Here is a 44,923-nt window from a genome sequence, read left to right as displayed (position 1 = left end):
AGATTATCCTGCACCGTACTGCGTGCTATTCCCAGCACGACCGCAATCTCGCGGGAACTGGTCCCGCTTCCGGCAAGCCGAAGCATTTGTCTCAACTGTCTCATGGTCAGCCTTCTCTTTGCCGGCATCAAAATGTCCTCGTTCATCGCGAGGCAATTGATGCCAAAGTTGCTGGCCCAGGAGGTAATCTTCAGTGCCGAAAACTGGCCGGTCTTTGGTTGGAATGGTGGCCGGCTTCATACCGGAATGGTGGCCGGTGTTTGATCGGAATGGTGGCCGGCTTCACGTCGGAATCCGCATGCACCATCGCGATCGCGAACGCTGGCTGTGCGCAATATCCGGTTTGTGGGGCAGAATTTTGAACCTGCTACCTTCCGATTGTCAGTAGCTCAGTTGTTCTTCGGCCGACTGCCGCGCCAGTACAGGCTCGGACAGAATCGAAGATACCATCAGGCAGGCATTCGCATTCGACATTTCCGGTGATCGGCGCACGATCCAGGGCGCGCCAGGTTGACCAAGCGCCTCGAACCGCATGACAGTCTTGACCGTCTGGAGGACGGAAATCCCGCGATGCCGAAGAGGTTGGTCAGCGCAGTCGAGCCCACAGGGCATTTGCGGCACGAAACAGCAAGGGCTGGGAAGCGATCGGCCGCGCGGTCCTCGAAGGCGCGGGCCAGGGTGTCGATGATGCGTCGGTTCAGGTCCGCCAATCTGGTCTCTGCCGTCTGATAGCGGCTTCGGTCGCCAGTGACAGCGAGTAAAGATATTTGGCATCATCGGCTTTGATTACCGCGCAGATCTGGTCGAGATTGGGATAGCTCACTGGTGCACCTTTGGGCTCATAGTGCTTCCTCCTCATCGAGATGAGCATTGCCGGATTTGGCGTAGAACACCAACACGGGTCCGAGATCAAAGCGCGTCCCGGGCGCAAGGCGCTGGACGGACCGGGGCCATGTTTCGGTTGAGACGCCATCGATGCCTCGCGCCAGCGTTCTGGCGAATCGGGGCATCAGCGGAGCGAGTGTCGGTGCCAGGATCGCAGCGGCCGTCATCTGAAGGGCTAGCGAAGTCCGATTGCGGGCGGGATAGAAACGTCGCGCCGCCGCATAGGCTTGCGCCCGACGGTAGATCACGCAATCGCGCACGAAATCGCAGACCTGAGCGGCCGCGCGCCGGACGGAGAAGCCTTCGTCCGAATAGGCGCGTTCCATCGCCGCGCGATAGATCTCTATCCGAGCAAAGAAGGCGCGGTCGGCCGGGCTCCAGTCGCCTGCATCGGGTACACGGCCGCCAAAATCCTGCTTGATTTCCTGGTTCAACGCATCGAGCCAGTTCAGCCAGATCCCTTGGAACACCTCGTTCTCGGTGCGGCGCAGCGCGTCCAGCCTGAAATCCGTCCGCTCACCTTCCGGGCGTGTCAGGCCCAAATGGAGGCGCACGACGTCGACTGTCTTTGGGCTCAGAACCTCCTTGCCCCAGACCGCATGGCGGCAGCTGGTTGAGAACTTCTTGCCGTCGAGCAGGTAGAACTCGTTGACGTGATAGTGGATGCGTGGCGTCCAGTGGGAGAAGACCTGGGCGTAAAGAGCGGGGTAGAGTAGCGCGTGGTAGAACGAATTGTCGAAGCCGAAGAAATGGACAATCTGCCAGTCGTTGCCGGGCAACTCCGCCTTCCAGTCGCGACCCAGCAAGCGGCCCAGCGCCTGGATGTTGTAAAGAAAACCGAAGGCCATTTCCGGCCAGACCCAGATCACTTGCCCCGGGAACCCTTCGGCCGGCAGGCCCCAGTCCGAGGGGTGGGTAATGGGCACTGAAAAGTTGCCGCGTCGGCGTAGGCGCGCGAAGAGATCCAAGATCCGTAGCGGGACGCCCGACGCCCTTAGATGCCGGTCGATATTGTCGTAGCATCGGTCCAAGGCAAGTTCCGGGCGGCGGACGGAGCCGACCAGCGGCGCCTCGGCAGACTGCCGTGACCGGGCTGCACCCAAGTCATGGCAAAGGTTTGGGGCGCCGCATTCCTCGCAGATGTTGCCAGCGGCGGAGCCGCCGCAATCGGGGCAGAGGCCGCTAACATCCGGCTCGTAAAGATAGTGGCCTGTCACAGCATCGAAAAGCGCAGGGCTCTGGCGCAGATCTACCGCCGTGCTGCTCAGAAGACTGCGGAAACACGCGGCTTGAAACTCGCCGTAACCGTCATCGCCCATTGTGGGTTGGAAGCTGTGGACCTCACAATCGAAAAGTGCAAGCGTGGCGCGAATCTCGTCCGCGTAGTAGTGCGCCACGTTTGCAGGCGTCGATTGATCGGCATCGGCGCGTGTCGTGACGTAGCTCTGGTTGTCATCGCTTCCAGTGAGGTGATATGCTTCGACTCCTTTCATGCGCAGGAAACGAGTATAGACGTCGGCGCCGAAATAGGGGCCAGAAAGATGCCCCAGATGCAGATCGCCATTTGGCGTTGGCGGCGTGGAGAAGACGAAGATCGGCCCGCGTGGAGCCGTGGTTTTTGCAGCGGCATCAAGGGCGGCCTTGCCGTCTCGCCAGTAGACATCGACGAAATTTAGGTCTTCGTCCCCATCGTTGCGCAGCACATGCGCTTCAAAAGGGTGGAACAGAACGACATCGCCCGCCTCGACCGAGATTTCCCCACGGTCGGTAGTGACCTTGCCCGCGCCAGACAGGACCACGAAGGCCTCGATTTCGTCGTGCCGATGGGGCTCGGATGTAACGCCCGGTACCACCCTACCGAACGAAAAACCGGTGCCGACGCTTCCCGTTCCAAGCGTGGCCATGTCGATACCGAACGCCCGCGACAGCTCCGTTCGAGAAACCGTGTATTTGCGCATGACAACGAACCTAAGCTGTTCAAGCAGTGGGACCTTCGGCTGCCAACGCAACAGCCTCTTGTGCAAGTTGCGCAGAGAAGCGGCAGCCCAACCCGTTGGCGGCCCCGGCCAGAATAATGCGGCTCTGGGCCGCCAGGCGGGCGACGAGGGGGGCGCCAGTCGGGCTGTAGGCGTCATAGAAGACCGCCCTGCGACCACCTCCACAATCCACGTGCCAAAGCGTCGTAACGGGCTGCGGTCGAGGCTCCGCGAGCCCGCAAATCAGAACGCCACACTCTCCGCGCATTTTTGAGCGGTCGATCAGTTTCACGTGCATGCCTCCGCCTGGCTGCGTGAGCTCAATCGCGATAGAAAATGCCATTTGGGGGCTTGAGTTTGTTGAGATCGGCCACTTTGCCCTCGGGCGGGTTAAGGGCGCGCTTAAGCACGTTATATTCAGCGCGGGTCGGTCCACCGGTTGAAGCACGCTGGAACACCAAGTAGAGTGTCCGCCGCGAACGATTGCTTTTGTTCGGTCGTGAGTAGTGCGGTGCGTAATCGTCGAAGATGAAGATGTCGCCAGCCTTCCATACTACGGGTTCCCAGGAGAACATTTCGGCGACTTGAGGATCGATCACCCCACCGGCATCCATGGGAAACACCCCCTTCTTGTGGTTGCCGGGGCTGAAGAAAAGCCCGCCGTTTTCCGGGTCGGAGTCGTCGATGCCTATGGCAACCACCGCATGGACCATCCGGTCGGGGAGTTTGTGTGGAATGTGATAAATGTCCTGATGCGGGAGATAGCCGCCGCTGTCGGGGTAGTGGAAAATCAGCAACTCCTTGAGCCTGCGCGAATCTTCGCCAAGCAAATCCTCGACCGCTGACTTTATGCGCTGATCTTCTAAGAGCAAACGACGCAATGGATCATGGAAGTCGAGAAAATTCTCGATCTTGGAGATGATCTTTCGATTGTCCGTCGTCTTCTCGAACCACATAAGCCATTTATCATCGCTGACATCCCAGCGTGACATATCTTCGACAAAAGTAGAGATATCTTCCTGAGCCGCTGGAGCGAAGAACCTTTCGAGCCTGACGTATCCGTCTTTCTGCCACTTTTCTCTTTGTGCATCAGTCAACATGCGAAAAGCCTCCTGTTGGAAAGACTGGTTGGTGGACATCCCAATTAGGGCAGTCGGGCGCTGGTCAAGTTGCGGGTCCACGGAGACGGACTCACGTCATGTGGGACGGCGATGCTAAGTGCGTTCCGCTCCGGCGGATATTGTCCGCAGAAGCTCGGCGCGAGACTGCCTATATCAGGCTCAGCCGGGTCCACGGGTTCCGCAAACTGGGCCGGATCAATCGCTTCACCCGCTCCAGCCACGACACGCATCGCTAAAAGCCGGCACCATCCGTGGACGTCCGACCCAGCCATGGCCGCCAAGACCACGGCGCTCTTTCGAGTGAGCGACCTGGTACGGTCTTGACAACCGTAGGGGAAATGCACGCCCCCAGAATAATGCGATGCGCCGCTTGGTCCAAGGGCTTGTTCGGTCCCGTTGATTTCGGAGAAGCCTCCGGCCTTCGCCGCAGCGGAGGCGGACATCATTCCTAGGATGCCACCGCCGATGATCAAAAGTCTACGAGTCATATCCCGCTGCCCATTTCTTCGGCTGCGGGGGCGGGCCAGCTCTCGATCGAGGTATGGCTGATGAAGCCAGGATGCTCGGGGTTCGCGCATGGCGCGCGCCCAAGAAGGCTATCGAGGATGCGGCGCGCGCGCCAGGCCAGCAGGCTTAGGTTCGGATCGGCCAGGCCGCGCTGCCCGAGGCTCGCGTTTTGTACGAAGATGCGTCTGTCACGCGGTCCGTCCCAGCTCACCGAAAAATCCTCGCGAATAGCTAATTCATTGTCGATCTGCTCCAGCCGGTGCGCGATGGGTTCCAAGAAGTCTGGCACCGCGTTCTCGTAACCGGTGGCCAGGATGACGATGTCAGCCGTGACTTCTTCGACCTCGACCATGCCGTGCTGCAGGGTCAGCCTGTGACCCGCGCCGGCGTTGATGCAGTGCGAGACGGTGCAGCCCGGCCGCAGTGTGATGTCGGATCGGTTTGGCTCGAAAAATGCGTGGCGGTACAGCGCCTGATAGATCGCGCGCAACGTGCTTTCCGAAATGCCGTCCGAGGCAAGCACGAAACGCCGCAGGAGCAGCTTACGCTGCGACTCGCTCATCGCCGCGAAACGATCCGAAAAGCAGGGCATGAACAACTCGTTTGTGAACGGGCTGTCGTCGAGAGGCAGGTAGTTCTCACGCTGCGAGACCCAAGTGATCGAGGCAGGCCGCCGTTCTTTCGGCAGGCCGACAAGGTGCAACATCACCTCGGCTCCCGACTGGCCTCCGCCAACCACGCAGACATGTTTTCTCCGCACCTCAGGATGGATGTGCAGTAAAACAGATGAGTGGAACAGGTTGCGTCCAGTCCAGCCCTGAAACTGAGGCGGAATTTGCGCCTGCTTGCCAATGCCGACCACAACGTTTCTGGCGCCGAGGACCGCCTTATCCGTCCGCACCCGAAACTCGCCGTCAAAGCGGATTTCGTGCACGGTCTCGCCGCCATGGACAAGTGGGTTCCTGTGGAAGGCCCAGTTCAGGTACTGCTCAAACTCAGCTCTGAACACAACCTCGAACTGTGCGTTCAGGAAGTGGTACAAACGCCCGTTCTCGTGCAGGAAGTTTACGAAAGTGTAGGCTGATCGCGGATTCACCAGTGTGACCAGATCCTTGAAGTGGCTGACCTGGAGCTCCGAGGAATCGAATGCGATGCCTGGATGCCAGCGGAAGTCGACCTGCCGATCCAGGAACAATGCCCCTTGCCCAACTTGCTCGTGTATCTGACACGCAAGGCTCAAATTACACGGCCCAGCACCGACCCCAACGCAAGATAACTCCACTGCTTCCTCCTATAGAGTCTTCCCACTAGGCGGCTTGTTCGCGGCGAATATCGGCCATAGCCATTGGGCCCCCTCGCGGACGTTTTCGAGCCCCGGTCCCGACCGGGTTTGCGAGAATTTGTCCAGCGTGTTCGGGTCGTCGAATGTAGACCCGAGCATTCCAGCGCGGTGACAATCGACGGGTCATGCCGGCGACGTGGGGCAACGACGTATGTCCTTTCCGCCCGGTCTGGTGCCCGCGTCGCGGTCACGCGAACGCTTTCCAGGCCCATTAAGGTGTTGGCGCAATCGTCCGCCTCGACCATGACGCGCCGCCTTTCGGCGGCTGATGGCAGGCGAGAGCGCGGTTTTCACTGCGGCGACGGCATTTTCGGTGCGCCTGATCATGGACGACGTCTCGCTGATGCGTTCGCAGAGTCCCATGCATGGGCCGTGCCAGAGAAGGAAACCCCTATTAAACAATCGGTTGGCGGATTTGCGATCCTGTCGGAAATCCGACATTGAGGGGGACGCCTACCGGGGACGCCCGATTTGCACGTCGATGTCGCCTTTTCCGAATAACTAATTGTGGAGCCTCAACAGGGTTGTCCTGAGCAAGACCAAGACGACTGATTGGCGGTTTTGATCCTAAACTGGCGTGAGGGCGATGCCAATTATAGCGATGGAGCCATCGCGGCAGTTCGGCGGTGCGCTCGATCGAAGAGTTGTAGGCACGCGCGTAGGCCCATTCGCGCAGGCTCGTCTGAATGAAGCGCTCGGCCTTGCCGTTGGTTTTTGGCGTGTGCGGCCGGGTGAAGATGTGTCGCAGGCCGAGACGTTTGCATGCTGCCCGGAAAGCCTTTGACCGGTAGCATGATCCGTTGTCGGTCATCACGCGCTCGATGCGGATGCCCAGCCTGGCGTAGTAGGCGACGGCGACCTCCAGGAACGCCACGGCGCTCTCTTTGCGCTCGTCGGGCATGACCTGCACAAAGGCGACGCGAGAGGCGTCATCAATGCAGACATGGACGAACTCCCAACCGATACCGAGGTTGCGGTTGACCACGCCCGTTTTGCGTCCGGCAATGCGATGTCCGACCGAACCAATCCGGCCGAGCTTCTTGATGTCGAGATGGATGAATTCGCCCGGATGTTCCCGCTCGTAGCGGCGCACGGGCTCGGGTTCCAGCGCGCTGAGCTTGTTAAAGCCCAGTCGGCGCAGAACCCGGCTGACGGTGGCCGGCGAGACGCCAACCTCGCAAGCGATCTGCTTGCCGGTCCAGCGCTGACGGCGCAGCCGTTCGATCATCTCCACAGCGGCCTGGGGCGTAGGCCGGCGGAGCCGGTGCGGTCGCGATGAGCGATCTTCAAGGCCGGCCAGACCTTCGCGGTTGTATCGATCGACCCACTTGTAGACAGTCCGCGGGCAAACGCCTGCGGCTTCGGCAACGGCCTCCGGCGGTTGCCCGCTCTCGATTTGCCTGACGATTCGCTCTCGACCGTGCCGCGTCAGCCGGGCATTCTTGTGCACGTTCATCCGATCCTCCTGGAATCAGTGAAGCTTCGACAACCTCAGTCTCCTCGGCCAGGATCGGATGGACAACCTATGGAAAGCTCACAGCTAATCGGGCACCTTCTGCACCAGAATACTTCTCTCATGGAGACCAGCACGAAGTCTTCATGAACCGACAGTGCAGAACCTGGTGTCTCTGCCGGACAGATCGCGATATGCCTTCTCCCATCGAGGTCGACAGTTGCAAGAGCTGCCAGATCCTTCGCCCTATCGTGCCGTTGCACTGGCTCGATCCCGACATCCTCGGAGGCCGCGATCATGAAGGGTGACGCAATCTCATGTCCGCCGCGAGGCCTCTCATGGGAAAGCAATTCTCTATGTTGGTGTCGGATCCATGCTCTTTGATGAGATGGTTGCGGATGGCCGCATGCCCAGACCTGAGCGCATCAATGATTGTGCGATCTGGGACCTTCACCAACTGGATTATCGAATCTCTGTAAAGATACCCGGAAGACAATTGCATTATGACCACTCTGCCGGTTCAAAAAGCACGTGCGCCATTCGGTTCCTGCGTCTCAATCCAGGCGGAGGGATGAGGCCGCAAAGCAGTCTTGTGCGCGCCGACCGGTGGCCCAGGATGGAGCCATCGTAAACGCAGTTATTTGATGATCGCCGCCGCGGAGTCCTCAGGCTGTGCCGCGCCCGACACCGGCGACGTAGTGGTCGTCGATCGCCCCGTCGCCGATGTCGGTCCGAAGCTCGGCCAGTTTCGCGGTGAGCTTCACTGCCTATTCCGCAGTGCCCACCGAGCTCGCACAGGAGGTTCTATCAGGCGGTCACGTCTGCACTCGTTGTCGGGTCTTCGACAAAGTCGGACATGAGACACACCGCAATCAGAGCCATGTCATTGTTGTGAAATGATTTTCTCGTTTGGCACGACACGTGCCAGGCTATCCGCAAACGCGCTGCGGCAAGGACTGAGGAGAAATCATGCCATGATCAAGCTCGCCGAACATGCGGTCGCAGCCGCGAAAACTGGGCCTTTCCGAGCCGACAGGACGTTGCGGCTGTTTTCCAGTCGACATCATTCTTCACGTTATCCGGACATGACCGTATTCGATTTCCGCCCAACGCTGAATGCCCCGGACGATGATCCCTATCTTTGGCTCGAAGATGTAGAAGGAGAACCGACACTTGCCTGGGCCGCCAGCCAGTCGGCCAGGACCCTGGGGCACCTCGGTGGAACACAGTTCGATCGCGAGCACGACGCCCTGACAGCGATCTTCGACCGTCCTGACAAGGTACTGATCACGCGCCGCGGTCAGTACCTCTACAATTTTCTAGCAGGATGCCGGAAATCCGCGCGCACTGTGGCGCCGGGACCACCCTTGTCGCCTATCCGCCGATCCTGCTCGCCACCACGAAGCGGGCGTGCGTCCACCCGGGCCACCCGGGTAAGACGGCCGCAAAGCTGCAGGCCTTTGGTTATCCCGCTTACTTCTGAGTGAGTACAGGGTCGATAATTGCGAGCACGGCGCAAATAATGTGTGCGCGGTCCCACGCAAACTGCGCATGAGCGCCGCGGCCATCCCAAGCAATTCGAGCAAGACTTTTCGTAGTTCAGTCCACATTTCTGAAGAGCAAGGAGAGAGTATCATGGCGAGAAACCAAATGCGTGCGGCGCGGGGAGTAACAGCGGCCGTTGTCCTCATCGTGATGGGACAGCAGGCCGTCGCGGCGGACCTTGCGCAAGCGGCGAGCGTCCCGCAGGCAGGAGCCTCGGTCACGGAAGCGCCAAGCCCTTGGCAGATCCGCCTGCGTGCGTTGGGGGTCGTCACTGAGGATTCGGGCTACGTCAATGCAGTGCCCGGCTCCGATCTTTCTTATTCAAACACGGTGACGCCGGAACTCGATATCTCCTATTTCTTCACGGACAACATCGCCACGGAGCTCATACTCGGCACCACCTACGCCAACATCGACGGCCAAGGAACGATCGGCGGGCTTGGCAAGATCGGCAAGGTTTGGCTGCTGCCGCCTACGCTCACATTGCAGTATCATTTTACCGATTTCGGCGCTTTCAAGCCCTATGTCGGCGCCGGCGTGAACTACACGATATTCTATAAGCAGGATGCCGGCAGCGCCGATGCTCTCAAGGTTAAGAACACGTTCGGCACCGCGCTGCAGGTCGGATTCGACTACATGGTGGATCAGCATTGGGGCGTCAACTTCGATGTGAAGAAGCTTTTCCTCAAGCCAGACTTCGACGTCACGGTCGACGGCTCGAAGCGGACAGGGAAGGCGGAGCTCGATCCCTGGTTGATAGGCGCAGGTGTCACCTACCGCTTCTAACAACGAAAGGTGAAGACGGCTGCTGATAGCCGATCTGAAAAGAAGGGCGCCTCGTGCGCCCTTTTTTGCGGTCATCCCTGCACGGGCGACACTTGAAGAAGCCGCTGGAGGAGGGCGGCCGCCCTTCTCCAGCGGACCAAGAAGGTACCCCTGGTCAATGCGGCCTCGACTAACGCCTGAAATGGACGTGCTTAGATGCGCTTCGGACCAAGATGGCTTTTGGGTATTGTTGATGGAATGCTAAAATTAGAGTTTTTGCCCGGCATGAGTCTCCCGGACGTCATATCTGAGCTATGCGCCTGCGTAGGCGAGCACGGAGCTCCTCGACGCCGACAAGATGCCTTGTTCAGCCATGCGGCGACAGCTGCTGTTCTTTCGCCGCAAGAGCGGTGGCTGGCGCCCAGAGGATGCATTCCTCGGCAGGCCAAGGCCTGCCTTTGCGCTGCCCCATGTCTTGACCCATGGCACGGTGCCGCGCTCCAGCTCGGCAATGATGCGGTCCGTGATCTCCTGATAAAGGCTGGCGCCGGGGCGCCCGCCCTTGCCTGCGCCAGCCTCTGCGCTGGCGGAACGCTTGCTGTTTGCATGCATCGTCTCATCCTCCGCTCGCCAATCGCCGCGCCTTGCCCCGGGAGCGGGGTGGGCGGCGAGTCGCGACCGGAAAGGCCCGCCGTGGTAGGCGGACCGCATCCGAAGGACCGGAACGAAGAGGAGGACCCTGAGCGGCACGCGAAGGGTTGCGGGCTGCCGCGGCGGGCCTAGAAGGGAGTGCCGCCCACCCCGCGCCACCGGGAAAGGCCAACAGACAAACCGCGCCGCCCGCAAGGGCGGCGGCCGTTGGTGCGCGTCGTCAGGCGCGCGGGCGCTCCTGTCAGCAGCATGAAATGCTTGGAAACCTTCTGGGCGAGTCTCATCAACCGCGGTTTCGTCCCTGCTTCCGACTGTTCAGAATGAGGGTTCAGTAAATCGGCCGGTTCGATTCCGAGCACTCTGGCGAGTTTTGCCACCGTATCAATGCTGGGCGGCATAGATCGAGCGCTCAAGTGCGCTGACATATGTTCGGTCGACGCCAGCCTCATGCGCCAGCGCTTCCTGCGACAATTTCTTTTTTGGCGATGCCTACGCAGATTGCGGGCAACGACCTCTCGTATTTCCATGCACGAGAAGCCACCCTCTTGTCGAGGATTTCACAAGTATTCTCTACAAAAATCAGAGACAACAAAGGGGAGCGGCTGCACGGCATCACTTTCGCGAGGACAAATCCCGCTGATCGTGAACTCAAGGACGTAAATCATGAAGTTTGACACCCAAACAACCGCAACGCCATCTACAGGTCACGAGAGCGACGCATTTGTGCCAGCAGCTCGCAAGGATCGATTTTGAGAGCCTCGGTTACGTCGAGAAACTCAATTACGTCCAGCCCACGTTCACCACCCTCATACTTGGCGACGAACGACTGCGGGCGGCTTAGCATTTCAGCAACCTGGCTCTGGGTGAATCCGATATTTTTGCGCGCCGCTATCAACCTTTTCAGCAGCCAGCGCTGGCGAGGTGATCGAAGGGATTTCGACATCAGACGAACCGGCCAAGAAGGAACCGGCTCATGGACTAATCCCAGTTTCGGATTATCCCATTTTAGGATATTGTGCAGTTAAAGGTGGACACGGGGAATTCATACAGCGAGACATAAAATGGAAGACAGATTGCTCCAACCTGCTGTTGCCGACGAGGTCCCCTGGGCGGAGAGCCTGACCGCTTATGACAATGAGCACTTCAGGATCTATCTGAGACTCATAGACGCATGCGCCGGCAATGCCAGCGAAGAAGAGATGGCGCAGGCGATATTGGGCATTGATTCAGTGCGAGAGCCAGCTCGCGCCCAAAAGGCGGTTCGCAGCCATCTCGCGCGCGCCCACTGGCTGGTGATCGCGGGGTACAAAGAGCTGTTCGCTGGCCAAGAGGCCTGAGGGTGACGATCGCTATAGAAGAAACCGCTTATACCCGCCGTTCATAAGCGAGCGCCCGCGTCTGACTGCACGGCGGACGCTGTCGCGAAGATGGTCACCGGGGTCGGCCCAGTCCTGCTCGACGCGGGCTCTGCCGAAGAGGGCAAGGCCGATTTCGCGGTGTGGTGCGCCAGCGATGGAGCCGTCGAGCGCACGCAAGACGCGGCGCAACCGCGAGCAACGGGGCTCGGTCGGAAAGAATCCTGGTTGCAGCCTGCCGGTCCAACAGAGGCTGTTCAGGCATTCCAACGCGTTCAGGCGTTGCTTCAGTTCCTCTGGCGACCAGAGGACGGAGGATGTCAATCGCACAGCATCGAGGATGCTGACGCCTGAGGCAGCCAACTGCAAGCTCCTGCCACTGTCCTCGACAAGGACGTGCTGATGCCCATCCCGCGTGAGGAGTATGGAGATGCGGCAGGAGTGCGCGGCGAGATCGAGCACGTCGACCCCGCGCGGCCGCGCCCCCATTTCGGCAGCAACCGGTAAAACATGCGGACATTGCCAAGGGCACCAAAAGACGCTCGCATCAGTTCCTTTCGAGCTTGCAAAACAGAAGGCCCCACCGCGACAGATCAACAGTGTTCGACGGCAGGCTGATAATATCCCCGGACCGGGCGTTCGTGCGTTCGGCACCGAGCAGCGCGTTCGTCAGATCCTTCTGGAAGTCCGGATTGCGCCTGAGGAATTCCCAGGCCCAGCCTCGGCTGGTCAGCCGCTCGACATAGCGATAGTCACCATCATCTTGCCTGTCCGGCCAAGCAGGGCCAGGTCTTGTTTCGTCCATTGCATCATTTCCAGAAAGGGTTGGATTCCAGGCTCAGGCGATCTTCATGACCGGTGTCCACAGCACCGGGCCCTTGAGTCCGCCATTGCGACGGAGGGCTTCCAAGCTCTCTGTCGAGACGTCGAGATATCCGGCAACGGCACGTGTGTTGCCGATTATTTGCGGATCGGACAACCGTTCGAGTGGCCAGCCGGCGCGACGCAAGATCCGCTCTATGCGCAGATCGGTTACGGTGACGATGTTGCTCAGACCGCGTGACAAACCAAACTCGACCATTCCGGCAAACAGCTCGTAGGTGCCAATTGCGATGCCCGCCTGTTTCGGCGCGGAAGGCGGCAGATCAAGCGCAAAACGGCTGCTTTCCCAAACCCGCGGATCTTCCGGCGCTGAACGGTCAGCAAGGAGAGCGAAGAAGCTATCGCGCAGCATCGTCGGTCCTGTAGTCGGCAACAGGCGCACGCAGCCGTCGATGCGTCCGGTCGGCGCCCGCAGCAAGAGATAGTGGGGGCGCAGCACATCGAAAGGATCGATCTCATAGCCACCGCTGACCGAAACGTCCCAATCAAGTCGATCCCTGAAGACGCGATGCCGCAAGCGGTGCATCTGGGTGAGCTCGTCGACGAACTCGGCGTAGCAATCCGGCGTGATCAACTGCATCATGATGGCCTTCTCCCTCGCATGGATAGCCCCTGCGATTGAAGGCGAAGGCCGGAGTTGATACAACCTGTGTATGTGCCCAGGTTTCGGAGATCAGGTGAAGAGAGATGGCCGGGATAGTGCAAGCCGAACAGCTGCCTGAATAGCCGTCTTCACGCCAAGCTTCTTCCTGGCGTTATCCCGATGATAGGCTGCGGTGTGCCGACTGATTCCCAAGATGCGGCCGATCTCCCACGCCGTCTTTCCGCGAGCCGCCCACTTCAGACACTCGATTTCCCTTCGCGATAGGGAAACGCCATCCACGATCCTGCCGTCGGCCAGCTTGCGACAGGCATGAAGATGGAAGAAGATCGCGATGAGCTGCAGCACGCGGTCATATCGGTCAATCAGGCGGAAGAACAGTGGTCGCCTTTCATCCGAGGCGAAGGTCAGTGCTGCAAACGTACCGGTGCTGTCATGGATCGGGATCGTAAAGCCGCAGTGAATGCCGAATTGCGTCGCCTCATCCATCAATTGTCGCTGCTGCGTCGACAGTTCGAGATCAGCGCCGTGCGCATCCCAGTTGAATGGTTCCTGACCACCACGCGCCTGATGGATAACCGGGTCAATCTTTTCATACCGACTGTGAAGGTAGTGAGATGTCCAGGATTGAGGGTAGGTGGAAATCAGGCGCACCTTGCGGCCCTTGCCAGGCGAAGGGAAAAGATAGGCAAAAGATGGCAAATCGAGCGAAGAAGCAATCTCCCGTAAAGCGTTGCGCAGGTCTGTCGCGTCAGCGCTGTCTGCGATTTGCTCGACAAATTTATGAAAAACGTCTTGCATAGCTAAATTGCAGTGAGTTGGCTCATGGCTTCTGGCCCCCCATATCGGAGCCCGGGTCGACCAAAGCGCGGCCATGCAAGGATGAAGGCCCGGCAGGAGACTGAGCTCCGTGCCGGGCCGGTGCGCCTTGGGAGGGCGATATTTTTGCTTCGACGACGCTCTTGTCGACACCGAGACCTCATTCCAGCGTCGTCTCTCAGCAGTGACAGTTGTCCTCTTGGGTTTGCACTTCATTACGGTCGGGGTGTCTGTTTGCGGGGCTGTTGAGACTGCTCCATGGAGGAGCTCAGCCTCACGGTATTGCGGTCTGTGGTCTGTGAGAGCATCACCTCTACAATTCTTGCAGCAGCCCTACGTCACCGTCTCGGACGCGAAGGCGGTTCTGTATTTTTCGAGATTGACGTCGCATTTTCGGCATCGGCTCGCACATCCTCCATGCAAGTTGCCTTAAAGCGAAGCGGGTTGTTTTGCGCGCGCCAGCTCATGACGCCACAGGGCTCCCGGAGGTCATATCCTGGTCGATCCGAGTGGGAGGCGTCATCCGTCACGTCAGATCATATCGCGCCCTCCGCCTTCAGCGCGCGATAGGTCGTATCGACTGATTTCGCGGTTGCGTCGACGATGATGTCGATCTCTTTTCGGGTAATGATCAGAGGTGGGGCAAAGCCGAGGATATCGCCATGCGGCATGGCGCGGCCTATGACACCGTTTTCAAACAGAGCAGCGGCGGCGCGCACGCCGACCTGAAGTCCGGGTTCAAATGGTACCCGCCCCTTCGGATCCCGCATCAGCTCCACGGCGGATAGAATGCCGACGCCCCTAACCTCGCCAACCATGGGATGTCCCTCCAGTTCGGCTTTCATGCGGGCTTGCCAATACGGTCCGACGTCCCGAACATGTTCCAGGATATTTCTTTCCTTTAGCAATTTAATGTTGGCAAGCGCGGCCGCCGCGCAAAGCGTGTGACCAGAATATGTCCAGCCATGGCCGAGTGGCCCGTGCTTTTCCGTCCCTTGTTCCAAAACCGACCAGACCCGGTCACCGATAATCGACCCGGAGATAGGCAGGTAGGCGGAACTCAAGCCCTTGGCGATCGTTACGAAATCCGGGCGCATACCATAGAGGTGCGATCCGAATTTCTCACCGGTTCGCGCGAAGCCGCAGACCACCTCATCGGCAATAAGGAGGATGTCGTACTTGTCAAGCACCCCCTGAATCGCAGCCCAGTATCCCTTCGGAGGCGGAACGATGCCACCGGTCCCAAGTACCGGCTCTCCAATGAAGGCTGCAACGGTCTCTGGGCCTTCAGCGAGGATAAGGGCTTCAAGTTCGTTGGCACAGCGCCTGGAGAACGCCTCCTCATTTTCGCCGTCGCGCGCCTGGCGATAGTAGTGTGGCGTCGTCGTATGGCGCACCAAATTCAAAGGCAGGTCGAAGAAATCGTGAAAGAAGAGAAGGCCTGTCAGGCTACCTGTGACCAGCCCGGACCCGTGATATCCGCGGTGCCGCGAGATGATCTTCTTCTTTTCAGGGCGACCGAGAATGTTGTTGTAGTACCACACCAGCTTGATGTTGGTTTCGTTGGCGTCGGAACCGGAGAGGCCGAAAAAGACCCTTCGCATGTTTTGACCGAAATATTCGACCACGGCCTCTGCCAAGAGTGCGACTGGCTCAGTTCCTTGGCTCGCATAGACATGGGCGAACGGCAACTCGTGCGCTTGCCGGGCGATGGCCTCGGCAATCTCCGTGCAGCCATATCCCATATTGACGCAGTAAAGCCCTCCGAAACCGTCAAGGCTCTTTCGGCCGTCGGTATCCCAGATGTACACGCCTTCTGCGCCGGCCATGATCCGGTTTGGCGTCTCGCCGCGGCTGTGCTTGGCCAAGTGTGTAGACGGATGAAAGACGAAGCTTCGATCCTTCTCCCGCAGTTGCTCGGTTCCCAGATTGCTCAAACGCATCGTCGCTCTCCTCGCGCATCAGTCGGCTGGGAACACTCGGCCAGCCGCCCGTTGGAAACCAGCATAGTGGCAAACGTATCTCGGGTTTCGCGGGAATGCACACTTTTAGCCGACGAATTCACGGAATCGGCACCAATCGCCGTGAAAACCAAGGCTTCCGGAGTTTACCGTTGCCTCAGGGCGGACAGAGGAATCGGTGAGTTGGATTTCACTGGTTTCGTCACGACAAGGCTGTAGTATTGCTCGATACCCAAGCCTGCCTGCAGCAATTCCTCCATGAAATCCTGATACGCAGCCATGGAAGGAGATGAAACGCGCATCAGATAGTCGATCCGCCCTCCGATAGCCCAGCAGTCGAGGATTTCCGGAATCTCTTTGATCGCAGTTTCGAAGTGTCGTTGATCCTCAAGACGATGGCGATCCAGAACCACCTCCACCATTATAGAGATGATGCCCCCGATGAGGGCTGGACTTAATCGCGCATAGAACCCCTCAATGATCCCTGCGGCTTGGAGCACGCGGAGCCGCTCCGAACAGGCCGACGCGGAAAGGTGAACACGCTTTGCGAGTTCGCTTTTCGAAATCCGACCATCTGACTGGATCTCTGAGAGAATCCGGACATCCCAAGCGTCTAGTCGCACAGGATCGGGTTTCGGCTTCATGACATTTTGCTCTCAAGCGGTAGTCGCAGCGCAATTAGTGCCAACCAATTCCATCATCAATCGAAGCGAACGAATATAGTGGCCGTCATTCGTCCTCGGCCTGCAAGCTTCACTGCGAGGTTGTAGAAGTCAGGGGGACTGAGAACGATCCAAGCAGGACGCTGTAGAACAGTTGGGTATTGCCCCTGCCCCCAACCGGGCGATGACGCATTGGAAAGGAGTGATCGCCTGTCGGGCGGCGGGCCTTCTCGAATATGAATGGCGAATCTTTTTGGTATCTCCGGTGCTTGCCCCGATTGGCACCCCTAGACAGCACCCTAAGCGTCGATCGTAAGGACGGCAGGTCGATGCAGTCTTTACACTGAGCGTTTGGCATCGAGAGCGACTTGAAAGCCTTTCTTGTCTGGCTCGCCGAGGAGCTGAAACCACAAATGGCCGCCTGTGTCACCGATACGGCCCAAAATCCGAGGCGGGAGTCTGGCCGGATTCGGGCAGCCAGCGAACTCAAACGCCGATGCTGCGGGCGATGCTGTCGGCCGCCATGCGCTTACGCCACTCAAGCGGCCCGGAATTATGAATGGAGTTTCCCTCAATATCGACAGCCATGATGACCGGCATGTCCTGCACCTCAAATTCATAGATGGCTTCCATGCCTAGGTCTTCAAAGGCAACGAGCCGCGCCGCCTTGATCGATTTTGAAATCAGGTACGCAGCGCCACCCACTGCGATGAGATAGGGCGCCTTGTGTCTGACAATCGACTCGATGGTCGCCGGTCCCCTCTCCGCTTTACCGACCATCGCATATAACCCGGTCTCGGCGAGCATCTTTTCAGTAAAACCGTCCATGCGGCTGGAGGTAGTCGGGCCAGCCGGCCCGACGACCTCATCCCTCACCGCGCGGACTGGTCCGACGTAGTAGATCACGCGTCCCCGTAGATCGACCGGGAGCGGCTCGCCGGCATCGATCAGATCGACCATTCGCCGGTGGGCGGCGTCACGGCCTGTCAGCATCTTTCCGGACAAAAGAAGGGTTTCCCCGCAGCGCCACGATGCCGCCTCATGCTTCGTGAGCGCATCGAGATTGACCCGACGGACGCCGGTTGTGTGCAAGTCCTCATGACCGATCTGGGGCCATTCGGAAAGGTCGGGCGGTTGGAGCTGTACCGGTCCTGTGCCGTCCAAGATAAACTTCAGGTGCCGGTTGGCGGCGCATTGCGGAATGAGCGCCACAGGCTTCGACGCGGCGTGGGTAGGATATGTTGCAACCTTGACATCAACGACTGTCGTCAGCCCACCAAGGCCTTGAGCGCCGATGCCCAGCGCGTTAATCCGCTCATAAAGCTCAACCCGCAGTGCCTCCTCCGCGTTTGACGGCCCCCTGGCGATCAGTTCCGACATGTCGATGGGCTCGTTCATGGCCTCCTTGGCCAGCAACATCGCCTTTTCAGCGCTGCCACCGATGCCGACCGAGATCAGGCCGGGCGGGCACCATCCGCTGCCAAGGGTCGAAACGGTGTCGACCACCCAGTCGGCAACAGACGCGCTAGGCGTCAAGATGGTGAAACGCGCCTTGTTTTCGGACCCGCCCCCTTTTGCTGCGATGGTGATCTCAATGTGGTTGCCGGGCACGAGGTCGACGTGGACGACTGCCGGCGTGTTGTCGCGCGTGTTCACCCGCCCGGCAAGCGGATCCGAGACGATCGATGGTCGAAGGGGATTGTGGGGGTCGAGATATGCTTGGCGGACGCCCTCATTTACGAGGTCGGCGAAACTGGCCGCTGATTTGACGCGGACGCCCATGCCGACCTTTGCAAAGACCACCACAAGACCGGTGTCCTGGCAGATCGGGCGCCGTCCGAAGGCCGCCATGCGGGAGTTCAGCAAAATCTGCCCGATGGCGTTCTTAGCCGCCGGGCTCTGTTCGCGCGCGTATGCCTGCGAAAGGTACCGGATGTAGTCAAGGGGATGGAAGTACGAGATGTACTGAAGGGCGTCGGCGACGCTCTCTATAATATCCTTGCCGGCAATGGTCCGTGTTTTGCTATCCACGAAATCTCATCCTAATGACCCGAACCCGTTGACCAGTTTCAGGTTCTGAAAGCTCCGAAAACCTTGCTCGCCGCCTTCATATCCATAGCCGCTCTGTTTGACGCCCCCATATGGCGCATCTGCGGAAACGCCTTTTAGGTAGTTTACACTGAGAGCGCCTGCCGAAAGACCGCCGATCAGCGCCCGTTTGGTATCGGCGGCGCAGGTGAAGAAGTAGGCGGCCAAGCCATACTCGGTGGCGTTGGCTTCTTCGATCGCCTCCTCGATCGTGTCGAATGGCGCTACGGTGAGGATCGGCCCGAACGGCTCGTCATGAAGCATTTTCGCATCCTTTGGCACCCCTGTCAGGACGGTTGGCGGCCAGTAAAAACCCGGTTGGTCGAGGCGGGTGCCACCGGTTTCGATGGTGGCGCCGCGATCGACCGCGTCCTTGACCAGACGCTGCATGGCCTCGATTCGTCGCGCGTTTGCCATTGGACCCATCTCTGTCGCAGGGTCGTCCGGCGGACCGATCTTGATCTTGCGGGCGGCTTCCGTCATCAGCGATAGGAATTCCTCATAGAGAGACCGCGCGACGAGGATCCTGCTGGGCGCATTGCAGCTTTGACCCGCGCACTCGAACTTGTATTCCGAAATTGCCGGTATAGCTTTTGCCAGGTCGGCATCCTTGCATACAATGACCGGGGAGTGCCCACCGAGCTCGAGGATGCATCGCTGCAAGTTATTCGCGGCGAGCTTGGCGAGCTGTTTTCCAACCTCGGTAGAGCCCGTGAAAGTTAGGACCTTGACGATCGGCGAGTTGAGGAGATGCCGCGATATTTGCACCGGAACGCCAAAGACGAGATTGACCACGCCGTCCGGAATACCCGCTTGTCGTAAGGCTTCGACGAAATGGACAGCCGCGCTTGGTGTCTCTTCAGCCCCTTTGAGGATCACCGGGCAGCCTGCCGCCAAAGCTGGGGCGAGCTTGCGGGCGATGAGAACGGCGGGATAGTTCCAAGGCGTAAAGGCAGCAACGACGCCAAGGGGCTCTGGGACGATCATCCGGTTCGGGCCCATCGGAATAGGGGCCGACAGCTGTTCGGCGTGCGTGCCGTTCCACTCCAGTGTTTCGACAGCGCGCGCGTACTCGCCTGTCGCTTCGGCAATCGTCTTTCCCTGTTCGGTCGACAAATCCTTCGCTGCGTCTCCCACCTTCGTGGTCAGGATCCTGGCGGCCGCCACAAGGATCTCGCCGCGCTCTTTTGCAGGCCGTGAGGACCAAGCCTTGCGGCTGCGCTCTGCCGAAGCGAGCGCCTCATCCAGATCCGACACCGTCGCCGCCGCCACCGAGCCACATACCTTCTCTGTCGCCGGATTGATTACTGGCAGAGTGGTTCCGTCACTACCGTGTCGCCAACTGCCGTTGATGAAAAGCTGATAGCTCATGGCGTTGGACATCGCATGCTCCACTTGAGTGAATTTGCCAAGTGCGAGAACGGCCGATATGCGGACCATGGGCTCGCTTCTCTGCAATTTCATCGCGATCGCGCGGTGGGTCAAATATGGAATATCGCCCAAAACCATCTGGCATCCAGATTGGCACGGCTCATGCAGCCGCGGAGGAGCGGTAACACCTGGACTTGATTTGAAGGATGTGCCTAAGCGCGGTCCGGAGCCGTGGCTGACCAGTGCCTGCTCTCGATCAATGTCCTGACGACCTTGGGGATCAGTTTGCGGACCGCAGAGACGGCTGGAGAGCGCTCATCTTTCGGGTTGACGGCAACCACAACGGAACGGGTAATCACTGGATCAATGATTTTGACCGTTCGGACCTGTCCCTGAGAGGCTTCTTTCTGAATGGCCGACGGGGTAAGGATGGAATACGCCTTTCCTTCCATGACCATACTGATGATCGTAGAAAGGGAGTCGACTTCGAATCTGACGTCCAGAACACAACCGTGTTGGGCAACGACATCAGCCACCGAACGCCTGACGTTGTTGTTGCGCATGGGAACCGCCAGCGGAAATGCGTGCAGATCGGCCAGCCGTATTGAATCTTCTAAAGGCGGTTGACCAGGCGGCACCACCAGGCAAAACTCTTCGCGGGCCAGCACCGTCATTTGCCCGACGCTCTCGGCAGTGCGGTACAGGACAGCCAGATTGAAACGGCCAGCAGCCATCCACTCCTCTAGCGGTCCCGTCATGCCCTCGATCATCTTAAGCGAAATCCTCGGCAATTCGCTTCTTACTGACTCAAGTAGGGGACCACTAAGGACGCGAGCGGCTCCGGACGGAATGCCAATGGTCACCTCTCCCGAAGGAGCAGCCACCGAGTTGGTAAGTTCCGCCTCAGTGAGCTGAATTTCCTTCAGGATGATCCGCGCGCGCTCAAGCAGCTTGTCTCCCGACGCCGTGACGCTGACACCGGTCCGATCGCGAACCAGCAGCTGGGTGCCGAATCCTTCCTCCAGTTGACGCACATGCAGGCTCAGAGCGCTTTGAGCAACGTTGAGGGTCGCAGCTGCCTTCGTGAAACTGCCGGCTTCGACGACGCCCACAAAGTATCTTAACTGCCTTATGTCCACGATGAACAAATCCAACCGGAGCATGATCCCCAGTGCTTTCATATCTATCTCGAAACGAGATGGCAGGCAAGTCACAAAACCGTCGCACCAGTTCGAAAAAAGCCTGTCCGGCAGCTGAGTGGAGGCTCAGTTATTGCTGGCGAGAGCCAGGACCTCCTGGGCGCGCCGCACCACTGGCGGATCAACCATCTTACCATTTAACGAGAATGCTGACAGTCCGCGGGAGGCGGCATTGTTCTCCGCCGCGACGACATTGCGGGCCCACTCGACTTCCTGAGCGCTTGGCGAGAAAGCCTCATTGAATACTGCGACCTGTGTCGGATGGATCGCCAAAGCTCCCGCAAAGCCAAGCCGCCGCGCATGCGCCGCGGCTTCACGAAGCCTATGAGTGTCCGAGAACTCGCCGATGCTTCCTATGAAGCCTAGCGGGAGCAACCCGGCCGCACGGGCGGCAAATAGAACAGAAAGGTTCGGTGTCAAGAGAAGGTCGAATTCCGGGGCGCCGCCAACAGCAGCACTGAAGTCTTCAGGACCAAGCGCCATTGCGACCATTCTTGGATGCGCCGACGCAATGGCCGCGAGTCTTTGCAAGGCGCCCGGCGTCTCGATCTGGGCGAGGAACCGAATGCGTCCCAGTGGAAGATTTCTTTCTCGTTCAAGGTCTGAAACCGTATTCGCGATCTCTAAAACCCACTCTGCCGAATCCGTCTTCGGAAGAACCAGTGCGCCAACACCTTCCATCACGGCTGCATCGAGATCGGCCGCCAAGGCGCGCAACCCACGATTCACGCGGACCAAAACAGATGCGCCCTTGCGCGCCACCTTTGTCACGGATTCGGGAAGCTGCCGCCGTGCCTCGCCCTTCTGATCCTGGGGAACGGAATCCTCCAAGTCGAGAATGACGCCATCTGCACCCCGCTCATGGGCCGTCTCCACAAAGCCTGGAACGTGAGCGGGAACGAAGAGCAGGGATCTCCAGCGTGGTACAGACATCTCGCTTTCAACGGCCGCAAACGCGTCCTTGATCATGGAGTTGCCTCTGCGGTCGATTTTAGCGAGCGCGGTGGCAGTAGCTCGCTGGCGGCCGATGCGCTGAGATGACCCGAAGTATGCGAGCTCTCTATCGCGAGCGCGCTCACCTTACCGACAAGACGCGCGCTCACGCTGACGCGGCTCTCTCGCGCAAACGCCCCAGAACCTCCTCGCGGACAGTCTTGGTATGAGCACCAAGAGCCGGAACTGGGCGCAGCGAGGGGTGCTCAGAGTTGAAGATCGCCGCCGGCGCTATCGTGTCTACAACTCCTTCAGGTGTGCCAACCTCAACCCGCCGAACGTGTGGATGTTTTGAAACATCGGCCACTTCATTCAGTCGCCCATACGCCAGACCGGCTGCCTCAAGCTCCTGCATGGCTTCGTGGCAGGACAGTTCAGAAAACCGCCGTTCAAGGATCTCATCAAGTTGCGCACGGTGACGGAGGCGCTCCATATTATCAGCGAAACCAGGTGCGCGTGTGAGCTCCGGCTGCCTTAGGAACTTCTTGCAGAAATTTACCCATTCGCGGTCATTTTGAACCGAAAAGATGACCTCTTTGCCATCAGCACAAAGATAGGCGCCATAGGGCGCCAGCGACGGGTGTTTCACGCCGGCGCGTACCGTGTGATAGCCGCTGTAGTCGTTTTGCAGAACCGGAACATTCATCCAGTCGGCGACGGCATCGAACAGTGACACCTGGATGCTGGAGCCTTCGCCGGTGACCTCGCGGTGATAGAGGGCCTGAAGAATGGCGCTATGCGCGGTCATGCCTGCCGAGATGTCGCAAACCGAGACCCCTACGCGCGCGGGCCCTTGTTGGTTGCCGGTGATAGCGCATAGACCTGTTTCAGCTTGGATGACGAGATCGTAAGCCTTCAGGTGGGAAAACGGCCCCGCCTCCCCGAAACCGGAGATGTCGCAGGTGATCAGCCGCGGAAAGCGTCGGCGGAGGTCGGCAGACCCAAATCCCAGTTTTTCGATGCTGCCCGGCTTCAGATTCTGGATAAAGACGTCAGCAGCGGCAATGACCATGTTTAGGACCTCGCGGTCTGCCTCTGACCTCAGGTCCAGACAAACCGACTCCTTGCCCCGATTGAGCCAGACAAAGTAGGCGCTTTGCCCCCGCACCAACTTGTCGTAGCTTCGGGCAAAGTCCCCTTCCGGCCTCTCGATCTTAATAACCCGGGCGCCGGCGTCCGCAAGGCGAGATGACGCATAAGGCGCGGCCACAGCCTGCTCCACTGCAACGACGGTGATCCCCTCAAGGCAATTCTGCATGGTTACACCGTGCTTTTCATTGAACGTTTTCGTTTTGAGATCGACGACGGTTCAGCATCGCGAGTAGTCGGTTCTGTTCGTTCCCGACGATGGAAAATGCCTCATCGACGCCCATTCCTGGCTTTGCGAGCATCATTTCGGCCTGGGTCGCTACAGAAATGTGGACTGAAGCTTGGGCGGAGAGATCCGTCTCAGTACAGCTGCCCCCGACATATGCCCCAATTTTATTCGCCTTGCAGATGAGAACTGCGCGCGCCGTATCGGCGATTGAGCCGACGTCTGGCGTCTTGATTTGGACCAAATGCGCAGCCTTCGCTTCGGCAAAGAGCTGAATGTCCTCGAGCGTGTTGCACCTCTCGTCCACCACAATGCGAGCGCCAGAATCCCGGTCATCCAAGATCGATACGATCCGGGCATAATTCTCAATTTGAGCTTGTGTAGAACCAAAGTCGGCCGGGGACTCGATATTGATCGTAAAACCCGGAACCGTATCTGCTACCATGCAAATAAAGTCGGCGATCCGTTGCGGCTCCATCCCGATTTCCTGGCCGATCCAGCCATACACGTCGAAATGCAGCACCGGATGGTACCCCGGGCGGCCGAGTTCGCGCGTGCGCGTTGCAACCCACTTCACGAATTCCTGGAAAGTCTGGCCGCCCGCGCCGAATTTCTGCCTGGAGTTGATCAGGCCGTGGGGGAGGACATCCACGGCCTTCAGAATCATCTTATCCACATTGATCTCGCGAGCATCGCCGCTTTGACAGTAAATCGGGACCCTCCGCGTCGGCAGCGGCAAATCAAATTCAGCACATACGACCTCTGCCATCGTCCTGCGGTGAAGATGGGCCGCGGCTCGAAGCAGCGCCTGGCTCACGCCGTACTCAATCGCCAGAGGTAACCGCTTGTGTTCGAAGGCCCCGAAAACCTTGGCGCAGGCATCAAGGTAGCGAGACGCATCGACACCAAGAAGCTGCGGCACGACAAGGCGCGACGCTAAATCTGAGATTTGATTAGTGTCGAAAAGAGAATCGCGTCCACCGGCACCAGAATACTGAACGCTCATCATATCGCCCCAAACGACGGTGTCGTCGGCAAGGACAAGCCCGACACTCAGCGAAGATGCAGGAACGCGAATGGATTCGAAGTCGGGCGTGACGGCTTCTCCCAGATAGACAAAACCGTCCTGCGAGGCGCCGGCTCTTATGGCTGCCTGATCGTCGTAGAAAAACGCGCCGTTGCCTGGCGCGAGGATTACGTCTTTGATCTGCACTTCAGTTCGCTCGATTTATCGGACGGCGTTGATGCGGGATGCAGTTCGTACGCTGTCCGTCAAGTATCGCCATTTGGCGTTGAGTCCGCCAATATAATGTCCCGGGCGGTACCATCGCGTTTTCAGATGGCTGGCGCCTTACTTTGAGCACGGCTGTCTCTCTTTAAACTAAAATTTAAACAAACTTGGCAGTTAATTGAAGCCCATGCGAGCCGCCTCATGAACAGCCAGATGTCGGCAATAAAAGCCACGTTTCGGCGAAGGCGAACGTTCGCTCGAAGCTTTAGCCATGCGCCGCCCGCGGCGAGGCCAGGCGATTGTTCGCTCAGTGCTCAGTTATTCGGCGGCCTGACTCCAAAGGCCGCAGCGCATTCCGGGAGAATGACGATCTCAACAACAGGCTTCCGACCTGCTGGGGCGTGCCTTCAACTTCGGCTCCGCATGACCGCCGTCAGCGAACGCATCACGAGGGTCCGGACCTGTAATTGCAGAGCTTGGCGGTGTATCCGTTGAGGGTTTTAAGGATCTGTCCGCACTGGCCGAGCCGGAGCTGGTCGTGCTGTATCGGGTCTCACAAGGGCGGACGTTGCATTGACTCGAAGCGGGCTGTCAGGCCCATCTGACTACCTTCGCATATCGTCCGCCCCTGCGTTCCTCGCGGGACACCGCCCTCGGATCAGCGCTGGCGCTTCACTACTGGCAAACTGTTTCTACCTCATCTCAAGCCTCGAACAAAGTGCCGTCGCGCAGCATGGCATACATAATGACAGTGAGCGTCACGAGCACCCCATCTTGCGGGCTATGCGCTGGCGAGATTTGCCGCCTGATTTGCGAGGAGCGCAGGCGCATGGAGTGATCACCGGCCGGCGGCGGCGGCGCAACTGGACGCCGGCGGGAAAGGCTCTCTCGGGAGACCTGGCTGGTGCCACGTCTTTGCAGCTTGTGCCGTTTGCGCAGGAAGTTGCTGACGCGGTCATGGACATGTCGGTCAACGGCTTCGTAGGCCGGCGCTCGGGTGCCGTCGCAGAAGTACGTCGACCAACCGAGCAGAACCCGGTTTAGTTGAGCTCGCACCTCGCACCTCCGGCACGCACCTTTGTTTCCCGCCTCAGGAGTTTGCTGACTTTCGTCTTGACCCCGTTGCACGCTCTACTTGGACGGGCTTGCGCCCAGATACCACCGGGCCACCGTGGGGGAGGTAGTGTGGTCCCCATGAGTAGCCAACGAAGTCGAAGCGCTCGTGTCGGCATCCTTCATCGAGGTCTTGGCCTCGTTGAGTGTCACCCCGAGTTTCGTCATCACCGTCCGTGTCCACGCCAGCGCCTGGGCTGCATGACCGCAGCTGAGGATGACGAAGTCGTCGGCATAGGAGATGACATGAGCACGGAACGCTTCGCCGCGTCCGGTGAGCCGCCCCATGTTTCAGGAAGCGGTTCATGTAGATGACCGAGAGCAGCGGGCTTGCGACCCCGCCCTGCGGGTTTCGTCGACCACGCAGATCGAGGTCTCTTCCAAAGAAACGTCAAGTCCGGCAAAATACTTCATGGCTGCTCCTTCCCGATGTTTGTGGCGTCCAATGACGGTGGCGCTCGCCCGCAAGTGGCGTTCATTCCGATATTCGTCGAAAGGTTCCATGCCACACGGTCAGTATCAAGACGTCGCAACAGATCCTTCAACTATATTTTACAAAGTCTTTGCGACTGCCGACCGCTAACAATGGTAAGCCTCACCGCAAAGCGTGAGGTCAGGCACGGATAAAGAGCTAATGCCAGATTCAGACCGCCGCGCAGCACGAAGCATCGGAGTCGGTAGCCAATGGCAAGAAGAGCACTCATTCTCGTTGAAGGTCATGGCCGCATGGGCCTGCAATACGTCCAAGCAGCCCAGCGCCTTGGCCTTGATCCAATTACCCTGTCGACTGATCCAAATCAGTATGACTATGTTGCGGCGGAAACGCTTGAGGCAATCCGCATCGACACAGACAATCTCGGTGCGCTGATCCACGAATGCTTGCGGCTACGCAAGACCTACGACATTGCTGGCATTACTGGGTTTTCGCGCGCCGATGAGTCGGCCTGTGTGACGGCTGCCAAGCTCTGCCGGCATTTCGGTCTACCGGGACCAAGCCCCGAATCTATTGAACGGTGCTGCGACAAATTCACCCAACGTGAGCTCCTCGCGCAGGCCGGGATTCCCGTACCGGCTTATCGCCTGGCGGCGAATGCGACCGACATCGAAAGTTCTGCCGCGCCAATTGGACTGCCGGTGATTGTTAAGCCAGCCTTAGGCAGCGGCAGCAGCGGCGTACGATTGTGCCGCGACGTTGATGAGTTAGTGGAACATACGAACTATCTGTTGGGCGGGCAGCACATTTGGCAGTCCTCGCCGAGGATCTTGGTCGAAGATTTCGCACAAGGCCCATACTATTGCGCTGAATTAATGGGAGATAAGGTCGTTGCGATCGGCGCCGGTGATTGCGGCCCCCCCCCGCATTTCGTCTTTCGTGAATTCACCCTTCCGGCCCGGCTGAGCGATGACGAGCAGGAGTGTATCGCCGATGTTTCGCTGAGTTGCCTGAAAGCTCTTGGTCTCGGCTGGGGGCCAACCTGCATTGAATTCCGCTGGACGGAGGTTGGCCCAGTCGTCATTGAAGTCAATCCGCGTCTTGGTGGCGCGCCCGGTCCTCAAATGATTCAGCTGGCTTACGGTGTTGATCTCATTACCGCGCACATCAAACTTGTCATAGGCGAGGAATGCGATTTGCGCAGGAGGCATTCGCAGACTGCGGCTGCGCGGATCCTAGTTCCTGATTGCGATGGCACCCTCGATTGGATCGATGGCGGCAGTCGGGCGGCTACCGTAGCAGGTGTCGCCGAAGTCGAATTGTATGTTGAATCCAAGACGCCGATCGTCAGGAAAGGCGATTTCCGAGACTGGATCGGACATGTCATCGTCGCTTCACCGAGCCTTGCTCAGACCGAGATGATACTTCAGCGCGCCGTCGAGTCGATCGATTGGGTGATCACTCCATTTCCGACAAACCTTGGCGAATAGCAATAGTCTGCGGCACTTATTCTCCACACTCGCGCAGGTGAGTGTGGCCGTATGTGTTGCTCGGGCGGGCCAAGCCGATCCTCATCACAGGAGGAGAGCCGTGGCAGATTATGGGGAAGCATTTGGCGGAATGCGCTTTGCAAACAATGCCCGGCGTTGGCCCCATCGCCGCACCGGCGATCGAAACTTTTCGCCCCAGATGGAGACGCGTTCAAATGTGGCCGTGACTTCGCCGCCCGGCTTGGCCTCGTCCCGTTGCAGAAATCGACCGGCGGCAAGCAACAACTAGGAAAAATCTGGCGACGAAGCCGCGCATGCTCGTGGCCATTGCGCTGGCCAACAAGATGGCGAGTGGCATCTGGACCATGTAGCGCGCCTCGCGCCGCTCATTCGCAGCCAGACGCTATCCAACATACTGCACTATTCAAGGCAAAGTCGACGTAATTTAGCTAGATTTGAAATAGAAGTTGCGGTTATGTCAGAAAATTTCAGTAGTTTTGTACAGACTAGACAAGTTATACAAACGCTGACTACACAATTGGCACGTTATTTAGCAGACTGGTGAAAAAGTGGCTCACAGTAAGGCTATGTGCGTAATTGAATGTCGCCGGAGAGATTCGGACAAGGAGGCATGCGCGGCGAAGACGAACGGTCTGGCGAACTGTTCAGTTATGTTGATCTCGAGGCTCGGGTGCGGCACGATCATCCGTTGCGCCGCATTCGGGGGTTGTGAACGAGGGTAAGCGTCACGAGCACCGCACGGCGGTCCTTGCTTGCCAAAGGCAGGATTCAGATGCGGGCCGCTTTGACTCGCTTGGGCATGAAGTACGAGCGGATGGCGACGATCGCCTTTGCAACGGCGGCGACGCCCGCGTCGTCGAGACGGGAGTTCACCCCCGTTGTGTCCCGGATCGGGACGATGATGTCGCCGGTTGCGGCATGACCGCGGAGAAAGGGGCGCCGGAGCCTTGTGGCATAGCCGGTAGCGAGCAGGAAGGCAGTCACCCAGTGGAAGGGGTCGAAGGAACGAAGGAACCGTCATTGCGCCGCGCAAAGCGCGGCGCCAGGTTTCCGCCGTTTCGGCAAGCCCGCTCGAGATCCGGTTTAGTGGGCAACGAGCGTCTGAACGGCGAGCGCCTCGGTCGTGCCTTCGAGCGCCATCAGCGCTTTCTCGCCTGCAAACAGAGGAATCCATTGGCGCGGGTCGATGAAGCGGGGCCCGATGATGAGCGCCGTCAGATAGCCATCGAGCCCATCCATGCCGAAGACCGGCGGATGCGGCCGCTGCTTATGCAGGAACGTCTGGAAGGCCGCATCGTCCAGCATCGGGCGCGAAGGCGCAACCGAGGACGCTGCGGCGGGCCGAGCGGCGACGGGCCCCCTTGACCGACGAGCGATCATGCCGCCACACGCTCCAGTTGGCACCGTGCCTCCCGGTCTGCCTTCCAATTCCTATTCCACGGCAAGAGCTCGTCGAGCCGATTGACGATTGACCGGAATGGAACCCGAGACGATCTGCTCGAGCACGTCGGCGAGCCAGGTTTCGGGATCGAGACCATTGAGCCGTGCCGAGTTGACCAGTGATGCCAGCACCGCCCATGTCTCGCCACGGCGAGCGGATCCGGCAAAGAGGCTATTCTTCCTCGTCAGGCAAACTGGTTTGAGCGAACGCTCGACAACGTTGCTATCGACTTCGATCCGTCCGTCCTCGAGGAAGGCGATCAGCCCATGCCAATGCGCCAGCGTGTAGGCGATGGCCTTGCCGAGCGACGACTTGGCCGAGACCTCATCGATCAGCATCTTCAGCCGCTCCCTCAGTGCCGGCATGAGCGGAGAGCTCTTGGCCTTGCGCACCGACAGGCGCTGCTCGGGGCTCATGCCGCGGATGCTATCCTCGATCCGGTAGATCTCGGCAATACCGGCGATCACCGCCAGCGCCTCGCTCGAGCCCGTCGTCTTGACCACCTCGACGAACTTGCACCGAGCATGGGCCAGACAAAAGGCAAGCTGCAAGGATGCGATATTACTCTTGCGCCGCTGCTTCGCCAGGCTCTCGTAGGCCGCATAGCCATCAACCTGGAGAATGCCGTCGAATGTTGAAAGCTGTGCCTCGACCTCTCCGGCTCCCCGGCTTTCTGCAAACACATAGCCAACTCCCGGCGGAGCCGGTCCCTGCCAGGGACGATCATCGACGGCCTGGGCCCACAACTGGCAGACTTTCGTCCGCTTGCGTTCCGGATCAAGTCGCGGCAGCGGCGTTTCGTCGCAAAGCACCCGCGGCTGCGAGGGATGAAGGCAAGCAGGCGATCGTATAGCGGCCTCAGCCACCAGGCGACCCGTCCGACCCAGCCGCCGAGCGTGCCACGGTCGAGATGGATGCCGTAACCCGAGAAGATCTGCGACCGACGATACAGAGGAAGATGCTAGGCGAACTTGGAGACGACCACATGCGCCACCAGCGCCGTCGTTGCCATGCCCCCGTCCATTACTCGCGCTCGCGCCGGGATGATCTTCGGGGCAAAATCGGAGAAGCTGGCCGTTCTCGATCCGACCCAGATCGCGCTCGATCTCAGCGACCTCTGCGAGGTGCCGGTCGCGGCCAATGACGATGCCGCCGAAGATAAGGATCGTATGGGCGGCAATCTCATCCGCAGAAACGCCCTGAATCAAAACGAACTCTGAGACCCTCGCCTTCTGAGGACAGTTAACGGCGCCGGCGGCTCGCGCGTCGGTGAAGCAACCGACGCCCGTATACCATCGCTACGACCGCGAACGCGGCCGCGATGTAGAACATCTCGGTCGTGCCGTCGCCCCCATCTGGAGAAACGCCAAAAATCCGCTCAATAAAATCCATGTGTTTCACCTTCCAGATGAATAGGTATCGGTACTTCTTAACCGCTGGCCCTGCTGAACCCTATGGGCTCGACGCCGGCAGTCCTCAGGGCGACGTTGAACGCCGCGGCCTTATTGTCCACAACCACGCCAAACTTTTGAATCTCCTCTTCAACCTTTGATATGATCTCGTCAGCAACCTGGCGGGCTGGGAGTGTCGGCGCCTCGTCGGCGACGGCAACCACACTGATGATGTCGACCAGTTTATCCCTTAAGCCAGGCAGGTTCCGCTCTTGGTCGCGCGGCGTCTCCTGCTTGATGTCGATCAGTGCTCCTTCGATTGCCTCAAGCTGTCCGGCCAGCGCATGTGCACGTTCCTTAAATGTCGTGCTACAACCGAGCCGCTCCTGCACATCCGTCATCTGTCGTTTCATCAACCGAATGTGATTCAGAGTCTGGTTGAGTGCCGAAAGCGTGCTGAACAGCTCTTGCAGGAGTGCGAATTGCTCGATGAACTCCTTCTCCGTCGTAACTACCCGTGGATCCTTGACCACGCAGAAGCCGGCTGTTTGGTCCTCGCGGCCAATTTGAAGCCGGACTTTGTAGCTACCTGGAACGACGGCAGGGCCGCTCGGGTCCTCGTTATCCGCAGCGAGAGGCTTGTACTTGCGGGTTTCCAGCGACCGGTCCAGCTTGGCTGGTCCGGGGTATCTGAGATCCCACACGAAGCGGTTGAGCCCAGCCTTCGTGCCGGGCTTCGCGTGAAAAGGCAAGTCGCTGTCATCGCTTGAGAAACTGGTGATGAGGTCGCCCGCAGCGTTCTGGAAAGTAAGTTTAATCGGCTGTTCCGCATCGCTGCGCAACCAGTAATAAACGATCGCTCCGTCCGGCGGATTCTCTCCGCAATCGAGATAGCGGCGACCCGTCCGCCCGTCCAACTCCATGACCTCTGTGGCGGCGCCGATGCCCCAAGTCTGGTACCATATCCCGACCTTGGAGATGCCGACTTTAGAAAAACCTTGCCCAGCAGCCAACGCGTGCTTAGTTCGGACTGTGGGGCGTGGGCTAATCAGCTTCACATCTTTCTGATCTGCGTCCAGTTCGCGTAATGGGGTAATGTCATCAAGGATCCAGAAAGACCGGCCATGGGTGCCCGCAACGAGATCGCCTCCTTTGATCTTCAGATCGTAGACCGGAACCACGGGCAAGCCACCGACCATCCGCGACCAATGGGCACCGTCATCGAGGCTGAAGAAAACTCCGGTTTCAGTTCCGACCAAAAGCAATCCTGAACGCACCGGATCGGCGCGCAACACACGGGTGATTTCGCCAGCCGGGAAGTCGCCGTTGATCGATTGCCAGCTCTTGCCTCCGTCCCTGGTGCGGAAAAGGTAGGGACGGTAGTCGGAAAGTTTGTATCGCGTGGCCGCAACATAAACTGTGTCTGCATCATGCGGGGAGATTTCGAGGCACCCAACATAGGCGAGTTCGGGCATGTCCTTGGGCGTCACGTTGCTCCAATGAGTTCCGTCGTCCCTTGTCACGTGGACGAGGCCGTCATCGGTGGACGTCCAGATCTCGCCCTTGCGGTGTCGAGACTCCACAAGCGAGGCGCATGTGGCATGCACCTCCACGCCGGAGTTGTCGCGGGTCAAAGCGCCTCCTGAATACTCCTGTCGAGCCGGGTCGTTAAGGCTCAGATCCGGCGAGATCACAGTCCAACTCGATCCTTCGTCGCGGCTTCGGAAGACGCGGTTGCCCCCGGCATAAATCGTCTTCGGATCATGTGGAGAAAAAGCGATTGGGAAAGTCCAGCCAAAGCGGTAGCGCATGTCCTTAGGCGCCATACTGACCGTGTATTCCGGCCAGACGTTGACTAAGCGAATCTGACGGGTGCGATGGTCATAACGTTGCAGCGATGATGTGCTGCCGGGACTTGAGCCGACCGCACCGCAGTACACGATATTAGGATCCTTGGGATCGACAGCGATGAACCCACTCTCGCCCGTGCCAGGATAGGTGCAGTCGCTCAATGGAATGATACCCCACTCAGAAGCGGTTGGGACCGAGATCGCGGTATTGTCCTGCTGGGTGGCGTAGACGCGGTATGGGTATTGGTCATCGACGTCAATGCGATAGAACTGCGCCGTCGGTTGGTTGTAGATCGACGACCAAGTCTTACCACCATTAAACGTTACGCAGGCGCCGCCATCATTGCCCTGGATCATCCGCTTGGGATCAGCCGGGTCGATCCAAAGAGCGTGGTTGTCCTCATGGGGAGTGGTCACTTCGATGAAGCTCAATCCACCGTCAGTCGACTTCCACATTTGTAAATTGTTGACATAAACCGTTTCGGCGTGGCCAGGGTCGGCGAAAACATGGGTGTAATAAAAAGGGCGATGCATCAGATCGCGGTTCTGCGAGGCCTGAATCCAGTGGTCGCCATAATCATCGGAGCGATATAGCCCAATCTTCTCGCCTTCTGCCTCAATGAGCGCGTAGACCTTCCCGGATTGCGCCTCCGAGGCTGAGACACCGAGCTTCCCGAGCAGACCATCTGGTAGGCCATTCCGTCCGGACAATTCCTCCCAGCTATCGCCCCCGTCAAGCGACCGGAACAGTCCGCTCCCCGGCCCGCCACTGTTCAGGCTCCAGAAGTTACGCCGTGTCTGCCAAGTCGCGGCAAAAAGAATGCGCGGATTGTTGGGATCCATCGAGATATCGACTGCGCCGGCGTCGGGACCGCGATAAAGGACCTTCTGCCAAGTCTTGCCTCCGTCCTTGGAGCGAAATAAGCCGCGTTCTTCGTTTGGCCCAAACGCATCCCCAAGCGCCGCGACAAAGACGACGTCGGGGTCCTGAGGATGAATGCAAATCTTGCCGATGTGCCGGGTCTCTTTCAGACCAAGATGAGTCCAACTGCGGCCTGCATCACTCGACCTGTAAACACCGTCACCGTAAGAGACGTCGCCTCTGATCGTCGTTTCGCCCATGCCGGCATAGATGACGTTGGAGTCGGAGCGGGCAACCTCCAGCGCACCGACACTTGCGCTCGCGAAGTAACCATCGGATATGCAGCGCCAATAAACGCCACCGTCGATGGTCTTCCACACCCCGCCTGCGCAGGCGCCAAAATAGAACACCCTAGAATCGTTGGGGTCTCCCGCGACCGCCACAACGCGGCCGCCCCTAGTGGGACCAATGCAGCGCCATTTGAGGTCCGCTAAGCTCTTGGAATCCATCATTCCACTCCGCTCCACATAGAATCAGCATTCATCGCCAGATCCCCCGCCGTCTGGTACTGCTCGCTATTTCGCCCGCATACGGTTGCCTCGGGTGAGTTCGTTACATGCGGGTCTGCGCCGCGTCGGCCCGTATTCTGATCACTCCAACGTCGTTTTCAATCTCGATTTGGGTGCCCAATGGCTTTGAAAGCTCTATCAACCGCTCCAGAATGGCCTTTGCCTGGGGCGGGGGCGCCAAGCGCGGCACTCCCCGATTTGCCAACCTTTCCGAACGGCGAAGTTCGATAGGATGGAGCGTCAATTCAGCGAGGCGGTTCTGCTTGAAACGGCCCACGACGATGACGCTCTCATAATAGACCGGGGCGGAGAGTGGTATAAATCCTTCTGGATATGGATACCCTATCGCCATTTCATGGGCCGTTACGTCCGCATCGGTATCCACCCGCGGATCCTTACCGTGTGCGTCGAACATGTCAGCTCCCACCGGCGTTCTCAGGTCTTGGTTGAAGAAATTTCCCAAGCCGTAAAAGATAGGCCGATCTCTGTAAATCTCGATGCCCCTGACATGGTGCGGTCCGTGATTTATATATGCATCTGCTCCGGCGTCGATCGTCTTCCGCGCAAATGCTTGTTCATAGTCAGGCGGTTGGTTGGTGAATTCCTCGGGCTCATGCCCGTGATTCGTAGCGATACAGAAATCAGACAACTGCTTCCCACGACGTACGTTGTACAGAATACCGTCAACGTCGCGCGGATTGGGTTTAAAGCTGTATCCTGGTCTTTCCCCTGCCTCGAAGACTGTCTCGCCGATTGCTACACGAAATACATCTTCCGGAGGAGGCGCATACCATGGGAGCATCTCGCGCAACTGCCTCAAGTTCTCAAGTATCTCTGGCGGAGCTACTATGCTTTTTGCTAAGCGAAGGGGGTTAAGTCCTGGTCTACCTGGCGCCTCGCCGGCCGGATCGCAGGCACGGGCCATAGGCTCGAATGTTGTCGCAAACGACACCAGAGCTACCCGGCCGCGAGGGGTCTCCAAAAAACGCGCAGCGCGGGCTTGTGCGAGATTTTCGCCCGCGCCTGCATGCATGATCCCGTTCTCATCAAGCGCCCGAGTCGTCTCGCGCATACCTTCGACGCCCCAGTCAAGCGTATGGTTGTTCGCCCGACTAACCATGTTGAACCCCATGGCCTTTAGGTCGGGCCCCAATTCCGGGGCACCGATCAAATACGCACCGCCGTACTCGGCCTGCGGGCATCCTTTAGACTGAACATCCAAGATGTTGGTTTCCAAGTTGCCGAACTTCACGTCAGCTCCGTCAAAGAGCTTGAGAACCTCGGCAAACCCCGGATAATAGCCCTTTGTTACGGGCCGCGCGTAAAGAAGGTCGCCGGTTGCAGCCATGGTGAAACCGTCTGCAACGTTCGTTTCGATTGAACCTAACGCATCAAAACCACCGTCCGATAGAATCGCAGGCTGAGAATCATCTCGAGAATTCATTTTATATCCTTAAGCTACTAAGTTGCATTCGGCTCAACTAAAGCGGCGATTCTAATATATCAGGATCTCATCATGCGCCTGATTGAAATGAGCAGGCGGATAACCCGCCCCTGCCATTGGTATTGCCGAGGTGCCGGCGGCTGGCGCGCGCACATGACAGGCGACGACGCGTCCGTCCGCTAGTGGAACCAAAGGCGGCACGTCGATGCGGCAACGCTCAACCGCGAGCGGACAGCGCGGATGGAACGTGCACCCGCTCGGCGGGTTGATCGGACTTGGCACCTCACCCTCCACCGGTGCCTCCAGCCGGACTCGCGTCGGATCTGGCACCGGAGCTGCTGCAATCAACGCTTCTGTGTATGGGTGGATCGGCTTGGCGAAAAGCGCCTCGCATGGGGCGAGCTCGACGATCCGCCCCAGATACATGACCGCGACGCGGTGGCCGACATGCTCTACGACGCCGAGATCATGCGAGATGAAGACGATGGCGATGCCCATCTGCTGCTGGAGATCCAGAAGCAGATTCAAGATCTGTGCCTGCACGGAGACGTCAAGAGCTGAGACCGCTTCGTCCGCGACGATGAGCGAGGGCTGGAGGGCAAGCGCCCGTGCAATGCCGAGCCGCTGCCGTTGGCCGCCCGACAACTCTGACGGAAGCCTGTCCATCATCTGAGGTGACATGCCGACATTCTGAAGCAGGTCCGCGGCAAGCGCTCGACGTTGCTCGCGGCTGAGGCGCTCAAAATTCTCCACGGGTTCGGTGATAATCTTTTCGGCGCTAAGGCGTGGATTTAGCGAGGAGTAAGGGTCCTGGAACACCATCTGCATCCGTCGGCGCCAGGCGCGAAGCGACCCCTTCTTCAGACCAGCAATGTCGGTGCCCTCGATCAGTACGCGTCCGCTCGTCGGCTCCGCAAGCCGCATGAGCAGACGCGCTACGGTTGATTTGCCGCAGCCGGATTCGCCAACGATACAGAGCGTCTCGCCAGCCAAAACCGAGAAAGAAACATCATCCACGGCCCGAACCACCGGAATGTTTTTGTTTAGAATGCCTGCACTGAGCGGAAAATGCTTGGTCAGGTTCTCGACTTTCAGCAAGGGAGTGTTCATGCGCCCATCACCTCTTTGGCGCGCCAGCACGCGCTGGCATGGCCAGGCATTACATCTCGCAGCATGGGCGTCTCCTCGCGGCATATGTCTATCGCGAACGGGCAGCGAGGCGCGAAGCTGCATCCCACAATCGGCTCGCGCAGACTTGGCACGATACCGGGAATCTCCGGCAGGCGATGCTGTCGACCGCGCCGCCGATCAGGAACCGAGCACATGAGGCCCTTCGTGTAGGGATGCGCAGGGCGCGCGAACAGATCCGTCACGTTGGCTTGTTCTACGATCCGGCCAGCATACATTACGATCACGCGTTGGCATGTTTCGGCCACGACGCCCAGATCATGGGTGATGAACATGACGGCCGTTCCCGTGCGCTCTTTCAAATCAACGATGAGCCGCAAAATCTGTGCCTGGATGGTGACGTCAAGCGCCGTCGTCGGTTCGTCAGCAATTAAAAGTTCCGGTGAGCAGGCAAGAGCCATGGCGATCATGACCCGCTGGCGCATGCCGCCCGACATTTCGTGAGGATAGTTGTTAACGCGCCGCTCGGGATCCGCGATGCGAACCAGACGAAGCATCTCTTGCGCCTTGGCTACCGCTTCTGACCGGGACGCCTTGGTGTGGATCAGCAACGCTTCGGCGATCTGGTGACCGACGGTATAAACCGGGTTCAGACTCGTCATCGGCTCCTGGAAGATCATAGCAATCCGGTCGCCACGGACCCTCCGCATCTCCCGATCGGAGAGTTCGAGCAAGTTGCGTCCCCCAAACCGGATTTTCCCGGCGACGGTCCTAGCGGTGAGCTTCGGCAGCAGGCGGAGAATCGAAAGAGCGGTGACGCTCTTGCCGCATCCGGATTCGCCGACCACGCCGAGCGTCTCGCCCTTCATCACCTGGAAGCTGATCCCACCCAATGCCCGCGTGACGCTTTCCTCGCCATAAAAATGGGTTTCGAGGCCTTGGACATCGAGGAGCACGTCATTGCCCACCGTCGTATGCATTTGCATATCAACGCCTCCGCTTGGCGCGGGGATCGAACAGGTCGCGCAAACCATCCCCGAGCAGGTTGACGGCAAGGACAGTGACCGCAAGGCAGATACCTGGGGCAAAGATCGTCAATGGGGCGATGGCGAGGTATAGCCGCGAACTGGCGATCATGTTGCCCCAACTCGGAATCTCGGGCGGCGCGCCTACGCCGAGGAAGCTCAGCCCCGCCTCCGTCAGGATCGCGCTGGCGCAGACTGTGGCGCTTTGGACCATCAGCGCCGGAACGGTGCTCGGCAGGATATGACGCCACAGCACCTTGGGCAGGCGTGCACCGCCGCAGACCGCAGCCTCTACATAAGGACGCTCGCGAACACCCAGAACAACCGAACGAACCAATCGCGCGACGGCTGGCGTCTCTGGGATCGCGATGGCGACAATGAGGATGCCGATTCCGGGGCCTGTCAGAGAAATCAGCGCAATGGCCAGCAGAATCGTCGGTATCGCCATCAGGCCATCCATGACTCGCATGGCGACGTTGTCGAAGCTGCGGCTGTAGCCAGCGATGACACCGATCGGAAGCCCGGCAAGAGCCGCGCATGCCGCCGAGAGCAATCCGACCATGAGGGAGATGCGTGCGCCGAAGATCGTTCGGGCAAACACGTCGCGGCCCAGATTGTCGCTCCCGAACCACATCTCTGTTGATGGTGGCTGGAGGCGCTTGAACGGGTCCATGTTCACCGGATCTCCGGCGTAAAGCGGTGCAACGAGCGCCAGAATAATCAGGAGTGCCAGGAGCCCACCACCTAGCAAGGCCAGCGGGTGTCGCCTTGCCAGACGGGGAAAATCGGATAACTGTAGCCGCCCCATCGGGACGGCGTCTATTGGTGCGGAAAGGAGGGCCATCTCAATACCTGATGCGTGGATCGATGAGCGTATACGCGAGATCGACCGTGAGATTGATAAGGACGTACAGACCCGAAGTCAGGATGAGTACGCTCTGAATGATTGGGTAGTCGCGGTTGTTGATTGCATCCACGATCAGGCGACCAATACCGGGTATGTTGAACACTGTTTCAGTAAGGACGACCCCGCCGATCAGATATGCGAAGCTGATGCCGATAACGGTTAGAATCGGCGCTCCGGCATTTTTCAAGGCATGGTGGAAAAGCATGGCATAGGAGGAGGCGCCCTTGGCATCGGCCGTGCGCATGTAGTCTTCCGACAGGACTTCGAGCATACTCGCCCGCGTGACCCGGGCGATAAATGCAATGTAGCCAAGGCCTAAAGCCAAGGTGGGAAGGATCAGATGCACGAACCAAAGCCAGAGCCCGCCAGCAATCGGTACATATCCCTGGACCGGTAGCCAGTGCGCCCTGATCGCGAAGAAGTATATGAAAAAATAGCCGATGACAAAGACCGGGACGGAATAGCCAAGCGCCGAAAATGCCGCCAGGAGGCGATCGATTACCCCGCCAATTCGCCACGCGGCAAGGATGCCGAAAGACACCCCAATTGACACTGAAAATATCATCGTGAGAATTGACAGCGAAAGAGTCGGCTCAAGCCGCTGCGAGATAAGCTCGAGAACGGGTCGTCCGGCAAAGATCGAGGTGCCGAAATCGCCGCCAAGCATGTCGCGCACCCAACGCATGAACTGAACCGACATTGGATCGTTGAGGCCCAGCTTTTCGCGAATTCCGGCGATCATCTCCGCCGTGGCCGACTTGCCGGCAATGATCGCCGCCGGATCGCCCGGTGCCAGCCTCAGAAGCAGGAAAACGAAGATTCCGACCATCGCCATGACGGCGATGGTCGAAACCAATCTGCGTAGGAAGTAACCAGCCATCGCTCAGGCCTTCTGCATGTTCCACATGGGAACGATATCAGGCATACCGATGAGGCCGGTGAGATTCTTTCGGCGTGCGATAGGCGCCGTAAATTGGCCCAGGAGAACCTCGGGCACATAATCCCAAGCAATTGCCTGCATTTTGCGGGCCAGAGCCTTGCGCTCATCCACTGTTTCAACATCGGCCAATTTGGCACGAAGGGCCTCATACTCTTCACTCTGTGGCCAACCGTACCATCCCTTCTCACCATTCATCACCAAATGGTTTGCAGTCAGCGGCTGACCGCGGTTGAAGTCGCTGTCGCCTGTTATAAAGATGCTCCAGCCTCCATCCTCGATGAGGCCCTTATTTGATCGGCGTGCGACAAGTCCACCCCAGTCGCTCGGCGCAAGCTCAGCATTAACCCCGATCTTGTGTAGAGCATTTGCTAGCAGTTGCGAAGTGTTGCTGACCTCTGTCCAGTCTGTCGGCTGCAGAATGACGACTTTTTCGCCAGCATATCCTGCTTCATTGAAGAGCTGCCTCGCTCTCTCTGGGTCGCCTCCCTTTTTAAACCATCCGATATTTTCATCATTCGATATTTGATTGCCACTCCCAAAAAATGAGGTGACAGTATTCGTGTATCTTTGGTTTGAGGAAATAACTTGCAAAAACGAATCTTGATCGACTAGATGCAATACTGCTTGGCGCGCCTTCATATTGTCGAACGGTTTTTGCAAGCAATTAATACGCAGGAAATAATCCAGACCATACTTGTAGAGAACCTGGAGTTCAAGGTTTGGATCAGTTTCAATGGCTGGGAAAAGATCCGCGGGCGGCCCCTCATAATAATCAATCTCACCCGCCTGAAGGGCTGCGACAGCAGTTTGTGCATCACCAATATTTTCCCAGATCACGCGGTCGACCTTGACAATTTTTCCACCGGCCAATCCATCGGACGGCTCCTTGCGCGGCATATATTTTTCATTCCGATCATACGTATAGCTTGCTCCTGGCTTAGCTAGAGCTTCATTAAACTTGAATGGTCCCGATCCGATGTTGGTTGTCACTGCTTCCGTTGCCGGCTTATTGGCGTCCTTCTCCCGCATGACGTAGAGCGGGTGAGCCAAGAAAGTGGGAAGAAGCCCCAGTGGGTCCTTGAGCGCAATGGTGAAAGTCTTGTCGTCCTTCTTCGAGATATCCTGGACCCGCGTCATTATAAATTGGCCCTCAGGTCGTATTTGGGACCAACGGCGAATTGAGGCCACACAATCCGCTGCGGTAACAGGATTGCCATCGTGCCAGTCTAAGCCCTCGCGGAGCTCAAAAGTGTAAGTCTTCCTGTCATCGGAGACACCCCACTTACCCACCATCTGCGGCTGCGGCACAAATTTCGAATCGAGCGAGAACAGCGTGTCGTAGATCGCCGCGGCATGGTCGGTGGTGCCTTGAGACGTTGTAACAACAGGATCGAATACGCTGGGTACACCGCCCTTCACCATGCGGACTATCCTCGCGTCAGTTGCTGTCGTTTGCGCCCGCAGGACGGAAGGCATCGAAAAAGCCGCACCGGTCGCGATACCCGCCTTAAAGAAGCTGCGTCGAGAAATCGTCATGTTTTAGTTCCCCTTTTTTGTGCGCCGCCTGGTGCGATCAACCAGCGTTTGCGCCTCGTTAAACCAGGGTTGAAGGACTTAATTTGTCCATTCTTGTAGCCGCCTGATTGAATGGCGTTGAAATCCTATCACCCACGTGTGGAGGGCTCGCGTCAAAATGTTTCGACTGCTGAAATGCGGGCTGCACAAAGCGGCATTGTCTGAAATGGTTGGCGATGACGGCAATCGTGTCCGGATTGTCCTCCTAGCCACGCAACGTGCAAGGATTTGATGGTCCGGTAACTTGTGCAGTGCCTTCGGGCTTAGGGAAAGACGCGCAAGCAATCACACAATGCCTGCCGTCATCCGCACCGCCATCGGAGTCAGCCGCAGGCGCGGGGATTCGCCCAGAAACTGAACCTTTGGTCCATACAGATGTCGGTGTGTGCACGGTATTTGCTTTCGAATCGCCTGGCGCAACCTCGCCTCCTGGAGGGCCCGCTGCTGCGCAACTAAACCAAGCCAGCCCCCTCGCAGTCGATACATAGCCTTGGAAGGCAACCAGCGGGGTGCGCGGCATCTTCCGCCGTGGCCGACTTGGCGGCGATGATGGGCCGCCCGGCGCCAGCGTGATCAGCAGAAAACGAAGGTCCCGACCATCCGCCATGACGGCGATGGTCGAAACCAATCGAAGGATGTAGACTGCCATTTGGGCTCAGGCATGTTCCACATAGGGACGATCGCCGGCACGCCGATGAGATCGGTGAGGGTCTTGCGGCGCGCGATCGGCGCGATGTATTTTCCCAACCTCACATCGCCGACGAAGCCCCACCAGATCCTTTGCATCTTGCGGGCCAGCGCCTTGCGCTTTTCGAGAGTTGCCCCATTTGCCCATTTCTCCAGCAGAGCCTCATATTCTTCGTTCTTCGGCCAGCCGTACCAAGCTTGGTCGCCATTCGAGGTTAGGAGGGGATCGGTGAGCGGATTGCCAAGGGAGTAATCCATTTCCGCCGTGATGAACATGTTCCAGCCGCCGTTCTCAACGGGCCTTGTTTGCCCGACGCGTGGAGAGTGCACCCCAATCCATCGGCGCGAGCTCGGCGTTGACCCCAATCTGCTGCAGCGCCACCGCCAATAACTGCGAGGCACTGTCGCACTCGTGCCAGTCCGTCGGATCTAGAATGACGACTTTCTCGCCGGCGTATCCGGCTTCCTTGAAAAGCTGCTTAGCCGTTTCCGGGTCGCCGCCCTTTTTGAACCATCGCGTATTTTCGTGGCTGGAAGCCGACGTAGTGTCTCCAAAGACAGAGGGTGAGGGTACCGGAATATTTCGGGTCAGGGGCCATAACGCGCATAAACGCCTCTTGATCGATCAGATGAAGGATCGCTTGGCGCGCCTTGACATTGGTCGAATGGCGGCTGCAGGAAATTCATACGCACGAGCGCGTCCCAGCCGGCCTTGTCCAGAACCTGAAGTTCAAGATTAGGGTCGCTTTCAATTAGGGTCCGGACCCATAAAAGGGGTTCCTCTGACGGCGGGATTGCGATTCAGGGTCTCTGAGGGGGACCAGTCATGGATCGCGAATATTTCTAGTCAGCGATGAGCAGTTTGGGCTGTTTGAACGGCATCTGCCGACCGACACCCGAGGCAAGCCGCGCGTCGATGATCGACGCGTGATCAGCGGCATCATCCATCTGGACACCTCGAACTACCGGCATTTCCAGAGTGGGTGGTGCGACAATGAGGTTGCGAACAGCCTGACGCGCGGCGGGGGCTGGATTTCGGTCGTTGGGGCTGTTACCGATTTCGGCATCGCGGCGGCGTTTTCCGCCGCTCTCGCCGTCAGGCGAACGCAGTTCGGCCTTGGTGCCAGACGAAGCGGGTGAGATTGTAGGCGAGGTTGGCCATGCCGATCTTGGTGCAGGCGCGAGCGATGCCGATCGTGCGGACAAACAGGCCCATGCGGGATTTCTGCTGCGCGAAGACGTGCTCGACGAAAGCGCGGATCTTTGAGCGCCGGCCATTGGCCCGTGCCATCGCCTCGCTCATCGCCCGGCCTTTCGGCTTCTTGTGATGAATGTCGGAGACGTAGCCGTTCTTGTCCAGCCACGCCTTATTCTTCTTCGAGCGATAGGCGGTGTCGGCCCATACCGTCGAGCCGGTGTTGTTCTTGTCCAGCACGTTGCGAAGCTGCGCCCCGTCCCAAGCCGAGGCGCCGGTGACGTTCCAGCCGCGGATGAAGCCGTGGCGGCGATCGATCGAGGCATGGTTTTTGTAGCCGAAGGCGGGAACGGCGATATTGCGCTGCTTCGTCTTTCCCTCCTCATCGGCCTTGGCTTTCGAGAACTTCACGGTCCAGCGCGCGTCCCGGTCCTTCTGGCGCAGCTTGGCTGGTTTCTTCTGCCACTCGTCCGGCACCTTTCCTGCCTTGATGTCAGCCTTTTCAGCATCGGAATTGCGTTGCTTCGGCGCCGCCACGATCGTGGCATCCACGATCTGGCCACCCATCGCCAGATAACCGGCTTTGGTGAGGTGCTTGTCAAAACGGGCGAACAGGTTGTTCACCGCCCGGGCCTGCGTGAGCCAGATCGTCTTGGCGTCGGGCACCTTGTCGCCGAGCCCCAACCCGAGGAAACGCATGAAAGCCGGTCTTGGATCTGAAACTCGGTCTGATCGTCCGAGAGACTGTAAAGCGCCTGCAGAACCAGGACCTTGAACATCATCACCGCATCAAAGGGCGGCCGGCCGCCCTTGGCGCCATCGGAGCGCTTCAGCGCCTTGGCCAGCGGTTTCCGGAAAACCTCCCAAGGCACCACCGCGTTCAGCTTCTCCAGTGGATCGCCGGCCGCGCTCAGCCGGACATAACGCTCGTCAATGTCCCAGAACCCAGCCTGGCCTCGCGTCCAACGCCTCCGTGCGAATCACCAGGCGAAGTGAATCAAAATGCGGTCTCGATTGCCAGTTTTTCGAGGTGTCCAGTTAGATGGCGAAATCGGCACATCCCGCCGTGATTCTCGGGGTGTCACCCGCCTCCGCAGCAAAACCGCGGGCGTCATTAAGAAATAGCCGCATCTAAGGGGCGACTGCGATTCATTCGCGGACCCAACAAACGTTATCCAGCGGCTTACGGAAAGCACCCTCCCGGTGGGGAGGAGGCGTCTTAGGGCCGCCGCGATTTGTCGTGGCCGCGCGACGGCCAGATAGCGTCGGCACCTTGGGCTCCGCGCGTCTTGCGGTGCGTGGTCTGCCCGAACCTCGGTCGCGTGCTGCGCGGAAGTGAGTGCCGGGAAAAATTGACTTACTGCGGGGAATCCTGGGGATCCACGGGTTCTGTCAGGCTTAAAGCGCGCCCTCGGCCTACAGGGTGCAGTAAGTGGTATCGACCGATTTGCCGTCCCGTCAGTGCGGGGCAACAGCAGTGACCTTCCGAGGCCCCGTCGGCGCAGATGCTTTCACCGCGCGCACCGGACCGACTACGCACACTGTTGCCGATATCGGTTTTTTCACCACAGCACGTGGTCAGGATCCGGGCCGACAGCTATCGCTTGCGGGAGAAGCTCAGGAGCGGCCTTTGATGATCGCTCCTGAGCCCCCACCGTCAAACCACTTAATCAACAGGCACATCGGTCAGTTCAGGAGTCTGTTCCGGCTGTCACTGGACACCGCCTGATCGACTTCATGATGGTGTTCCGATTAGAAGGTTCTTCGGGGGGATCGTAATGGCTCGCCAGTTGCGCAGCATGGAGGGAGATACCCAGCTCTGTCGCTGTCCGGCTCAGTGGTCGACCGCTGTTTTCCAGCAGAGCGACGGCTTCTCGTTTGAACTCGAGTGAATTCCCGCCTCGTTGCCGTCACCAAGGACCATCCCGCTTCCGAAGGAGCGTATCAAAGATGTCCGTCGAAGCGAGGGATGATCATGACATGTTTCGCCCGGGCACGCGGGTAGAGCGACATCTACGAGCTCTATTGCACCGCCCATGACCTTCGTACGAGCTTCCTCGTGCGGGTGCAGACGAACAGGCTGGCCGAGCGGCCTGCCGATGCTGGCCCACACGATCCTGCTCACCGCGT

At 58.8% G+C, this 44,923-nt stretch carries 31 protein-coding genes and 10 pseudogenes; 7 read left to right on the top strand and 34 right to left on the bottom strand.

All coding sequences use genetic code 11. The features are described from left to right. Positions 1 to 264 (top strand): hypothetical protein (locus NKJ28_RS29900; RefSeq protein WP_352638157.1); only part of this gene is annotated, 264 nt, incomplete at its 5' end. A 575-nt stretch (positions 265 to 839) separates the two neighbouring features. Here NKJ28_RS29900 and NKJ28_RS29895 read toward each other — a convergent pair. The 4 genes and pseudogenes from NKJ28_RS29895 to NKJ28_RS29880 all read right to left on the bottom strand — a co-directional run bounded on the left by NKJ28_RS29895 (position 840) and on the right by NKJ28_RS29880 (position 7,287). Then, positions 840 to 2,843, bottom strand: a complete 2,004-nt coding sequence (locus NKJ28_RS29895) for a class I tRNA ligase family protein (RefSeq protein WP_352638156.1) — start codon at positions 2,841 to 2,843, stop codon at positions 840 to 842. 338 nt (positions 2,844 to 3,181) lie between these two features. Next, positions 3,182 to 3,961, bottom strand: a complete 780-nt coding sequence (locus NKJ28_RS29890) for a phytanoyl-CoA dioxygenase family protein (RefSeq protein WP_352638155.1) — start codon at positions 3,959 to 3,961, stop codon at positions 3,182 to 3,184. A 505-nt stretch (positions 3,962 to 4,466) separates the two neighbouring features. Then, complete coding sequence (locus tag NKJ28_RS29885; protein ID WP_352638154.1) at positions 4,467 to 5,771, bottom strand: lysine N(6)-hydroxylase/L-ornithine N(5)-oxygenase family protein; 1,305 nt, start codon at positions 5,769 to 5,771, stop codon at positions 4,467 to 4,469. 561 nt (positions 5,772 to 6,332) lie between these two features. Further along, a pseudogene (locus NKJ28_RS29880) lies at positions 6,333 to 7,287 on the bottom strand (IS481 family transposase). Between the two features lie 1,082 nt (positions 7,288 to 8,369). On the opposite strand from NKJ28_RS29880, the pseudogene NKJ28_RS33090 reads away from it, so the two are divergent. After that, a pseudogene (locus NKJ28_RS33090) lies at positions 8,370 to 8,662 on the top strand (prolyl oligopeptidase family serine peptidase); the annotation flags it as partial. Between the two features lie 272 nt (positions 8,663 to 8,934). After that, the gene (locus tag NKJ28_RS29870) at positions 8,935 to 9,615 is read left to right on the top strand and encodes an OmpW/AlkL family protein (RefSeq protein ID WP_352638160.1); all 681 of its coding nucleotides are present in this window, start codon (positions 8,935 to 8,937) and stop codon (positions 9,613 to 9,615) included. A 393-nt stretch (positions 9,616 to 10,008) separates the two neighbouring features. Here NKJ28_RS29870 and NKJ28_RS29865 read toward each other — a convergent pair. From NKJ28_RS29865 to NKJ28_RS29855, 3 genes and pseudogenes are all read right to left on the bottom strand, one after another. After that, positions 10,009 to 10,206: pseudogene (locus NKJ28_RS29865) on the bottom strand (ArdC-like ssDNA-binding domain-containing protein); the annotation flags it as partial. A 353-nt stretch (positions 10,207 to 10,559) separates the two neighbouring features. Next, positions 10,560 to 10,772 (bottom strand): annotated as a pseudogene (locus NKJ28_RS29860) (helix-turn-helix domain-containing protein); the annotation flags it as partial. A gap of 170 nt (positions 10,773 to 10,942) precedes the next feature. After that, positions 10,943 to 11,188, bottom strand: coding sequence for a helix-turn-helix domain-containing protein (locus NKJ28_RS29855; RefSeq protein ID WP_352638152.1), 246 nt, complete (start codon positions 11,186 to 11,188; stop codon positions 10,943 to 10,945). A 118-nt stretch (positions 11,189 to 11,306) separates the two neighbouring features. Between NKJ28_RS29855 and NKJ28_RS29850 the strand changes: the two genes are divergently transcribed. Next, on the top strand, positions 11,307 to 11,582 hold the full coding sequence (locus NKJ28_RS29850) for a DNA -binding domain-containing protein (RefSeq protein ID WP_352638150.1): 276 nt from the start codon (positions 11,307 to 11,309) through the stop codon (positions 11,580 to 11,582). Between the two features lie 12 nt (positions 11,583 to 11,594). On the opposite strand, the gene NKJ28_RS29845 is transcribed toward NKJ28_RS29850, so the two are convergent. The 14 genes from NKJ28_RS29845 to NKJ28_RS29780 form a co-directional block, all read right to left on the bottom strand. Further along, positions 11,595 to 12,089 carry a DUF2285 domain-containing protein gene (locus NKJ28_RS29845; RefSeq protein ID WP_352638149.1) on the bottom strand — a complete coding sequence of 165 codons (495 nt, stop codon included), beginning with the start codon at positions 12,087 to 12,089 and terminating at the stop codon, positions 11,595 to 11,597. A gap of 58 nt (positions 12,090 to 12,147) precedes the next feature. Then, positions 12,148 to 12,405 (bottom strand): transcriptional regulator domain-containing protein, encoded by a 258-nt coding sequence (locus NKJ28_RS29840; RefSeq protein ID WP_352638147.1) that lies wholly within the window; start codon positions 12,403 to 12,405, stop codon positions 12,148 to 12,150. A gap of 33 nt (positions 12,406 to 12,438) precedes the next feature. Further along, on the bottom strand, positions 12,439 to 13,065 hold the full coding sequence (locus NKJ28_RS29835; RefSeq protein WP_352638145.1) for an acyl-homoserine-lactone synthase: 627 nt from the start codon (positions 13,063 to 13,065) through the stop codon (positions 12,439 to 12,441). 90 nt (positions 13,066 to 13,155) lie between these two features. After that, positions 13,156 to 13,884 carry a LuxR family transcriptional regulator gene (locus NKJ28_RS29830; protein WP_352638144.1) on the bottom strand — a complete coding sequence of 243 codons (729 nt, stop codon included), beginning with the start codon at positions 13,882 to 13,884 and terminating at the stop codon, positions 13,156 to 13,158. Positions 13,885 to 14,438: 554 nt separating this feature from the next. Next, the gene (locus NKJ28_RS29825; protein ID WP_352638143.1) at positions 14,439 to 15,845 is read right to left on the bottom strand and encodes an aminotransferase; all 1,407 of its coding nucleotides are present in this window, start codon (positions 15,843 to 15,845) and stop codon (positions 14,439 to 14,441) included. A gap of 164 nt (positions 15,846 to 16,009) precedes the next feature. Continuing rightward, positions 16,010 to 16,507, bottom strand: coding sequence for an Lrp/AsnC family transcriptional regulator (locus tag NKJ28_RS29820; RefSeq protein WP_352572105.1), 498 nt, complete (start codon positions 16,505 to 16,507; stop codon positions 16,010 to 16,012). 504 nt (positions 16,508 to 17,011) lie between these two features. After that, the gene (locus tag NKJ28_RS29815; RefSeq protein WP_352572430.1) at positions 17,012 to 18,556 is read right to left on the bottom strand and encodes a fumarate hydratase; all 1,545 of its coding nucleotides are present in this window, start codon (positions 18,554 to 18,556) and stop codon (positions 17,012 to 17,014) included. A 6-nt stretch (positions 18,557 to 18,562) separates the two neighbouring features. Continuing rightward, entirely contained in the window at positions 18,563 to 19,996 is a 1,434-nt protein-coding gene (locus tag NKJ28_RS29810) for an NAD-dependent succinate-semialdehyde dehydrogenase (RefSeq protein WP_352638159.1), read from the bottom strand. Between the two features lie 200 nt (positions 19,997 to 20,196). Continuing rightward, positions 20,197 to 21,123 (bottom strand): LysR family transcriptional regulator, encoded by a 927-nt coding sequence (locus NKJ28_RS29805; RefSeq protein WP_352572433.1) that lies wholly within the window; start codon positions 21,121 to 21,123, stop codon positions 20,197 to 20,199. Positions 21,124 to 21,249: 126 nt separating this feature from the next. Beyond that, positions 21,250 to 22,152 carry an HpcH/HpaI aldolase/citrate lyase family protein gene (locus tag NKJ28_RS29800; RefSeq protein ID WP_352572428.1) on the bottom strand — a complete coding sequence of 301 codons (903 nt, stop codon included), beginning with the start codon at positions 22,150 to 22,152 and terminating at the stop codon, positions 21,250 to 21,252. 130 nt (positions 22,153 to 22,282) lie between these two features. Further along, a complete protein-coding gene (locus NKJ28_RS29795) occupies positions 22,283 to 23,434 on the bottom strand; it encodes a CaiB/BaiF CoA transferase family protein (RefSeq protein WP_352572426.1) in 1,152 nt (383 codons plus the stop codon). A gap of 16 nt (positions 23,435 to 23,450) precedes the next feature. Next, a complete protein-coding gene (locus tag NKJ28_RS29790; protein ID WP_352572424.1) occupies positions 23,451 to 24,704 on the bottom strand; it encodes a methylaspartate ammonia-lyase in 1,254 nt (417 codons plus the stop codon). A 720-nt stretch (positions 24,705 to 25,424) separates the two neighbouring features. Further along, positions 25,425 to 25,778, bottom strand: a complete 354-nt coding sequence (locus NKJ28_RS29785) for a group II intron maturase-specific domain-containing protein (RefSeq protein ID WP_352572422.1) — start codon at positions 25,776 to 25,778, stop codon at positions 25,425 to 25,427. 75 nt (positions 25,779 to 25,853) lie between these two features. After that, a complete protein-coding gene (locus NKJ28_RS29780) occupies positions 25,854 to 26,123 on the bottom strand; it encodes an RNA-dependent RNA polymerase family protein (RefSeq protein WP_352638142.1) in 270 nt (89 codons plus the stop codon). A 396-nt stretch (positions 26,124 to 26,519) separates the two neighbouring features. Between NKJ28_RS29780 and NKJ28_RS29775 the strand changes: the two genes are divergently transcribed. Together NKJ28_RS29775 and NKJ28_RS29770 are read left to right on the top strand one after the other, a co-directional pair. After that, entirely contained in the window at positions 26,520 to 27,758 is a 1,239-nt protein-coding gene (locus NKJ28_RS29775) for an ATP-grasp domain-containing protein (RefSeq protein ID WP_352572421.1), read from the top strand. 137 nt (positions 27,759 to 27,895) lie between these two features. Continuing rightward, positions 27,896 to 28,129: pseudogene (locus tag NKJ28_RS29770) on the top strand (transposase); the annotation flags it as partial. 418 nt (positions 28,130 to 28,547) lie between these two features. Here NKJ28_RS29770 and NKJ28_RS29765 read toward each other — a convergent pair. The 11 genes and pseudogenes from NKJ28_RS29765 to NKJ28_RS29715 form a co-directional block, all read right to left on the bottom strand. Continuing rightward, a pseudogene (locus NKJ28_RS29765) lies at positions 28,548 to 29,084 on the bottom strand (UPF0149 family protein). Between the two features lie 71 nt (positions 29,085 to 29,155). Further along, a pseudogene (tnpC, locus tag NKJ28_RS29760) lies at positions 29,156 to 30,262 on the bottom strand (IS66 family transposase); the annotation flags it as partial. A 387-nt stretch (positions 30,263 to 30,649) separates the two neighbouring features. Then, a complete protein-coding gene (locus tag NKJ28_RS29755; RefSeq protein ID WP_352638140.1) occupies positions 30,650 to 33,835 on the bottom strand; it encodes a WD40/YVTN/BNR-like repeat-containing protein in 3,186 nt (1,061 codons plus the stop codon). 100 nt (positions 33,836 to 33,935) lie between these two features. Next, positions 33,936 to 35,336 carry a CapA family protein gene (locus NKJ28_RS29750; protein WP_352572417.1) on the bottom strand — a complete coding sequence of 467 codons (1,401 nt, stop codon included), beginning with the start codon at positions 35,334 to 35,336 and terminating at the stop codon, positions 33,936 to 33,938. 51 nt (positions 35,337 to 35,387) lie between these two features. Next, positions 35,388 to 36,446 (bottom strand): ABC transporter ATP-binding protein, encoded by a 1,059-nt coding sequence (locus NKJ28_RS29745; protein WP_352572415.1) that lies wholly within the window; start codon positions 36,444 to 36,446, stop codon positions 35,388 to 35,390. Next, positions 36,443 to 37,450 carry an ABC transporter ATP-binding protein gene (locus NKJ28_RS29740; protein ID WP_352572414.1) on the bottom strand — a complete coding sequence of 336 codons (1,008 nt, stop codon included), beginning with the start codon at positions 37,448 to 37,450 and terminating at the stop codon, positions 36,443 to 36,445. Before NKJ28_RS29740 ends, NKJ28_RS29745 begins: the two co-directional genes overlap by 4 nt. 1 nt (position 37,451) lies before the next feature. After that, a complete protein-coding gene (locus NKJ28_RS29735; RefSeq protein ID WP_352638138.1) occupies positions 37,452 to 38,333 on the bottom strand; it encodes an ABC transporter permease in 882 nt (293 codons plus the stop codon). Between the two features lies 1 nt (position 38,334). Continuing rightward, positions 38,335 to 39,276 carry an ABC transporter permease gene (locus tag NKJ28_RS29730; protein ID WP_352638137.1) on the bottom strand — a complete coding sequence of 314 codons (942 nt, stop codon included), beginning with the start codon at positions 39,274 to 39,276 and terminating at the stop codon, positions 38,335 to 38,337. A 3-nt stretch (positions 39,277 to 39,279) separates the two neighbouring features. After that, positions 39,280 to 40,872, bottom strand: a complete 1,593-nt coding sequence (locus NKJ28_RS29725) for an ABC transporter substrate-binding protein (RefSeq protein ID WP_352638135.1) — start codon at positions 40,870 to 40,872, stop codon at positions 39,280 to 39,282. A 612-nt stretch (positions 40,873 to 41,484) separates the two neighbouring features. Further along, a complete protein-coding gene (locus tag NKJ28_RS29720) occupies positions 41,485 to 41,874 on the bottom strand; it encodes a hypothetical protein (RefSeq protein WP_352638133.1) in 390 nt (129 codons plus the stop codon). Between the two features lie 16 nt (positions 41,875 to 41,890). Further along, positions 41,891 to 42,178: an ABC transporter substrate-binding protein gene (locus NKJ28_RS29715; protein ID WP_352638158.1), complete on the bottom strand. Its 288-nt coding sequence runs from the start codon at positions 42,176 to 42,178 to the stop codon at positions 41,891 to 41,893. Positions 42,179 to 42,435: 257 nt separating this feature from the next. Here NKJ28_RS29715 and NKJ28_RS29710 point away from each other — a divergent pair. After that, positions 42,436 to 42,567, top strand: a pseudogene (locus NKJ28_RS29710) (transposase); the annotation flags it as partial. A 127-nt stretch (positions 42,568 to 42,694) separates the two neighbouring features. On the opposite strand, the pseudogene NKJ28_RS29705 reads toward NKJ28_RS29710, so the two are convergent. Beyond that, positions 42,695 to 43,728 (bottom strand): annotated as a pseudogene (locus tag NKJ28_RS29705) (IS5 family transposase). Positions 43,729 to 44,573: 845 nt separating this feature from the next. Then, positions 44,574 to 44,707: pseudogene (locus NKJ28_RS29700) on the bottom strand (transposase); the annotation flags it as partial. Positions 44,708 to 44,923 lie beyond the last annotated feature (216 nt).

Source organism: Mesorhizobium sp. M0145 (assembly GCF_040322355.1).
In the GTDB taxonomy this organism is placed as follows: Bacteria; Pseudomonadota; Alphaproteobacteria; order Rhizobiales; family Rhizobiaceae; genus Mesorhizobium.
Note: the sequence above shows the minus strand (reverse complement) of the source record. Positions and strands in the feature narration are given on the sequence as shown.

What these genes read in the sequence shown, in the direction of transcription:
- NKJ28_RS29845 (WP_352638149.1), bottom strand. Translation starts at nt 12,089, where the DNA reads ATGGGGGCGCGGCCGCGCGGGGTCGACGTGCTCGATCTCGCCGCGCAC.
- NKJ28_RS29750 (WP_352572417.1), bottom strand. Translation starts at nt 35,336, where the DNA reads ATGAATTCTCGAGATGATTCTCAGCCTGCGATTCTATCGGACGGTGGT.
- NKJ28_RS29755 (WP_352638140.1), bottom strand. Translation starts at nt 33,835, where the DNA reads ATGATGGATTCCAAGAGCTTAGCGGACCTCAAATGGCGCTGCATTGGT.
- NKJ28_RS29745 (WP_352572415.1), bottom strand. Translation starts at nt 36,446, where the DNA reads ATGAACACTCCCTTGCTGAAAGTCGAGAACCTGACCAAGCATTTTCCG.
- NKJ28_RS29775 (WP_352572421.1), top strand. Translation starts at nt 26,520, where the DNA reads ATGGCAAGAAGAGCACTCATTCTCGTTGAAGGTCATGGCCGCATGGGC.
- NKJ28_RS29820 (WP_352572105.1), bottom strand. Translation starts at nt 16,507, where the DNA reads ATGAAGCCGAAACCCGATCCTGTGCGACTAGACGCTTGGGATGTCCGG.
- NKJ28_RS29895 (WP_352638156.1), bottom strand. Translation starts at nt 2,843, where the DNA reads ATGCGCAAATACACGGTTTCTCGAACGGAGCTGTCGCGGGCGTTCGGT.
- NKJ28_RS29835 (WP_352638145.1), bottom strand. Translation starts at nt 13,065, where the DNA reads ATGATGCAGTTGATCACGCCGGATTGCTACGCCGAGTTCGTCGACGAG.
- NKJ28_RS29810 (WP_352638159.1), bottom strand. Translation starts at nt 19,996, where the DNA reads ATGTCCAACGCCATGAGCTATCAGCTTTTCATCAACGGCAGTTGGCGA.
- NKJ28_RS29780 (WP_352638142.1), bottom strand. Translation starts at nt 26,123, where the DNA reads ATGGGGCGGCTCACCGGACGCGGCGAAGCGTTCCGTGCTCATGTCATC.
- NKJ28_RS29725 (WP_352638135.1), bottom strand. Translation starts at nt 40,872, where the DNA reads ATGACGATTTCTCGACGCAGCTTCTTTAAGGCGGGTATCGCGACCGGT.
- NKJ28_RS29735 (WP_352638138.1), bottom strand. Translation starts at nt 38,333, where the DNA reads ATGGCCCTCCTTTCCGCACCAATAGACGCCGTCCCGATGGGGCGGCTA.
- NKJ28_RS29740 (WP_352572414.1), bottom strand. Translation starts at nt 37,450, where the DNA reads ATGCAAATGCATACGACGGTGGGCAATGACGTGCTCCTCGATGTCCAA.
- NKJ28_RS29720 (WP_352638133.1), bottom strand. Translation starts at nt 41,874, where the DNA reads ATGTTCATCACGGCGGAAATGGATTACTCCCTTGGCAATCCGCTCACC.
- NKJ28_RS29800 (WP_352572428.1), bottom strand. Translation starts at nt 22,152, where the DNA reads ATGATCAAGGACGCGTTTGCGGCCGTTGAAAGCGAGATGTCTGTACCA.
- NKJ28_RS29850 (WP_352638150.1), top strand. Translation starts at nt 11,307, where the DNA reads ATGGAAGACAGATTGCTCCAACCTGCTGTTGCCGACGAGGTCCCCTGG.
- NKJ28_RS29840 (WP_352638147.1), bottom strand. Translation starts at nt 12,405, where the DNA reads ATGGACGAAACAAGACCTGGCCCTGCTTGGCCGGACAGGCAAGATGAT.
- NKJ28_RS29825 (WP_352638143.1), bottom strand. Translation starts at nt 15,845, where the DNA reads ATGCGTTTGAGCAATCTGGGAACCGAGCAACTGCGGGAGAAGGATCGA.
- NKJ28_RS29855 (WP_352638152.1), bottom strand. Translation starts at nt 11,188, where the DNA reads ATGTCGAAATCCCTTCGATCACCTCGCCAGCGCTGGCTGCTGAAAAGG.
- NKJ28_RS29870 (WP_352638160.1), top strand. Translation starts at nt 8,935, where the DNA reads ATGCGTGCGGCGCGGGGAGTAACAGCGGCCGTTGTCCTCATCGTGATG.
- NKJ28_RS29730 (WP_352638137.1), bottom strand. Translation starts at nt 39,276, where the DNA reads ATGGCTGGTTACTTCCTACGCAGATTGGTTTCGACCATCGCCGTCATG.
- NKJ28_RS29830 (WP_352638144.1), bottom strand. Translation starts at nt 13,884, where the DNA reads ATGCAAGACGTTTTTCATAAATTTGTCGAGCAAATCGCAGACAGCGCT.
- NKJ28_RS29890 (WP_352638155.1), bottom strand. Translation starts at nt 3,961, where the DNA reads ATGTTGACTGATGCACAAAGAGAAAAGTGGCAGAAAGACGGATACGTC.
- NKJ28_RS29795 (WP_352572426.1), bottom strand. Translation starts at nt 23,434, where the DNA reads ATGCAGAATTGCCTTGAGGGGATCACCGTCGTTGCAGTGGAGCAGGCT.